This window comes from Pseudomonas sp. FP1740 (assembly GCF_030687165.1).
Taxonomy (GTDB): domain Bacteria; phylum Pseudomonadota; class Gammaproteobacteria; order Pseudomonadales; family Pseudomonadaceae; genus Aquipseudomonas.
The window spans coordinates 569,723-627,393 of the sequence record NZ_CP117461.1 but is presented as its reverse complement, the minus strand read 5'-3'; the positions used below and the strand labels follow the sequence as shown (position 1 = coordinate 627,393).

48 protein-coding genes and 2 tRNA genes (1 of these 50 cut by a window edge) are annotated in these 57,671 nt (G+C 60.4%); 17 read left to right on the top strand and 33 right to left on the bottom strand.

What is annotated here, in order from left to right:
• Window positions 1-438, bottom strand: the start of a protein-coding gene (locus PSH69_RS02745) for an AsmA family protein (protein ID WP_305410964.1). The gene continues 1,638 nt to the left of window position 1, outside the view; only the first 438 of its 2,076 coding nucleotides appear in the window; its start codon is at window positions 436-438; the stop codon falls past the left edge of the window.
• Between the two features lie 379 nt (window positions 439-817).
• Between PSH69_RS02745 and PSH69_RS02740 the strand changes: the two genes are divergently transcribed.
• The 7 genes from PSH69_RS02740 to PSH69_RS02710 all read left to right on the top strand — a co-directional run bounded on the left by PSH69_RS02740 (window position 818) and on the right by PSH69_RS02710 (window position 6,006).
• Window positions 818-1,336: a hypothetical protein gene (locus PSH69_RS02740; protein ID WP_305410963.1), complete on the top strand. Its 519-nt coding sequence runs from the start codon at window positions 818-820 to the stop codon at window positions 1,334-1,336.
• A gap of 159 nt (window positions 1,337-1,495) precedes the next feature.
• Complete coding sequence (locus PSH69_RS02735; protein ID WP_018928469.1) at window positions 1,496-2,128, top strand: TetR family transcriptional regulator; 633 nt, start codon at window positions 1,496-1,498, stop codon at window positions 2,126-2,128.
• A gap of 214 nt (window positions 2,129-2,342) precedes the next feature.
• Complete coding sequence (gene ureE / locus PSH69_RS02730) at window positions 2,343-2,843, top strand: urease accessory protein UreE (protein WP_018928470.1); 501 nt, start codon at window positions 2,343-2,345, stop codon at window positions 2,841-2,843.
• Window positions 2,840-3,514, top strand: coding sequence for an urease accessory protein UreF (locus PSH69_RS02725; protein WP_305410962.1), 675 nt, complete (start codon window positions 2,840-2,842; stop codon window positions 3,512-3,514). The genes ureE and PSH69_RS02725 overlap by 4 nt, the downstream gene beginning before the upstream one ends.
• Window positions 3,515-3,537: 23 nt before the next feature.
• Window positions 3,538-4,152: an urease accessory protein UreG gene (gene ureG, locus PSH69_RS02720; protein ID WP_018928472.1), complete on the top strand. Its 615-nt coding sequence runs from the start codon at window positions 3,538-3,540 to the stop codon at window positions 4,150-4,152.
• A gap of 28 nt (window positions 4,153-4,180) precedes the next feature.
• Window positions 4,181-4,753 carry a HupE/UreJ family protein gene (locus tag PSH69_RS02715; protein ID WP_305410961.1) on the top strand — a complete coding sequence of 191 codons (573 nt, stop codon included), beginning with the start codon at window positions 4,181-4,183 and terminating at the stop codon, window positions 4,751-4,753.
• Between the two features lie 125 nt (window positions 4,754-4,878).
• Window positions 4,879-6,006 (top strand): AGE family epimerase/isomerase, encoded by a 1,128-nt coding sequence (locus tag PSH69_RS02710; RefSeq protein ID WP_305410960.1) that lies wholly within the window; start codon window positions 4,879-4,881, stop codon window positions 6,004-6,006.
• Window positions 6,007-6,061: 55 nt separating this feature from the next.
• Here the strand turns inward: PSH69_RS02710 and PSH69_RS02705 are convergent, their stop codons facing one another.
• The 8 genes from PSH69_RS02705 to PSH69_RS02670 all read right to left on the bottom strand — a co-directional run bounded on the left by PSH69_RS02705 (window position 6,062) and on the right by PSH69_RS02670 (window position 15,895).
• Window positions 6,062-6,832, bottom strand: coding sequence for an SDR family oxidoreductase (locus PSH69_RS02705; RefSeq protein WP_086944072.1), 771 nt, complete (start codon window positions 6,830-6,832; stop codon window positions 6,062-6,064).
• A 745-nt stretch (window positions 6,833-7,577) separates the two neighbouring features.
• A complete protein-coding gene (locus tag PSH69_RS02700) occupies window positions 7,578-8,294 on the bottom strand; it encodes an ABC transporter ATP-binding protein (RefSeq protein WP_064616031.1) in 717 nt (238 codons plus the stop codon).
• The gene (locus tag PSH69_RS02695) at window positions 8,291-9,163 is read right to left on the bottom strand and encodes an ABC transporter ATP-binding protein (protein WP_018928477.1); all 873 of its coding nucleotides are present in this window, start codon (window positions 9,161-9,163) and stop codon (window positions 8,291-8,293) included. Before PSH69_RS02695 ends, PSH69_RS02700 begins: the two co-directional genes overlap by 4 nt.
• Entirely contained in the window at window positions 9,160-10,440 is a 1,281-nt protein-coding gene (livM, locus tag PSH69_RS02690) for a high-affinity branched-chain amino acid ABC transporter permease LivM (RefSeq protein WP_305410959.1), read from the bottom strand. Before livM ends, PSH69_RS02695 begins: the two co-directional genes overlap by 4 nt.
• A gap of 3 nt (window positions 10,441-10,443) precedes the next feature.
• On the bottom strand, window positions 10,444-11,358 hold the full coding sequence (locus tag PSH69_RS02685) for a branched-chain amino acid ABC transporter permease (protein WP_007939055.1): 915 nt from the start codon (window positions 11,356-11,358) through the stop codon (window positions 10,444-10,446).
• Between the two features lie 171 nt (window positions 11,359-11,529).
• Window positions 11,530-12,663, bottom strand: a complete 1,134-nt coding sequence (locus PSH69_RS02680; protein ID WP_028940159.1) for a branched-chain amino acid ABC transporter substrate-binding protein — start codon at window positions 12,661-12,663, stop codon at window positions 11,530-11,532.
• Window positions 12,664-13,026: 363 nt separating this feature from the next.
• Entirely contained in the window at window positions 13,027-14,310 is a 1,284-nt protein-coding gene (locus tag PSH69_RS02675) for an FAD-binding oxidoreductase (RefSeq protein WP_305410958.1), read from the bottom strand.
• A 94-nt stretch (window positions 14,311-14,404) separates the two neighbouring features.
• Entirely contained in the window at window positions 14,405-15,895 is a 1,491-nt protein-coding gene (locus PSH69_RS02670; protein WP_305410957.1) for an aldehyde dehydrogenase family protein, read from the bottom strand.
• A gap of 187 nt (window positions 15,896-16,082) precedes the next feature.
• Here PSH69_RS02670 and PSH69_RS02665 point away from each other — a divergent pair, with 187 nt between their 5' ends.
• From PSH69_RS02665 to nadE, 3 genes are all read left to right on the top strand, one after another.
• Window positions 16,083-16,994, top strand: coding sequence for a LysR family transcriptional regulator (locus tag PSH69_RS02665; protein ID WP_305410956.1), 912 nt, complete (start codon window positions 16,083-16,085; stop codon window positions 16,992-16,994).
• 271 nt (window positions 16,995-17,265) lie between these two features.
• Window positions 17,266-18,492, top strand: coding sequence for a nicotinate phosphoribosyltransferase (gene pncB / locus PSH69_RS02660; RefSeq protein WP_019650677.1), 1,227 nt, complete (start codon window positions 17,266-17,268; stop codon window positions 18,490-18,492).
• 4 nt (window positions 18,493-18,496) lie between these two features.
• Window positions 18,497-19,324: an ammonia-dependent NAD(+) synthetase gene (nadE, locus tag PSH69_RS02655; RefSeq protein WP_018928484.1), complete on the top strand. Its 828-nt coding sequence runs from the start codon at window positions 18,497-18,499 to the stop codon at window positions 19,322-19,324.
• A 67-nt stretch (window positions 19,325-19,391) separates the two neighbouring features.
• Here the strand turns inward: nadE and azu are convergent, their stop codons facing one another.
• Window positions 19,392-19,838 carry an azurin gene (gene azu, locus PSH69_RS02650; protein ID WP_019582215.1) on the bottom strand — a complete coding sequence of 149 codons (447 nt, stop codon included), beginning with the start codon at window positions 19,836-19,838 and terminating at the stop codon, window positions 19,392-19,394.
• A 345-nt stretch (window positions 19,839-20,183) separates the two neighbouring features.
• On the opposite strand from azu, the gene PSH69_RS02645 reads away from it, so the two are divergent.
• The gene (locus PSH69_RS02645; RefSeq protein ID WP_018928486.1) at window positions 20,184-20,771 is read left to right on the top strand and encodes a TIGR00730 family Rossman fold protein; all 588 of its coding nucleotides are present in this window, start codon (window positions 20,184-20,186) and stop codon (window positions 20,769-20,771) included.
• A gap of 68 nt (window positions 20,772-20,839) precedes the next feature.
• Window positions 20,840-21,028, top strand: a complete 189-nt coding sequence (locus PSH69_RS02640) for a hypothetical protein (protein WP_305410955.1) — start codon at window positions 20,840-20,842, stop codon at window positions 21,026-21,028.
• 129 nt (window positions 21,029-21,157) lie between these two features.
• Here PSH69_RS02640 and PSH69_RS02635 read toward each other — a convergent pair whose 3' ends face one another.
• From PSH69_RS02635 to rnr, 11 genes are all read right to left on the bottom strand, one after another.
• Window positions 21,158-22,048 carry a transglutaminase family protein gene (locus tag PSH69_RS02635; RefSeq protein ID WP_305410954.1) on the bottom strand — a complete coding sequence of 297 codons (891 nt, stop codon included), beginning with the start codon at window positions 22,046-22,048 and terminating at the stop codon, window positions 21,158-21,160.
• Window positions 22,048-24,534 (bottom strand): circularly permuted type 2 ATP-grasp protein, encoded by a 2,487-nt coding sequence (locus PSH69_RS02630; protein WP_204123902.1) that lies wholly within the window; start codon window positions 24,532-24,534, stop codon window positions 22,048-22,050. The genes PSH69_RS02635 and PSH69_RS02630 overlap by 1 nt, the downstream gene beginning before the upstream one ends.
• An 88-nt stretch (window positions 24,535-24,622) precedes the next feature.
• Window positions 24,623-27,898: a DUF2126 domain-containing protein gene (locus tag PSH69_RS02625; RefSeq protein ID WP_305410953.1), complete on the bottom strand. Its 3,276-nt coding sequence runs from the start codon at window positions 27,896-27,898 to the stop codon at window positions 24,623-24,625.
• A 319-nt stretch (window positions 27,899-28,217) separates the two neighbouring features.
• On the bottom strand, window positions 28,218-30,521 hold the full coding sequence (locus PSH69_RS02620; RefSeq protein ID WP_026286605.1) for a YgiQ family radical SAM protein: 2,304 nt from the start codon (window positions 30,519-30,521) through the stop codon (window positions 28,218-28,220).
• Window positions 30,522-30,792: 271 nt separating this feature from the next.
• Window positions 30,793-32,190, bottom strand: a complete 1,398-nt coding sequence (gene dnaB, locus PSH69_RS02615; RefSeq protein ID WP_019650685.1) for a replicative DNA helicase — start codon at window positions 32,188-32,190, stop codon at window positions 30,793-30,795.
• Window positions 32,191-32,326: 136 nt separating this feature from the next.
• Window positions 32,327-32,773: a 50S ribosomal protein L9 gene (gene rplI / locus PSH69_RS02610; protein WP_007939577.1), complete on the bottom strand. Its 447-nt coding sequence runs from the start codon at window positions 32,771-32,773 to the stop codon at window positions 32,327-32,329.
• 19 nt (window positions 32,774-32,792) lie between these two features.
• A complete protein-coding gene (locus tag PSH69_RS02605; RefSeq protein WP_019582207.1) occupies window positions 32,793-33,686 on the bottom strand; it encodes a hypothetical protein in 894 nt (297 codons plus the stop codon).
• A gap of 36 nt (window positions 33,687-33,722) precedes the next feature.
• A complete protein-coding gene (gene rpsR / locus PSH69_RS02600; protein WP_002551829.1) occupies window positions 33,723-33,953 on the bottom strand; it encodes a 30S ribosomal protein S18 in 231 nt (76 codons plus the stop codon).
• A 28-nt stretch (window positions 33,954-33,981) separates the two neighbouring features.
• A complete protein-coding gene (gene rpsF / locus PSH69_RS02595; RefSeq protein ID WP_007939579.1) occupies window positions 33,982-34,404 on the bottom strand; it encodes a 30S ribosomal protein S6 in 423 nt (140 codons plus the stop codon).
• A 234-nt stretch (window positions 34,405-34,638) separates the two neighbouring features.
• Window positions 34,639-35,406: a 23S rRNA (guanosine(2251)-2'-O)-methyltransferase RlmB gene (rlmB, locus tag PSH69_RS02590; RefSeq protein WP_018928494.1), complete on the bottom strand. Its 768-nt coding sequence runs from the start codon at window positions 35,404-35,406 to the stop codon at window positions 34,639-34,641.
• The gene (gene rnr / locus PSH69_RS02585; RefSeq protein ID WP_305410951.1) at window positions 35,403-38,033 is read right to left on the bottom strand and encodes a ribonuclease R; all 2,631 of its coding nucleotides are present in this window, start codon (window positions 38,031-38,033) and stop codon (window positions 35,403-35,405) included. Before rnr ends, rlmB begins: the two co-directional genes overlap by 4 nt.
• Before the next feature lie 226 nt (window positions 38,034-38,259).
• On the opposite strand from rnr, the gene PSH69_RS02580 reads away from it, so the two are divergent.
• The 4 genes from PSH69_RS02580 (at window position 38,260) to PSH69_RS02565 (ending at window position 41,412) form a co-directional block, all read left to right on the top strand.
• A tRNA-Leu gene (locus PSH69_RS02580) sits at window positions 38,260-38,346 on the top strand.
• Between the two features lie 165 nt (window positions 38,347-38,511).
• Window positions 38,512-38,598 (top strand) — tRNA-Leu (locus PSH69_RS02575).
• Window positions 38,599-38,836: 238 nt separating this feature from the next.
• Window positions 38,837-39,847, top strand: coding sequence for an extracellular solute-binding protein (locus PSH69_RS02570; protein WP_305410950.1), 1,011 nt, complete (start codon window positions 38,837-38,839; stop codon window positions 39,845-39,847).
• The gene (locus PSH69_RS02565; protein ID WP_305410949.1) at window positions 39,847-41,412 is read left to right on the top strand and encodes an iron ABC transporter permease; all 1,566 of its coding nucleotides are present in this window, start codon (window positions 39,847-39,849) and stop codon (window positions 41,410-41,412) included. The genes PSH69_RS02570 and PSH69_RS02565 overlap by 1 nt, the downstream gene beginning before the upstream one ends.
• Window positions 41,413-41,460: 48 nt before the next feature.
• On the opposite strand, the gene PSH69_RS02560 is transcribed toward PSH69_RS02565, so the two are convergent.
• From PSH69_RS02560 to PSH69_RS02505, 12 genes are all read right to left on the bottom strand, one after another.
• Complete coding sequence (locus tag PSH69_RS02560) at window positions 41,461-43,395, bottom strand: methyl-accepting chemotaxis protein (protein ID WP_019582203.1); 1,935 nt, start codon at window positions 43,393-43,395, stop codon at window positions 41,461-41,463.
• A 138-nt stretch (window positions 43,396-43,533) separates the two neighbouring features.
• Window positions 43,534-44,826: an adenylosuccinate synthase gene (locus PSH69_RS02555; RefSeq protein WP_018928499.1), complete on the bottom strand. Its 1,293-nt coding sequence runs from the start codon at window positions 44,824-44,826 to the stop codon at window positions 43,534-43,536.
• Window positions 44,827-44,880: 54 nt separating this feature from the next.
• Window positions 44,881-46,068 carry an ATP phosphoribosyltransferase regulatory subunit gene (locus PSH69_RS02550; RefSeq protein ID WP_007939588.1) on the bottom strand — a complete coding sequence of 396 codons (1,188 nt, stop codon included), beginning with the start codon at window positions 46,066-46,068 and terminating at the stop codon, window positions 44,881-44,883.
• Window positions 46,069-46,385: 317 nt separating this feature from the next.
• Window positions 46,386-47,255 carry a protease modulator HflC gene (gene hflC, locus PSH69_RS02545; RefSeq protein ID WP_086944078.1) on the bottom strand — a complete coding sequence of 290 codons (870 nt, stop codon included), beginning with the start codon at window positions 47,253-47,255 and terminating at the stop codon, window positions 46,386-46,388.
• The gene (gene hflK, locus PSH69_RS02540; protein ID WP_105340474.1) at window positions 47,255-48,427 is read right to left on the bottom strand and encodes an FtsH protease activity modulator HflK; all 1,173 of its coding nucleotides are present in this window, start codon (window positions 48,425-48,427) and stop codon (window positions 47,255-47,257) included. The genes hflC and hflK overlap by 1 nt, the downstream gene beginning before the upstream one ends.
• Before the next feature lie 96 nt (window positions 48,428-48,523).
• Complete coding sequence (hflX, locus tag PSH69_RS02535; RefSeq protein ID WP_007939591.1) at window positions 48,524-49,825, bottom strand: ribosome rescue GTPase HflX; 1,302 nt, start codon at window positions 49,823-49,825, stop codon at window positions 48,524-48,526.
• A gap of 12 nt (window positions 49,826-49,837) precedes the next feature.
• Complete coding sequence (gene hfq, locus PSH69_RS02530) at window positions 49,838-50,098, bottom strand: RNA chaperone Hfq (protein ID WP_007902656.1); 261 nt, start codon at window positions 50,096-50,098, stop codon at window positions 49,838-49,840.
• A 94-nt stretch (window positions 50,099-50,192) separates the two neighbouring features.
• The gene (gene miaA, locus PSH69_RS02525) at window positions 50,193-51,164 is read right to left on the bottom strand and encodes a tRNA (adenosine(37)-N6)-dimethylallyltransferase MiaA (RefSeq protein ID WP_086944079.1); all 972 of its coding nucleotides are present in this window, start codon (window positions 51,162-51,164) and stop codon (window positions 50,193-50,195) included.
• Window positions 51,164-53,074, bottom strand: a complete 1,911-nt coding sequence (gene mutL, locus PSH69_RS02520; RefSeq protein ID WP_018928503.1) for a DNA mismatch repair endonuclease MutL — start codon at window positions 53,072-53,074, stop codon at window positions 51,164-51,166. Before mutL ends, miaA begins: the two co-directional genes overlap by 1 nt.
• Entirely contained in the window at window positions 53,071-54,501 is a 1,431-nt protein-coding gene (locus PSH69_RS02515) for an N-acetylmuramoyl-L-alanine amidase (RefSeq protein ID WP_019582199.1), read from the bottom strand. The genes mutL and PSH69_RS02515 overlap by 4 nt, the downstream gene beginning before the upstream one ends.
• Window positions 54,502-54,972 (bottom strand): tRNA (adenosine(37)-N6)-threonylcarbamoyltransferase complex ATPase subunit type 1 TsaE, encoded by a 471-nt coding sequence (gene tsaE / locus PSH69_RS02510; protein ID WP_018928505.1) that lies wholly within the window; start codon window positions 54,970-54,972, stop codon window positions 54,502-54,504.
• Window positions 54,960-56,459 carry an NAD(P)H-hydrate dehydratase gene (locus tag PSH69_RS02505; RefSeq protein ID WP_305410948.1) on the bottom strand — a complete coding sequence of 500 codons (1,500 nt, stop codon included), beginning with the start codon at window positions 56,457-56,459 and terminating at the stop codon, window positions 54,960-54,962. Before PSH69_RS02505 ends, tsaE begins: the two co-directional genes overlap by 13 nt.
• 63 nt (window positions 56,460-56,522) lie before the next feature.
• Between PSH69_RS02505 and queG the strand changes: the two genes are divergently transcribed.
• Window positions 56,523-57,587, top strand: a complete 1,065-nt coding sequence (gene queG, locus PSH69_RS02500; RefSeq protein WP_018928507.1) for a tRNA epoxyqueuosine(34) reductase QueG — start codon at window positions 56,523-56,525, stop codon at window positions 57,585-57,587.
• The last annotated feature ends 84 nt before the right edge of the window (window positions 57,588-57,671 follow it).

Here is a 57,671-nt window from a genome sequence, read left to right as displayed (position 1 = left end):
GGGGACAAACTTGAATGTCCAGTTGGCGCGGCCGTCGGCCAGACGCTGTAGGTCGGCATTGGGCTCGGTCAGGTCGATGCGCGGGATCGTCAAGCGCTGTGTCAGCAAGGCCAGCGGTGAAATACGCAGCTCGACGCGTTTGAGGGTGGCCATCTGCGGTTGCTTCGACCAGTCCGGGTTGCCCAGGCTCAGGTCCTCGGCCACCACATGCGGCCACGGTACCCAGGCCCGCCAGCCGCCTTCGTCGGGCTCGCGCTGCCAGACCACCGCGAGGTTGCCATTGATGGCGAACGGACGATGCAGTTCTTCAGAGACTTTGGCGTTAAGAGGCGGTTTGATCCGGTTCCAATCGAAGAACGCGATGATCAGCACCAGGACGGCCAGCAGCCCAACGAGGCTGGCGGAGGTCCAGGCAAGCATTTTACGAGTGCGCGTCATTGCACAGAGCTCCTGAATACGACTGAGCGCCCTGACAGCGACGCACTGATGAAACGTTAGGCCAGAACCGGCCTGCCATGAAATGTACGACTGGAAAACGGCCCGCAGGTTTAACCCGAAGGCCGATTCGAACGCAAATAGCCGGCTCGCCCCTCCCTTTTCAGCGTTACCGACCCCGCACTTTTGCGTGGCGAAAATGAGTCGAAAATACCCACCTCAGTGCAAAAACGTTCGCCGGAAACGCCCGTTCTAGAGCCGCTCGGCCAAACAATCAATTCCGTTGATTATTACCATTGCGTTTATGAACTTTTATATCGACTTATCGAGAGTAGCATTGCCCTCGTACCCACTTTATCGCCCTCCCAAGGAGCAACCCATCATGAAACGCGAATTACTGCTTAGCCTGACCCTCTCAATGTTAGCCAGCACCGCTTTTGCTCTGCCGGCTACTGATCAGGCCACGCCACAAGTCAAAGACAGCCACTCGGTGTTCAGCCAGACCGTTGCCGATGGTGCCAACGGTAACGAGCGCCTGAAAGAAAAAGGCCTGATCACCCAGGATGGTTCGGATCGCACTCCACAGGGCCAAACCCTGGCCGCTGACGGCACCGACCGTACCCCACAAGGCCAAACCCTGGCGGCTGACGGTACCGACCGTACCCCACAAGGCCAAACCCTGGCGGCTGACGGTGCCGACCGTACCCCACAAGGCCAAACCCTGGCGGCTGACGGTGCCGACCGTACCCCACAAGGTCAAACCCTGGCCGCTGACGGTACCGATCGCACTCCACAAGGCCAAACCCTGGCCGCTGACGGTACCGATCGCACTCCACAAGGCCAAACCCTTGCTGAAGGTGGTGGTGACCGTGTGATCGAACGCAACAGCGCTGTGAGCTAAGCCCATGGCGGCCTGGAAAAAAAGCCCAATCCCCGGATTGGGCTTTTGACTTTATAGAAGCTGCATTTCCCCCGCGTGATCCCCCGACAGTCCGTTCGACGCCAGCGAAGCCGATTTGCTAGAGTGCGCCGCTGTCCCTGTCCAGAAAACACCCTTGCGATGCTGCCCCGCGCCGAACAGAAACAACAGACCCGCAACGCCCTGATGGACGCTGCCCGCCACCTGATGGAAAGCGGCCGAGGATTCGGCAGCTTGAGCCTGCGCGAAGTGACGCGAACCGCCGGGATCGTGCCCACTGGTTTCTACCGGCACTTCGCCGACATGGACGAATTGGGCCTGGCGCTGGTGTGCGAAGTCGGCCAGACCTTCCGCGAAACCATCCGCCTGGTGCGCCATAACGAGTTCGTCATGGGCGGTATCATCGATGCCTCGGTGCGGATCTTTCTCGACGTGGTCACGGCCAATCGCTCGCAGTTCCTGTTTCTTGCCCGAGAGCAGTACGGCGGCTCGCTGCCGGTGCGCCAGGCCATCGGCCGCCTGCGCGAGGACATCAGCTCGGACCTGGCGGCCGATTTGTCGCTGATGCCCAAACTGCAGCATCTGGATATCGCCGGCCTGAGCGTCATGGCCGATCTGATCGTCAAAAGCGTGTTCGCGACCCTGCCGGACATCATCGATCCGCCGGCCGAAGCATTGCCCGAGCACCTGACACCCCAGGCGAAAATCACCCAGCAGTTGCGGTTTATCTTTATCGGGCTGAAGCATTGGCAGGGACTCGGCAGTACCGAGTAACCCGTTAGAAAAAAATCGCAGCCTTCGGCAGAAGGCTGCGATCTTTTTGTGCGCTGCAAATTGGTGCGTAAACACCCGCCACGCACCAACTTCAATCAAAGTCCTGCAACACTGTGAGTATCCCCCGTCGCTCTGACAGGCATTTCCTACCTCTCACCCGATTGGCAAGCCCCTTGCTCTAGCCTGAACATTGTTCATTGCTGGAAGCCTTCCGATGCTGGTGATTCATCGCAGAATCGACCCTCAACCCGTCTGGGCCGCCGAGTTGCACCTGACCTTCGAAGCCAGGAGCAAAAGTCGCTTGCGCTGTTTCAGTGCCGAGGGTGAAGACGTCGGCTTGTTTCTGGAGCGCGGCCAGCCGCCGCTGCATGACGGCGAATGCCTGCAAGCCGAAGACGGGCGCGTCGTTCGCGTCTGCGCTCGTCCCGAACAACTGCTGCACGTCACCTGCGCCAATGCGTTCGAACTGACCCGCGCCGCCTATCACCTGGGCAATCGCCACGTGGCCCTGCAAGTCGGCGACGGCTGGTTGCGCCTGCTCGATGATTACGTGCTCAAGGCCATGCTCGAACAACTTGGCGCCAAGGCCGAGAACATCGAAGCGCCGTTCCAGCCGGAACACGGTGCCTACGGTGGTGGCCATCACCACTCGCGCCACGGTGACGAGGACTTCAACTACCCGCCGAAACTGCACCAGTTCGGCGTGCGTTTATGAACCCGGCCTGGGCGCTGCTGCGCCTGGCCAGCCCGCAGCTGCCGATTGGCGGCTACAGCTATTCCCAGGGCCTGGAAATGGCGGTGGATAACGGCCGGGTCAATGATCCCGACAGCGCGCGACGCTGGATCAGCGATCAATTGCTGCTGAACCTGGCGCGCTTCGAAGCGCCACTGCTGCTCGCGCATTGCACCGCCGCCGCCGAAGAAAACTGGACCCAATTGCTGCAACGCTGTGAAGAGCATCGCGCCAGCCGCGAAACCCGCGAGCTGCATCAGGAGAGCCGGCAGATGGGCTATTCGCTGCAGCAACTGCTCAACGGCTTGCCGGAGCTGGACGAGCCTGCTCGCGCCTTTCTCGAGCAACGCCCTGAACCGCATTTGGCTCTCGGCTGGGCGCTGGCGGCTCGCGCCTGGAACATCAGCCCCCAAGATGCGCTGGCCGCCTGGCTCTGGAGCTGGCTGGAAAACCAACTGGCGGTGTTGATGAAAACCCTGCCGTTGGGCCAGCAAGCCGCACAACGCCTGACCAGCGAACTGCTGCCGTTGCTGCAACAGGCGCAGCAAGACGCCACCCGAATCAATCTCGAACACGTTGGCAGCGCCGCTTTCGGTCTGTCCCTGGCGTGCATGGCCCATGAGCGCCAGTACAGCCGTCTGTTCCGTTCCTAGGGCCTTTTAGTTTGGAGAATCACATGAACACACAACCCCTGCGCGTCGGCATCGGCGGCCCGGTCGGCTCCGGCAAAACCGCCTTGACCCTGGCCCTGTGCCTGGCCCTGCGCGAGCGCTACAACCTGGCCGTCGTGACCAATGACATCTATACCCGCGAAGACGCTGACTTTCTGGTGCGCAACGAAGCCTTGGCGCCGGAGCGGATCATCGGTGTGGAAACCGGCGGCTGCCCGCACACGGCGATCCGCGAAGACGCCTCGATCAACCTCGAAGCCGTGGACCAACTGAACCGGCGCTTTCCGGGGCTGGATCTGATTCTGGTGGAGTCCGGCGGCGACAACCTCTCGGCGACCTTCAGCCCGGAACTGTCCGACCTGACCATTTACGTGATCGATGTCTCCGCCGGCGACAAGCTGCCGCGCAAGGGTGGCCCCGGCATCTGCAAATCCGACCTGCTGGTGATCAACAAGATCGACCTGGCGCCGCTGGTAGGAGCGTCGCTGGAGATGATGGACAGCGACACCCAACGCATGCGCAACGGCAAGCCGTTTGTCTTCAGCAACCAGAAAACCGGCCAGGGCCTTGAAGAAATCATCGCCTTTATCGAACGCCAGGGCCTGCTGACTGCGGCCTGATCACACTTATCAACAAGGAAGCTTATCCATGACACTGAAACGCATTCTGGGCGCCATGGCCCTGCTGCTGACCCCAGCCATTGCCTTCGCCCACCCGGGCCATGGCGACAACGGCTTGATCGCCGGTATCAGCCACCCGATCGGCGGCCTCGATCACTTGCTGGCGATGGTTGCCGTGGGGTTGTGGGCGGCGCAGCAGAAAGGCGCTGCGCGCTGGGCCCTGCCGTGCACATTCGTGGGCACCATGTTGATCGGCGGCTTGCTGGGTTTTGAAGGGCTGAACCTGCCGGCGCTGGAGAGCGGGATTGCGGCATCGGTATTGGCGCTGGGCCTGGCGGTGGCGTTGGCAGTGCGTCCACCGCTGAGCCTGGCGGTGGCGGCGACCGCGTTGTTCGCGCTGTTTCATGGCGTGGCGCATGGTCTGGAATTACCGGACATGTCCAGTCCTTGGACGTATGCCGCAGGGTTTGTGGCGGCGACGGCGGCGTTGCATGCCGCGGGTTATGCAGTGGTTCGCATCTTGCCTCAGGCCGCGGCACCATTGGTTCGGCTGGCGGGTGCGGCGTCGGCGGCAACCGGAGCCTGGTTGCTGGCGGGTTGATTCTCTAACGTCTGAACTGGCCCCTTCGCGATCCGGTTTGCCCGCGAAGGCGGCCCGACAGACACCGCATCTCTAAGGCCTGCTAACATGTCGCGCAATTAACCCTGCCGTGACGACGCCAGCCAATGCCGCATGCTTCCCGCTCTGCCTCCCAGCCTGAATTGACCGCCCTGTTCACCTCAGTGCATCAGCACTTCCAGGACGTGATCGTGCCGCTCTGGCAGGGCCCCGGCTGGAACGCCGACATGGCGTTGCCTTATGAGGCGCTGGATGCCGAGCATAAACCGCTGCCCCCTCAGCGCTACCGAGCCATGGCCTGCGCGCGGCAGCTGTACCTGTTCTCCAGCCTGATCGGCCAGGTGCCCAAGGCTGAAGAGCGCGCGGCGGCGCTGTTTCGTTCCTTGCAACGGCATTTCCACGATGCCGAGCATGGCGGCTGGTTCTACAGCATCGACCCGCAAGGTACGCCGCTGGACCAGCGCAAAGACCTCTACACCCACGCCTTCATCCTGTTCGCCTGCGCCCATTATTGGGACAAGGTTCGCGAACCGCTGGTGGAGTCGGTACTCAACGCCGCGCTGGAAGTGGTGGCGCAGCGTTTCGCCATGGGCGACGGCCTGTACGAAGCCAGCCTGGACCGTGATTGGTCCTCGCTCGACTCCGGGCCATTGCAGAACCCTCTGATGCATTTGGCCGAAGCCTTCCTCGCCACCCTGTCGGTGCGCGAAGACGCGGCTGTGCAGAACGCGCTCATCGAGTTATGCACAGCCATGCAAAAGCGTTTCATCGACCCGCGACATGCGGTGTTGATGGAGAAGCCGCTGGGAGCTGTGGATAACTGGTTCGAGCCGGGCCATCAGTTCGAATGGTATTTCCTGCTGCAATCCTCGCCATTGCTGCGCGGCTCGACACTGCATGCCTCGCTGGAGCGCGCGTTTGCGTTCACCGAGCAACGAGGTGTCGATCAGCAGACCGGTGCCGTGCGAGCGATGCTGGAACTGGATGATCACCCTCGTGACGCAACCCAACGCATCTGGGCTCAAGCCGAATACCTGCGCGCCCTGACCTTGCGCCCGGGCAGCGAAGCATCGGTGCAACGCCAATTGCAGGCGTTGCAGCAGCGCTTTCTGCATGCGGGCGGTTGGTATGAGTGTCGCGATGAGCAGGGCGAAGTAAGCCGCAAGGACATGCCTTCGACCACGCCTTATCACTTGGCAACCTGCTATCGCGGGTTGGTCGAGTATCTCGGCTGAGTTTTTTGTGGCAAGGGGGCAAGCCCCCTCGCCACAGGCAAGCCCCTCGCCACAATTACGCCTTGCCGCCATTACGCTCAATGGCAAACCCGCTCCAGGTCTGGCTCACCGGCATCAGCTCGAGGCTGTTGATGTTGATGTGGGCCGGTGCGTTGAGCACCCAGAAAATGGTCTCGGCGATGTCTTGCGGCTGGATCGGATCGGCACCGGCGTAAGTGGCGTTGTAACGCTCCTGGTCACCGGCGAAACGCACCAGCGAGAACTCGCTCTCACACAGGCCCGGCTCGATGTTGCTGACCCGCACGCCCGTACCTTGCAGGTCGCAGCGCAGGTTCAGGGAGAACTGTTTGACGAACGCCTTGCTCGCGCCATACACGTGGCTGCCCGGGTACGGGTAGTTGCCGGCGATGGAGCCGAGGTTGACGATGCTGGCGCCACGACCATGAGCGATCAAACGTGGCAGCAACAGGCGGGTGCTGTACATCAGGCCTTTGATGTTGGTGTCGACCATGGTGTCCCAATCATCGAGATTGCACTTGGGCGCCGGGTCCACACCCAGGGCCAGGCCGGCGTTGTTGATCAGCCCGCGAAGCTTGGCGAAGGACGGCGGCAGGTTGGCAATCGCCTCCTCCATGGCCTTGCGGTCCCGTACGTCGAGCACCAGGCCATGGACCTCGGTCTGCTTCGACAACTCGGCGCACAGGGCATTGAGGCGCTCTTCACGACGACCTGTCAGCACCAGTTTCCAGCCGGCCTCGGCAAAACGACGGGCACAGGCTTCACCAAAACCGGAGGTCGCGCCGGTAATAAACAGGGTGTTGGACATCGTGTTCTCCTTGCTACGGCTGACAGTCAGCCCTTGGAATAGAAAATCAACCGGCAGCATGCCCGGCCTTGCCCACAGCGGCAACCACGGCAAAAACCGTACAAAAAACGATCAATGCTGGCAACAGCCCATGTCCCGTGGCTTGCAGCCATGTACGCGCACCTTATCCACAGGCCGGTCCACAGTTTCCGGGGGCAAGTGGAAAAGCTGCAAGCCGCTATCCACAAGGCTTTGCGGGCAGGTTTGAAAGTTTTTTTCTTGACCCTGAGGCATCCGCTGTGTAGTCCAGGGCAATTTGCACGACCGAGCGGTCAGAGCGACGATGGCGCCAAGCCAGCAACCACGGCCCTCAGCCGAGTCTTTCCAGAGTTTAACCACAGACTTATCCACAGGCTTGCCCACCTCGACTCACACCGTATTCGCTCATAACAAAAAGGTTGACAATGCCCACTTCAGGCTCGCCAAAAGCACCTGATCAAAAAACAGCCATCTCTCTGCAAGCCACGTATTCAAAGGCTTACAGCCAGCTACTCCCACGTTATTCACAGCCAGCTCCACAGCAAACGGGGACAAGTCAAAACCGTGACAAAACAGCAATTTGCAGCGGCTTTATGTCGCGCTTTGAGAGGTCATGAATATTGTTTTCCACAATTTCCCTTTACCTCAAACCGCAGCCTCGTGTAGGGATTATGCGGGCATAAAAAAACGCCCTGAGTTCGTCAGGGCGTTTTCCAGGCTCTTCGGTTTAGTGCCCGCCGAGATAGGCGTTACGCACCTCCTCGTTCACCAGCAGCTCCTTGCCGGTACCGCTGAGGCGGATCTGCCCGTTGACCATCACGTACGCCCGGTCCGAGAGCTTGAGGGCGTGGTTGGCGTTCTGCTCCACCAGGAAAATGGTCATCCCTGTCTTGGCCAGTTCCCGCAGGGTCGCGAAGATCTGTTTCACCACAATCGGCGCCAGCCCCAGACTCGGCTCATCGAGCAGCAACAGCTTGGGGCGGCTCATCAACGCCCGGGCAATGGCGAGCATTTGCTGCTCGCCACCAGACATGGTCATGGCCCGCTGATTACGCCGTTCCTTGAGCCGCGGAAACAGCTCGAACATGCGCTCCATGTCCTCGGCGGCGTACTTGTCACCGATCGGGATGGTGCCCATCAGCAGGTTTTCCTCGACGGTCATGTCGGGGAACACCCGGCGGCCTTCCGGCGACTGAGCGATACCGTTGGAGGCGATGTAGTGGGACGACTTGTGAGTGATATCCACACCCTGATAGACGATTTGCCCGTCAGTCGCCCGTGGCTGACCGAAAATCGACATCAGCAGGGTCGACTTGCCGGCACCGTTGGAGCCGATCAGGCTGACGGTCTCCCCTTCATTGATGTGCAACGAGACTTTCTTCAGGGCCTGGATCGGTCCGTAGAACACGTCGATCTCTTTCAGTTCGAGGATCGGTTGACTCATACCAGTTCCTCTTCGTCGGCGCCAAGGTAGGCGGCAATCACTTTCGGATCGTGTCGGATCGCATCAGGCCCGCCCTCGGCGATGACAACGCCGTGGTCCAGCACCACGATGTGGTCGGAAATGCTCATGACCATGCCCATGTCGTGTTCGATCAGCACCACGGTCAGATCATGCTCGTCACGCAGCAGCCGGATCATCGCGCTCAGCGCTTCGGTTTCCTGAGGGTTGAGGCCGGCGGCCGGTTCGTCGAGGCAGATGATCTGCGGCCGGGTACACATGGCCCGGGCGATCTCCAGACGGCGTTGCTGACCATAGGACAGTTCACCAGCCAGGCGGTTGGCGCAGTCCACCAGGTCCACCACTTCCAGCCAGTAGAAGGCGTGGTCCAGTGCATCGCTTTCGGCCTTGCGATAACCCTTGGTGTTGAGGATGCCGGCCAGCATGCCGCGGTTGACCCACATGTGCTGGGCCACCAGCAGGTTTTCCAGTACCGACATCTCCTTGAACAGGCGAATGTTCTGGAAAGTCCGCGCCAGACCGGCACGGTTGATCAGGTGCGTGCCACCGAACATCTTGTAGTGGAGCCGGCTGATGAAGCTTTTCGGCGAAACGAAATCGGTTGCCTTGAACGGCTCCCCGAGCATTTTGATGACGTTGGTCTTCACCCCACGGGTGTTGAGCTCGATATGCCCGCCGGACGCTTTGTAGAACCCGGTCAAGCAGTTGAACACAGTGGTCTTGCCCGCGCCGTTGGGGCCGATCAACGCGAAGATCGAGTTGCGCTTGACCTTCAGGCTGACGTCACTCAACGCCTTGATGCCACCGAAGTGCATCATCAGGTTCTCGACCGAGAGTACGACTTCACTCATGGCGCTACTCCTTTACGCGGGGCCACACCGGTACGGCTGATCCGGATCAGGCCGCGCGGTCGCCAAATCATCATCAACACCATCAGGATGCCGAACAGCAGCACGCGATATTCAGCGAAGCCGCGCAGCAGTTCCGGGGCGACGGTCAACACGAATGCTGCCATCACCACGCCGATGGTCGAACCCATGCCGCCAAGTACCACGATGGCGAGGATCAATGCCGATTCGAAGAAGGTGAACGAGGTCGGGTTCACAAAGCCCTGATAGGTCGCGAAAAACACGCCGGCCAGGCCCGCCGTCGATGCGCCGATGGTGAACGCCGACAGTTTGACCAGTACGTGATTCAGGCCCATGGAGCGACAGGCGATTTCGTCTTCACGCAAGGCTTCCCATGCGCGACCGACCGGCATGCGGGTCAAGCGATGCTTGATGTACAGCACGGCCAGCACCACCAGGAACAACACCGCATAAATGAAGTAGTACTTCACGTCCGGGTTGTAGGCGATGCCGAAGAACTCATGAAAAGGTACCCCGCCGTCCTTCGCCCGCTTTCCGAATTCGAGACCGAAGAAAGTTGGCAACGGCGCCGCCATGCCATTCGGGCCACCGGTCAGGGACAACCAGTTGTTGAGGATCAACCGGATGATTTCACCAAAGCCCAGGGTCACGATTGCCAGATAGTCGCCGTGCAGACGCAGCACCGGGAAACCCAGGATGCACCCCGCCAGCCCGGCAGTGATCGCCGCCAAAGGCAGCACAGTCCAGAAGCCCAGCCCCAGGTATTGGTAACCGAGCGCCAGGCCGTAGGCACCGATGGCATAGAACGCCACATAACCCAGATCGAGCAGACCGGCCAAACCCACCACGATGTTCAACCCCAGACCCAGCAGCACGTAGATCAACCCAAGAATGACCACGCCCAGCAGGTAAGAGTTGGAGAAGAACGGGAATACCACGGCAACAACGATCACCAGCGGGACGACCCAGCGCAACCGGGATTTGTAATCAGGCGCCAGAACATGAACCCCGGAACCGGTGCTCTCGAAGCCTTCGAGAATTCTCAGGCCTTTGGGGGTTTGCAAGAACAGGCTCAGGGCAAAGCGGCCTGCCATGACGATGGCGACTATCCACGCCACGCGCGTCGGTTGCAGGTTGAAGCCGTAGCCGTCGAGGACCACGCCAACAATCGGGCCGAACACAATCAGGGCGATGAGGCCGGCAAGAATCGCGTCAACCAGGCTTTTTTTGACATCAATGGTTTTAGTGGTTGAAGACATCGCTTACACCTTCGACACAAGAGGACGGCCAAGCAGGCCTTGAGGCCGAAAGACCAGAACAAGAACGAGCAGCGAGAAGCTGAAAACGTCTTTGTAATCCGAGTTGACCAGCCCCGAGAACAGCGACTCGGAGATCCCGAGAATGATCCCTCCCAGCATGGCGCCGGGCAGTGAGCCAATGCCGCCGAGTACCGCCGCGGTGAACGCCTTGATCCCGATGACGAAGCCTGCGTAGAAGTCGAACGTGCCGTAGTTCATGGTGATCAGCACGCCGGCCAGGGCCGCCATCGCCGCACCGATGATGAACACGTAGGAAATCACCCGATCGGTGTTGATCCCCAGGATCGAAGCCATCTTGCGGTCTTGCTGGGTGGCGCGGCACATGCGGCCGAGCTTGGTGTACTTGATGACGTAGGTCAGCAGGCCCATCCCGACGAATGCGGCAACCAGAATGAAGATTTTGGTGTAGGTGAGTTGTACGAAGCCGCTCCCGACTTCAACTCGCCATGCACCGGTCAGCAGTGTTGGTACACCCTGTTGACGGGCGCCCTGACTGATCTGTGCATAATTTTGCAGGATCAGGGAAATACCGATGGCGCTGATCAGCGGTGCCAGTCGGGTGGAGTTGCGCAGCGGTTTGTAAGCGACACGCTCAATGACCCAGCCATACACCGCGGTGACGATGATGGTGAAAACCAGGGTGCCGAGCATCAGCAGCGGGAAGGATTCAATACCGAAGTAAGCCAGCAGAGCCAGACTGATCGCCGCGAGGTACGCAGAGATCATGTAAACCTCGCCATGGGCGAAGTTGATCATGCCGATGATGCCATAGACCATTGTGTAGCCGATGGCGATCAGGCCATAGACCGACCCGAGGGTCAGGCCGTTGACCAGTTGCTGCAGGAAAATACCATCCATAACGCAATCTCACGCACTTGAGAGACTGCACAGAAGCCGGGTGCGACGGACCGGGGTTCAGCCGCCGGCGCAACTCGGTTGTGTGCAGCTCTACGAGAAAAGACAGGTACTGCACGGACATGTTTCAGGAATGCCCGGCGCGCAAGGCGCCGGGCAGATCAACCGCTCATATCACTTCTGTTTTTCCAGCTGGTGGTATTTGCCGTCCTTGTCCCACTTGTAAACCACGTAGTCGGAGACTTTCAGGTCGCCCTTGCTGTCCCAGGTCTTCTCGCCCATGACGGTCTTGACCGGGTTGGCTTTCAGCCATTTGGCAGCGTCTTCGCCCTTGTTGGATTTGGCGCCATTGAACGCTGCGGCCAGGGTCTGGACCGAAGCGTAAGCGTACAGGGTGTAGCCTTCAGGTTCGGTGCCGGCCTTGCGGAAGGCGTCTACCACGGTCTTGCTGTCTGGCAGCAGACGTGGGTCGGCGCCGAAGGTCATCAGTACGCCATCAACGTTCTGTGGGCCACCGGCGGTGGTCACCAGTTCGTCAGTCACGATGCCGTCATCGGACATGAATTTGACGTCTTTGAGGCCCTGTTCACGCAGTTGCCGAACCAGTGGACCGGCTTCCGGGTGCAAGCCGCCGAAGTAGACCACGTCGGCACCGGCCGCACGGATCTTGGTGACGACGGCGCTGAAGTCTTTCTCGCCGCGAGTCAGGCCTTCATACAGCACTGGCGTTACGCCGCGCTTGATCAGTTGAGCCTTGGTGGCATCTGCCAAGCCTTGGCCATAAGTGTCCTTGTCGTGCAGCACGGCGACTTTCTTGCCCTTGAGCACGTCGACGATATAGTCGCCAGCCACGATACCTTGCTGGTCGTCACGCCCGCACATGCGGAACATGGCACTCAGGCCGCGCTCGGTCACCTTGGGGTTGGTGGAACCTGGGGTGATCGTGATGATGCCGGCTTCGTCGTAGATCTCGGAGGCAGGGATGGTCGACGAGGAGCAGAAGTGACCTACCACACCAACGACTTTCTTTTCAGTCAGGTCTTTGGCGACCGTCACAGCCTGCTTCGGCTCGCAGGCGTCATCGCCTTTGACCAGTACGATTTTTTCCCCATTGATACCGCCAGCGGCGTTGACCGCATCAGCGGCTGCCTGCGCACCCTTCATGTACTGCTCGCCAAATGCCGCGTTGGCGCCTGTCATAGGGCCCGCCACACCGATTTTCACATCAGCCTGTGCAAACGCAGAAACACCCAACGCAGCTGCCACTGCGAGGGCCAGAAAGCCTTTCTTGTAAAACGTCTGGGACATGAGGTGGTGCTCCAAGGTTTTTTTTAGTTGGCACTGCGACTTCACTGAATGCTCAGAGCAAGGGCCGTGCCATCGGTTTTTTATTCTGAAAAAAGTCGCTGCTTTCTTGTTATTTCGACTGTTTCGATCCCATTTTCATTGGGCGTGCAACCGTCTAAACCGCGGGAGGTGAAACCATTTATTTCAAAAGGCGCAACCCGCATGCGCCATCATTGCAACCGCAGCGCCAAACGATGTGCAACCTGCCTGTAACAGCCCGCGTCACCGAACTGCACACTGCTGGTGCGCAACTGCTACAACCCGCACCATTACAGGCTAGCCGCTTCGCTGAAAAGCGCTGCTTCCAGCAACATATTTCAACAATCAGATCACGATCCGCAGGCACTGGCCCGCGTGATACAGCGAAAAACCGGCCTCATACAGGCAGCTTCGCAGCCCCACGCCCGCCAATGGCTGCATGGGCGCGAAGGGAATCGGCAGGGCTTGAGGATTTCCGTTACACAAGTAGTCGGCGAAGGCTTTGCCGACCACTGTGCCGGTGGTCACGCCTCGACCGTTGTAACCAGTAACGGCCACCAGACCCGGTGCCGGCTCGAACAGGCGCATCAAATGATCGGGGGTGAAGGCGATGCAACCGGTCCAGGTGCATTCCCATTCCACCGGTTTCAGGTAGGGGAAGTAATGCTGCTGAACCCGATCGGCCCAGGCTTTGAGGAACCAGGTCGGTTTCTGGTTGCCATTGCCGAGACTGCCTAGCAACAACCGCCCCTCGGCATCACGACGGATGCTGCTGAGCACTTGCCGGGTGTCCCAGGAGCCCTGACCACCGGGCAGAATTTGCTGCGCGGCGTCTTCGGTCAGCGGCACCGAAGCCACTTGATAGTAATAACCGGGGAAGAAGTTGCGGCGCAGTTCCGTCCAGTCGCCTTCGGTATAAGCATTGGAGGCGATCACCACCTGTTCGGCCAGCACCGAACCCTGGGCGGTCTGCACTGACCAGCGCAGGCCCTGACGTTCGAGTCGGGTCACCGGGGAATGATCGAACAACTGCCCCCCAAGGCCGATGGCCGCGTTGGCCAGCCCTGTGGTGTAGGCCATCGGGTTGATCGTGCCGGCACGCCGGTCGAGCAGCGCGGCGGCGATTTTCCTGGTACCCGTGGCTTGTTCGCAGGCAGTTCCGGTCAACAGCTCCACCGGTGCCCCGCGACGCTTCCATTGTTCTTCGCGACTGCGCAGGTCCGCCTCGCCACGCGCGTTGTGCGCCATGTGCAGCGTGCCTTCGCGGCGCAACTGGCAATCGATGTTGTATTTGTCGACCAGGCTGAACACCAGCGACGGCGCCGCTCCGAGCATACGGTTGAGCTGACTGCCGACCGCCTTGCCAAAACCGGCTTCGATTTCGTCCGGAGGAATCCACATTCCGGCGTTGACCAGCCCGACGTTACGCCCCGAACCGCCATGGCCGGCGCGATGCGCTTCCAGCACACAAACACTCTTGCCTTGCTCCAGCAGATGCACCGCCGCCGACAGCCCGGTGAAACCGGCACCGATGACGCAGACATCCACCGTCACCTCACCCTTGAGCGCCGCATTGTCGGGCCTTTGCGGCGTCAGTTTTTCCCACAGACACTCTTCGCGTAACGGCATTGCCAGACTCCGAAAATGAAACCTAACCAACACACCATCGATCGTTCCCACGCAGAGCGTGGGAATGATCGATCAACAGCTTGTAGCTTGCTGCTTAATCGAACGTAATCCCCTGAGCCAACGGCAACTCCAGCGAATAGTTCACGGTGTTGGTCTGACGGCGCATGTACCCACGCCATGCATCGGACCCCGACTCACGACCGCCGCCCGTTTCTTTCTCGCCGCCGAACGCGCCGCCGATTTCCGCGCCGCTCGGGCCGATGTTGACGTTGGCGATGCCGCAATCGCTGCCCACCGCCGACATGAACCGCTCGGCTTCACGCACGTCGGTGGTGAAGATGCACGACGACAGGCCTTGTGGTACGGCGTTGTTCAGGCGCAATGCCTCTTCGAAATCGGTGTAACCGATCACGTACAGAATCGGCGCGAAGGTTTCGTCGCGCACCACATCGCTTTGTTCCGGCATTTCGACGATGGCTGGCGAAACGTAGTAAGCGTTGGGGAATTTGTCTTCCAGCTGACGCTGGCCGCCAAACACCCGGCCGCCTTCGCTCAAGGCTTGCTCCAGCGCGTCCTGCATGTTGTCGAAGCTGTGTTTGTCGATCAGCGGCCCGACCAGGTTGCCTTCCAGCGGATGGCCGATGCGCACCTTGGAGTAAGCGGCTTTCAGGCGGGTGACGATTTCTTCTTTCACCGATTCGTGGGCAATCAGGCGACGCAAGGTGGTGCAACGCTGACCGGCAGTGCCGACGGCGCTGAACAGAATCGCCCGCACGGCCATGTCCAGATCGGCGCTTGGGCCGAGGATCATCGCGTTATTACCGCCCAGTTCCAGAATGCTACGGGCGAAACGTGCGGCGATTTTCGGCGCCACTTCGCGGCCCATGCGGGTGCTGCCGGTAGCGCTGATCAGCGCGACACGCGGGTCATCGACCAGGGCTTCGCCTGCATCGCGACCACCGATGATCACTTGGCTCAGGTGCGGCGGGGCGTCGCTGAAGTTCTTCAGGACACGGTCGAACAGCGCCTGACAGGCCAGCGCGGTCAGCGGGGTTTTCTCCGACGGTTTCCAGATCACCGGGTTACCGCACACCAGCGCCAGCGCCGCGTTCCAGGCCCAGACGGCGACCGGGAAGTTGAACGCGCTGATCACGCCAACGATGCCCAGCGGATGCCAGGTTTCGCGCATGTGGTGGCCAGGGCGCTCGGAGGCGATGGTCAAACCGTACAACTGACGGGACAGACCGACCGCGAAGTCGCAGATGTCGATCATTTCCTGAACTTCACCCAGGCCTTCCTGAGTGATCTTGCCGGCTTCCCAGGAAACCAGCTCACCGAGATCGGCTTTGTACTCGCGCAGGATGTCGCCCAATTGACGAACCAGTTCGCCACGGCGCGGCGCCGGCACCTTGCGCCACAATTCGAACGCATGATCTGCGCGACTGATGTGCTGCTCGACTTCAGCGGCGCCTTCCCAGTTCACGGCGGCAATCCGACTACCGTCGATGGGCGAATGCACCGGCACTTTGCCGTTCTGGTACAGGGCCGGGTTCACACCAAGACGATCAAGCAATGCGGCAACCATGGGTCACTCCTCGAGCAGAAACAGAAAACGTGCAGCCGTATTTATTCGACTGATCTGACCTGTAGTTTTAGCGCTCCCGAGGTTCTCCAACAAACGACGATTAAGCGAGATATCATTCCGTTTATTCATGCTGCGAATCTGCCGGTAACACGCGTGCCACGTAGAGAGACAAGAACAAGGAGAACCGATGCTGAATAAACGCTACTTGCCGTCGATCACTGCGCTGCAGTGTTTCGAGGCCGTGACCCGGCATTTGAGCTTCACCCGCGCCGCCGAAGAGCTGAACCTGACCCAGAGCGCCGTGAGCAAACAGGTCGCGCAACTCGAAGAGCTGTTGCAGCACCTGTTGTTCCGCCGGGTGCGCCGACGCCTGCAAATGACCCCCGCTGGCGATTTGTATTTGGTGGAGGTGCGAAAAATCCTCACCCAAGTCGAAATGTCGACCCATTACCTGCGTTCCTACGGCGGAGACACCGAAGTCTTGCGCGTCTCCACGCCTCCGACCTTCGGCGCGCGCTGGCTGGTGCCACGCTTGAAAGGCTGGCGCCTGCGTCATCCGTCTATCCATCTGGACCTGTGCAGCGAACAGGAAGCCGACGACCTGCTGCAAGGTCGCAGCGACCTGGCGTTCTACTTCGGCCAGGGCTCACGGCCCGGCACCGAATGCCTGAAGCTGTTTGGCGAAGAGCTTGTTCCCGTGTGCGCACCGGGCAGTCTGCCGGACACGCCGTTCACCGATCCTACGCAGCTTACCGACCTGGTCCTGCTGCAAAACGCTTCCCGGCCCCAGGCCTGGCACGATTGGTTCGACAGCCAGGGCTACCACACCGAACACAGCTACCACGGCCCGCGTTTCGAAACGTTCTATATGTGCATCCGCGCCGCCCAGGTCGGCTGCGGCGTGGCGCTGTTGCCGAAGTTTCTGGTGGAAGAGGAATTGGCCGACGGCAAGTTGGTCATTCCCTGGCAGCATGCAATGCCCAGCACCGACGCCTATTACCTGGCGTATCCGGAGCATTCGGCGGAAGTGCCCAAGGTGCGGGATTTTGTGAAGTGGATGCTGGAGCAGATGGACAATCCGAATGCACCGCAAAGTTGAAATATCACGCAAAACTCTGTGGCGAGGGGGCTTGCCCCCGTTGGGTCGCGTAGCGACCCCAAAACCTGCAATCGCGGTCCCTCAGACAGATCATGCATGCGGAATTTACGACTGCTGCGCAGCCGAACGGGGACAAGCCCCCTCGCCACGGAAATCTCTAGCGTCTAAAAAATTGCTGGCAATCCTCACCGCTGATATGCGCCACTAGCCCCATTCATTGAAACAGCTGCAACGTCGCTGCCACGGGCTGCGACCCGCCTGGAGACCCGTTATGAGCGAGAGTGTGTTTGCCGATCGCATCGTGCAGAACCTGCTCGACACCGACTTCTACAAACTGACGATGATGCAGGCGGTGCTGCACAACTACCCTAACGTGGAAGTCGAATGGGAGTTTCGTTGCCGTAACAGCGAGGATCTGCGCCCGTACCTGGCGGAGATCCGTTTCCAGATCGAGCGCCTGGCCGAGTTGAGCCTGAGCGCCGATCAGTTGAGCTTCCTGGAGCGCATCAGCTTCCTGAAACCGGACTTCCTGCGTTTTCTCGGACTGTTCCGTTTCAATCTGCGCTATATCCACACCGGCATTGAAAACGGCGAGCTGTTCATTCGCCTGCGCGGGCCGTGGCTGCACGTGATTCTGTTCGAAGTGCCGTTGCTGGCCATGGTCAGCGAAGTGCGCAACCGCTATCGCTACCGGGAAATCGTCCTGGAACAGGCCCGCGAGCAGCTCTATCGCAAGTTCGACTGGTTGACCGCCAACGCCAGCACCGACGAATTGTCCGAGTTGCAGGTAGCCGATTTCGGCACTCGCCGGCGCTTCTCGTATCGCGTGCAGGAAGAAGTAGTGAACGTGCTCAAGCACGACTTCCCCGGTCGTTTCGTCGGCACCAGCAACGTGCACCTGTCCCGCGAGCTGGATATGAAGCCGCTGGGCACCATGGCCCACGAATGGATCATGGCCCACCAGCAACTCGGTCCGCGGCTGATCGACAGCCAGATCGCCGCCCTCGACTGCTGGGTCCGCGAGTACCGTGGCCTGCTGGGGATCGCCCTGACCGACTGCATCACTTCCGATGCGTTTCTCGGCGATTTCGACCTGTTCTTTGCCAAGCTCTTCGACGGCTTGCGTCACGACTCCGGTGACCCGGTGCTCTGGGCGGAAAAGGCCATCGCCCACTACCACAAGCTGGGCATCGACCCGATGAGCAAGACCCTGGTGTTTTCCGACAGCCTGACGTTGCCCAAATCTCTGGAGATTTTTCGGGCGTTACGTGGTCGGATCAATGTCAGTTTCGGCATCGGCACTAACCTGACCTGCGATATTCCGGGTGTCGAACCGATGAGCATCGTGCTTAAAATGACTGCATGCAACGGCCAACCGGTGGCCAAGATTTCTGATGAGCCTGGCAAGACTCACTGCAAAGACCCGAATTTCGTCGCCTATTTGCGACACGTTTTCCAAGTACCTGCCACCCTTTCCAGTACATCAAGCAAGGAGTGAATTCATGCAAGCCGTACAGCGTGAGATTGCTGAACAGCTCAAGGTCCAACCGCCGTTCGTGGATCAACTCGCCCTTGAGGCTGAAGTCGCCCGGCGAATCACCTTCATTCAGGATTGCCTGGTCAATTCCGGGCTCAAGACCCTGGTGCTCGGTATCAGCGGCGGCGTCGACTCCCTGACCGCCGGCCTACTGGCCCAACGCGCCATCCGTGAACTGCGTGAGCGTACCGGTGATAACAGCTACAAGTTCATCGCCGTGCGCCTGCCGTACCAGACGCAGTTCGATGAACACGACGCCCAGGCCTCGGTGGACTTCATCGCCCCGGACGAACGCCACACGGTGAACATCGGCCCCGCAGTCAAATCCCTGGCCGGCGAAGTGGCAGCCTTCGAAGGCAAAGAGGCCGTCTGGGTGGATTTCGTATTGGGCAATACCAAGGCGCGGATGCGCATGGTCGCGCAATACACCATCGCCGGTGCGGCTCATGGCCTGGTGATCGGCACCGACCACGCGGCAGAAGCCGTGATGGGTTTCTTCACCAAGTTCGGTGACGGCGCCTGCGATCTCGCACCGCTGAGCGGCCTGGTGAAAAACCAGGTCCGGGCGATTGCCCGCAGCTTCGGCGCGCCAGAGTCGCTGGTGGAGAAAATCCCGACCGCCGACCTCGAAGACCTGTCGCCGGGCAAACCAGACGAAGCATCGCACGGCGTGACCTACGCCGAGATCGACGCCTTCCTGCACGGCGAACCGGTGCGCGAGGAAGCGTTCAAGATCATTTGTGATACGTACAAGAAAACACATCACAAGCGTGTGATGCCGTTCGCGCCTTGATTCTGCCCCTGTAGAGAGCACAAAAAAAGCGTCCCAGGTGGACGCTTTTTTTATGCGTTTGAATCGATTACTTCAGCGTAACAGTGCCTTTCATCATCGAGATGTGGCCCGGGAACGAGCAGAAGAAGCCGTATTTTTCGGCTGCATTGAGCTTCGACACATCGAACGTCACAGAATCCTTTTCACCAGCGCCGATGACTTTGGTGTGAGCGATGACGCGGGCATCACCTTCTTTCAGGTAATTCTTGTCGATGCCAGCCGACAGGCCGTCGGTGGCGATCGGCTGCATGTCAGCCTCTTTGCTGATCACCAGGTTATGGCCCATGACGTTTTTCGGCAGGCTGCCGGAGTGGGTCAGTTCAACGGTGAAGGTCTTGCAGCTTTTGTCGATTTCAATGGCCTTGGTGTTGAAGGACATCTGATCGGTGGAGTCGATGGTCGTTTTGCACTCGGCAGCCATCAATTGGCTGCTGGCCAGCGTCAGCAGGGATACCGCAACAAGTTTGGCAAACATGGTGAATCTCCAAGGCAGGGTTAACAAAAGTGCGAATGGACAGAAGACTGCCTGAAATCTTCGCAAGTTCCTATGACCTGAATCAAAAATTGTATACAACTTTCGGGCTATGACACCCATCGAAACAATCTACCAGCCAGACGTCTGGGACGGCCCTATCATCAGGGCCATCATTACTCACCTGGAGCGCCTGTTATGTCTTTCAGCAGCTTGTTGAGCAGTTTGTTGGCCGCCTACGCCTGTGGCGCCAGTGGCACTTACGAAACACCTGAACGCGCGGTTTAACCCTTGGAACGATGCATGCCTGCCTTTACTCTGTGGTCCTGATTGACCATGGAGCAAGGCATGTCTTTAACGTCCGTTTGTGTATTTTGCGGTGCCAGCACCGGCACCAATCCGGCTTATCGTGAAGCGGCTGTCGCCCTGGGGCGAGCATTGGCCGAGCGCAAGCTGACCCTGGTCTATGGCGGCGGCGCTGTCGGGCTGATGGGGATTGTGGCTGATGCCGCACTCGCGGCCGGTGGCGAAGTGATCGGGATCATTCCGCAGAGCCTCAAGGACAAGGAAATCGGCCACAGCGGCCTGACCCGCCTGGAAGTGGTCGACGGCATGCATGCGCGCAAGGCGCGAATGGCCGAGCTCAGCGATGCCTTCATTGCCCTGCCTGGCGGTCTGGGCACGCTGGAAGAGCTGTTCGAAGTCTGGACCTGGGGCCAGCTCGGTTATCACGGCAAACCGCTGGGTTTGCTGGAAGTGAACGGTTTCTACAGCAAGTTGACGTCTTTTCTCGATCATATCGTCGGCGAAGGCTTCGTTCGCGGGCAGCACCGTGACATGCTGCAAATGAGCGAATCACCGCAAACCCTGCTCGATGCACTGGACGCCTGGCAACCCTCGGTACCGCCAAAATGGACCGAGCAAAAACCCAGCTAACGGCTCGGTGCCGATACAGGGCAGAATATGCGCCGCTCAACCTCACCTTCGACCCCAGAGGATCGCCCATGGCTAAACCTAATTATTCCTTCGCCAAACGTCAGAGAGACTTGGCCAAGGAGCAGAAGAAAGAGGAAAAGCTTCAGCGCAAGAAAGCTACAGCTGAAGAAGAAGCAGCACTGAACCCGGATACAGAAGGTGAAGTGGCGGCAGAAAGTGATGTTGAAGCACCGAAAGATCAGGCGCCCGACGCCTGAGACCCTCCGGGCCCGATGATCTGATCAGGCCCACCGGATCTGTGTCCAGGGTCAGCAACGATGTTGCTGACCCTCACAGGCCAAATTGAAACCTTCCTCCAAAAAACACATACCCACGTGGGGTCTGCGCTACTCCAATGGCATCACTGTCACCCGAACTTCGGGATCATGGCTGCCACCGCCCAGAATCACCCCGCGCAAGGGCGACACATCGGAAAAATCCCGACCCCAGGCCAGGGTGATGTGCTCCAGCGCCGGTTGTACATTGTTAGTCGGGTCAAAATCCACCCACCCCAGCACCGGGCAAAACACCGACACCCACGCATGCGACGCATCGGCGCCGATCAGCCGTGGCTGGCCCGGTGGAGGCTGTGTCAGCAGATAGCCACTGATGTACCGCGCCGCCAACCCACGGGAGCGCAGGCACGCGAGCATCAAATGCGCGAAGTCCTGGCAAACCCCACGACGCCTCTCCAGCACTTCCACCAACGGCGTCGCCACTTGGGTCGCCTCGGCGTCGAAGGTGAACTCGCTGAAGATCTTCTCCATCAACGCCTGAACACCCAGCAGCAATGGCCGGCCAGCAGGAAAGCAACTTTCGGAGAACTCGACGAAACTGCGTTTCAAATGCACGTAGGGCGATTCGAAGCGGTAACGACAGGCTTCCAGCAACGCAGGCGAGAGTGGCTGACCGCTGTAGGTCAGCGCGTTGCAGGTCGCTTCCCAGGCCGGCGATTGATTGAAGTCCAGCGACGGCCGTTCCAGCACTTCGACGGTGAGCCGAGCGTTGACCAGCAATTCATCGTGGGGGCGCTCGAACGCCAACCGGGTCAGCGGATTGCCGAACACATCCAGCTCATCCCGGCGTGAAGTCGGCTGGGGACTGATCTGCAACTGCTGCTCGGTGCAGCGCTGCCAGGCACAGGCGCGCGGCCACAGATGCGCCAGTTGCTGGGCCAGGGACACCGGGCTGTCGTAGTGATAATGGGTGTCGTGGAAAATCTGGTACTGGGCACTCATCAGACGGACACCGTGCGCTGGCTGACATCATCGACATGGGCGAAATGGCGCAAGGCCAGGCGATCCGACACCTGTCCGCTGGCATCGGCGATCTCTTGCAGCAGATCTGCCAGCCCCTCTACCGCGGCGTGAACACTGGCCTCGCCGAACAGCGAGTTCTCCAGGCAGCCCAGATCGAAGTGCGCCAGCCGCTCCACCAACTGCAGCAGACCCGTTTCGCGCGGCGCGCCGAAGTCGTCGTTCAAGCGCTTCAACGTACGGGTCACCAGTTTCAACTGGAACAGCACCGCGTGCGGGTTTTGTTCATCGAGCAGCAACAGGTCGAGCACCGGGATCAATTGCGCCACCGCCAGGTACCGCGAGCGGTAGGTGATGCTGCTGTTACCCAGTTCCAGCAGCCATTCCAGCCCGGCCTGATCGAAAGCCCCGGCGCCGCGCAAAAACGCCGCCAGACTGCCGCTGAGAAATTGCAGCCGTTCGATCCGCCGACCGATCATCAGGAAACGCCAGCCTTCGTCCCGGGTCATGTCGTCGAGGGCAAAGCCGGACAGCGCCGCCAGCGACATCACCAATCGGTTGAGGAAGTCCAGCAACTCGCCGAAATCCGGCTCTTCGGTTTCCAGCTCCATAGCCTCGCGCTGCAACTCCACCAGCGCTTGCCAGTTCTCTCGCGAGAGCTTGCCGCGTACTTGCGAAGCCGCCCACTGCAAACGCTGCAGATTGGAGCGCAGGCTGAACGGCCAATCATCGCCGAGCAGCGCCGCCAGCAATCGTTCCGGCAACTCACCCTCCTCCGGCAACAGATTCAGGCGTTCACCGAGATCGACCGCCGCCTCCAGGGCTTGCGGGTCATCGCCATCGACATAGCGCGCGAGCATGACCCGCAGCAGCCGCGCGCTGTCATCGCAGCGCTCGCAATAACGGCCGAACCAGAACAGGTTCTCGACCACCCGCGATGGCAGATACGGATCACGACGTACCAGATCGTGAACGCCAATGTTGCGCTGGGCTTTCCATTGTTCGCCGCTGGGTGGCCGATCGCCCAACACCCAGGTGTCTTTGCTAGCGCCACCGCGTTGCATCGACACCGCTTCGGCATCGGCCTCGGCGGCAACCCGGGTCAAGCCACCGGGCAGCACTCGATAACCCTCCCGACTGGCTACCGCATACACTCGCATGCCGATGGCTCGCGGTTGCAACTGTCCGCCTTCGGCCTGCCAGATCGGCGCCTGGGACAGTTGCGCCAATTCTTGCGCAACATAGGCATAAGGCCGTGCCTGCATGCGCTCGGCCAGAGCCTGGCGCTGTTTTTCACTCAAATCACGCCCAAACACCGGTGCAAAGCTCTGCGACGGAAACGCCGGTTTGATCAACAGTTCCGGCAGTTTTTCCAGGGCCTGGGCCAGCACCGGCGCTTCACCGCACCACCAGGTCGCGATGGACGGCAGGATCAGTTCTTCACCAAACAGAAATTGATTGATCTTCGGCAGGAAGCCCAGCAAACCCGGCGACTCCAGCACACCGCTGCCGAGGGCGTTGGCCACCAGCACCCGGCCCTGACGCACCGCTTCGAGCAGCCCTGGCACGCCAAGGGCCGAGTCGGTGCGCAGCTCCAGCGGGTCGCAGAAATCATCGTCGAGCCGACGCATGATCGCGTGAACCCGGCGCAACCCGCTCAAGGTTTTCAGATAGACCGTGGCATCGCGCACGGTCAGATCACCGCCCTCCACCAGTGGATAACCGAGCTGACGAGCCAGGTACAAGTGCTCGAAATAGCTTTCGTTGAAACGCCCCGGTGTCAGCAGGACCACCAGCGGCGCTTCATCGTCGCTCGGCGCCTGCCGGGCGAGTGTTTCCTGAAGTGTGCGGAAGAACCCGGCCAGGTGCCGCACCTTCAAGTCGCGATACAACTCGGGGAAGGCTCGGGACACGATGGTGCGGTTTTCCAGGGCGTAACCGGCACCGGAGGGTGCTTGAGTCCGGTCTGCGGTCACCCACCAGCGACCGTCAGGCGTGCGCGCCAAATCCACGGCATACAGATGCAGAAAAGCCCCGTCGGGCGGTGCAATGCCCTGGCAAGGCCAGAGGAAGTTGTTATGACCGAACACCAGTTCAGCCGGCAGCAGGCCTTCGGCGATCAAGCGTTGAGGACCGTACAGGTCCGCCAGCACAGCATTGAGCAAACGCGCCCGTTGAGCGATCCCGGCCGAAAGCTGCTGCCACTCATCGGCTGCAATCACATGAGGCAACAAATCCAGCTCCCATGGCCGATCAGCGCCCTTGGGGTCGGCGTAGACGTTGTAGGTCACGCCGTTTTCCTGAATCTGTCGGGTCAGCAGCGCCTGACGCTGCACCAGTTGCGCTGGCGTGCTGCGTTGCAATTGATCGAACAGCCGCCGCCAGTGCGGGCGCACGGCGCCGCTGTTGTCGAGCAGTTCGTGATAGGTGCCCGCAGTCAACGGGTAGCGGTCAAGCAGGTCAGGCATGGAAAGCTCGGCAGACAGCAAAGAACGGTCAGACTAACGCAGGCTCATGACGCCCGGATAGACGAAAAATCCGAGCGTCGCGTACGGTTTAAAAGCGTCGCAAATCGAGCGTCATCGGCAGCTCGTCGTTGATTTCCAGTTTCGGTACAGGAAGTTTCCCCGGCGTGTGTCCGATGCGGAAGAAACGCGCCATCCGCCGGCTCTCGGCTTCATTGGCGTTCACCGGCAGGCTGTCGTAGTTGCGCCCGCCCGGATGGGCGACGTGGTACTGGCAACCACCCAGCGAACGCCCCATCCAGGTGTCGAGCAAGTCGAACACCAGCGGAGCGTGGACCGGGATAGTCGGTTGCAGACAGTTGTACGGTTGCCAGGCACGGAAACGTACCCCGGCGACGAACTCACCGACCCGACCGGTAGGTTGCAACGGCACCGGGATGCCGTTGCAGGTCAGCAGATACCGTTGCGGCGGCAACCCCGTCAGCTTGACCTGCAAACGTTCCAGGGACGAATCCACATAACGCACCGTACCGCCCGCGCTGCCCTCTTCGCCCAACACATGCCAGGGCTCCAGCGCCTGACGCAATTCCAGTTCGATGCCGCTGACGGCGTAGTCGCCGACCTTGGGAAAACGGAACTCCAGATGCGCCGCGAACCACTCTGCCTGCACCGGATAACCGGCGGCATTCAGGTCGACGATCACATCGGCGAAATCCTGCTCGATAAAGTGCGGCAGCAAGAACCGGTCGTGCAGTTCGGTGCCCCAGCGCGCCAGTTTCGGCGGTGCATAAGGCTCGCGCCAGAACCGCGCCACCAGCGCCCGCAACAACAACTGCTGAGCCAGGCTCATGCGCGCATGGGGCGGCATTTCAAAGGCTCGCAGTTCCAGCAAGCCAAGGCGTCCGGTGGCGCCGTCCGGTGAATAGAGTTTGTCGATGCAGAACTCGGCGCGGTGGGTGTTGCCGGTCACGTCGATCAGCAAATTGCGCAACAAGCGATCCACCAGCCATGGCGGGCATTCTTCGCCCGGCTTCGGCATCTGGGCGAAGGCGATTTCCAGTTCATACAGCGAATCGTTGCGCGCTTCGTCCACCCGCGGTGCCTGGGATGTCGGGCCGATGAACAGCCCGGAAAACAGGTAGGACAAGGACGGGTGGTTATGCCAGTAGCTGATCAGGCTGCGCAGCAGGTCGGGACGGCGCAGAAACGGTGAGTCAGCCGGGGTCGCGCCACCCAGGACGAAATGGTTACCGCCGCCGGTGCCGGTGTGTCGGCCATCGATCATGAATTTCTCGGTGGTCAGCCGGGTCTGGCGCGCCTCTTCGTAAAGAAACTCGGTACGTTCCACCAACTCGTCCCAGGTAGCGGACGGCTGGACGTTGACCTCAATCACGCCCGGATCCGGGGTAATGCGAAAGTTGCTCAGGCGCGGATCGCTCGGCGGCTCATAGCCTTCCAGCAATACCGGGCAATGTAGTTCCTCCGCGGTGGCTTCGATGGCGGCGACCAGTTCCAGGTAGTCCTCGACCCGCTCCAGTGGCGGCATGAACAGGTACAACCGACCTTCACGTGCTTCGGCGCAGAACGCGGTGCGGGTCAGCCAGTCGGCGGACTGGTCGATCTCGGGCACACGTTCGTCGGCCGTTTTCGGTTGAGCGTGATTCCGTAGCTGGTCGGTGTCCGGTAGCGCCGGGAAATCCTGATTCGGGTCCGTGGGGTGAATGAACGGGTACTCCGCAGCTTTCACCCAGGGCTGCGAACCGAGCGGCAAACGATAACCCAGTGGCGAATCCCCCGGCACCAGCCGGCAATGTTCTTCGCGCAGGTACCAGCGACCGCTTTGCCATTGATCGCCCTTGGCGGTACGCGCCAGCGGCAGGACCTGACCGATCACCTTATCCAGGCCTTGGCTGAAGACTTTGCGCAGGCGCGCACGCTCCAGAGGTTCTTCCAGGCGTGAGTCTTCGGCGCTGACGTTCTGCGGTAAAGCGCCTTCGCGCCAGAGGTAATAGAAATTGTCTTCGTAGGCCGGGAACACGAAGCGTGTCGGAATTTTCAAGCGTTCGGCGACACTCGCCAGGAAACGCCCGGCCAGTTCGCCATCGGCACCGTAATCCTCCCGCTCGTCGGCAATCAGCGCGCTGTTATGCCAGATCGGCACGCCATCGCGGCGCCAATAGCAGTTCAGCGACCAGCGCGGCAGTTGCTCGCCGGGGTACCACTTGCCTTGACCGAAATGTACCAGGCCCTTGGGCGCGTAATGCTTGCGCATGCGCTGGAACAGCTCGGCTGACAGCCGACGCTTGTCTGGCCCGAGCGCGGCGGTGTTCCACTCGGCGCCGTCCGGGTCATCGATGGAAACGAACGTCGGCTCGCCGCCCATGGTCAGGCGCACGTCACCTTCAAGCAAATCAGCATCGATCTGCCGGCCCAATGCCTGAATCGCCAGCCATTGGTCTTCGGTGTAGGGTTTGGTAACCCTTGGCGCTTCCCAAATCCGCTCGACCGACATTTCGTGGGTGAATTCGCACTCGCACGGCTCCACCAAACCACTGATCGGTGCCGCAGAGGATGGGTCGGGGCTGCACGCCAACGGAATGTGTCCTTCACCGGCAAACAACCCTGAGGTCGCGTCCAGGCCGATCCAGCCGGCACCGGGCAAATAGACTTCGCACCAGGCATGCAGGTCAGTGAAATCCACTTCGGTACCCGAGGGACCGTCGAGGCTTTTGACGTCTGCGGTCAGCTGGATCAGGTAACCGGAGACGAATCGCGCCGCCAGGCCGAGGTTGCGCAGCAATTGCACCAGCAACCACGCCGAGTCGCGGCAGGAGCCGGAGGCCTGTTCGAGGGTGTATTCCGGAGTCTGTACGCCCGGCTCCATACGAATCAGGTAACCGATGTCTTCACTCAGGCGCTGGTTGATCGCGACGAGGAAATCCACGCTGGGCAGCGGCGTGCGGTCGATGCCGTCCAGATAGGCCTTGAATGTCGGCGTCAGCGGCAAGGTTTCCAGGTACGGCGCCAGCTCTTTGCGCTCATCCGCTGCATAAGCGAAAGGGATCTTCTCGGCGTAGGGCTCGAGGAAGAAGTCGAAGGGATTGAAGACCGCCATCTCGGCCAGCAGGTCGACCTCGATCCTCAGTTCATCGGTTTTCTCCGGGAACACCAACCGCGCCAGGTAATTGCCCTGAGGGTCTTGCTGCCAGTTGATGAAATGCTGCTCGGGCGAGACTTTCAGCGCATAGGACAGTATCCGCGTGCGGCTGTGGGCAGCCGGGCGCAGGCGAACGATCTGCGGACCGAGCTCGACGGCGCGGTCGTAGCGGTAATGCGTGACGTGATGCAATGCGACATGAATCGACACGGCGTGCCTCCTGCGAGCCTTAAACTTATAGGAAAGCGCGCAAGACTTATGCCAGCCAGCGGCATTGACGCTTTCTCCAATTGCTTGAGGCAGTACAGCACCAAAATCGGGCGATGCGGGAAATTGCTTTGTGGGGATTGCACAGAAATGTTGCGGAGGGGATGTTGGCGCTTGATCGTTCCCACGCTCTGCGTGGGAATGCAGCCCGTGACGCTCCGCGTCACTGGACGCGGAGCGTCCCTTGAGGCATTCCCACGCGGAGCGTGGGAACGATCACGCCAACCCGGAGGTTGGCCGTTCTGTTCAGCTCAAGCGACGTTTAGCGCGGCACGACCGGCTTGCGCGCTGGCTTCGGCCCCTTGCCTTTAGCCGCGTCCTTGCGCTCCTTGGCTGCCTGCTGGTTGCGGGCGAATGCCGCCGCCTTGGCCTGTTCACGCTTGTCCCACGGGTTACCGCCATCGCTGGCACGCGGTGGCAGGCCGGTGTGCTGGGTCAGGATCTTGGTGGTCGTTTCCTTGGCCACTTTGTGGCTGCCGGCCGGCGTCGAGTTCTTGCGACGGGCGCTCTGGTAGCTGTCGGTCGCCGGCTGATGCAACGGGATCAACTGGTTCTTGCCCGGCCCGATCAGATCGGCGCGGCCCATGCGGGTCAGCGCTTCACGTAGCATCGGCCAGCCTTTCGGGTCGTGATAACGCAAGAACGCTTTGTGCAGGCGACGCTGCTCTTCGCTCTTGACGATGGTCACGCCGTCGCTCTTGTAAGTGACCTTGCGCAGCGGGTTCTTGCCCGAGTGGTACATCGCGGTAGCGGTGGCCATCGGCGACGGGTAGAACGCCTGCACCTGGTCGGCACGGAAACCGTTGCCCTTGAGCCACAGGGCCAGATTCATCATGTCTTCGTCGGTGGTGCCCGGGTGAGCGGCGATGAAGTACGGAATCAGGTACTGCTCTTTCCCGGCTTCCTTGGTGTACTTCTCGAACATGCGCTTGAACTTGTCATAGCTGCCGATGCCCGGTTTCATCATCTGGTTGAGCGGACCTTCCTCGGTGTGTTCCGGGGCGATCTTCAGGTAACCACCGACGTGGTGGGTCACCAGCTCCTTGACGTACTCCGGCGACTCGACCGCAAGGTCGTAGCGCAGGCCGGAGGCGATCAGGATCTTCTTCACGCCCGGCAAGGCCCGGGCGCTGCGATAGAGCTGGATCAGCGACGAGTGATCGGTGTTGAGGTTCGGGCAAATGCCTGGGAACACGCATGAAGGCTTGCGGCACGCGGATTCGATTTCCGGGGTCTTGCAGGCGATGCGGTACATGTTCGCGGTCGGGCCGCCGAGGTCAGAAATAACGCCGGTGAAACCCGGGACCTTGTCGCGGATCTCTTCGATTTCGCGAATGATCGACTCTTCGGAACGGTTCTGGATGATCCGGCCTTCGTGCTCGGTGATCGAGCAGAAGGTGCAGCCGCCGAAGCAGCCACGCATGATGTTCACCGAGAAACGGATCATCTCGTAGGCCGGGATCTTTTCCTTGCCGTACGCCGGGTGCGGAACGCGCGCGTAAGGCATGCCGAACACGTAGTCCATTTCTTCGGTGGTCATCGGAATCGGCGGCGGGTTGAACCAGACGTCTACCTCGCCGTGCTTTTGCACCAGAGCGCGGGCGTTGCCCGGATTGGTTTCCAGGTGCAGCACGCGGTTGGCGTGAGCGTAAAGCACCGCATCGCCACGGACTTTTTCAACCGACGGCAGACGAATGACGGTCTTGTCGCGAGTCATTTTCGGGCTGGCCAGGATCTGTACGACCTTAGCCTCGCCAGGGTCTTCAACCGGCCCCTTTTCCTGCTCGATGGCGCAGGCGGCGGTGTCCTGGGTGTTGACGTAAGGGTTGATGATCTTGTCGATCTTGCCCGGACGGTCGATGCGCGTGGAATCGACTTCGTACCAGCCTTGCGGCGTATCACGGCGAATGAACGCGGTACCGCGCACATCGGTGATGTCTTCGATCTTGTGACCGTAGGACAGGCGCTGGGCGACTTCGACGATCGCACGCTCGGCGTTGCCGTAGAGCAGGATGTCGGCGCAGGCGTCGATCAGGATCGAGTTACGCACCCGATCCTGCCAGTAATCGTAGTGGGCGATGCGGCGCAGGGAGGCTTCGATGCCGCCGAGCACAATCGGCACGTGCTTGTAGGCTTCCTTGCAGCGCTGGCTGTAAACCAGGCTCGCGCGGTCCGGACGTTTGCCTGCCAGGCCACCGGGGGTGTAGGCGTCGTCGGAACGGATTTTCTTGTCGGCGGTGTAGCGGTTGATCATCGAGTCCATGTTGCCGGCCGCGACACCGAAAAACAGGTTCGGCTCGCCGAGCTTCATGAAGTCGTCTTTGGACTGCCAGTTCGGCTGCGCGATGATCCCGACGCGGAAGCCCTGGGCCTCCAGCAGCCGGCCGATGATCGCCATGCCGAACGACGGATGGTCGACGTAGGCATCACCGGTGACGATGATGATGTCGCAGGAATCCCAGCCGAGCTGATCCATCTCCTCCCTGCTCATGGGCAGGAATGGCGCTGGCCCGAAACATTCGGCCCAGTACTTGGGATAGTCAAATAACGGCTTGGCTGCTTGCATGTCGATAACCGGTGTTGGCTTTCATTGAATTTCGCGGGCGCGGAATATAGCACAAATTTTGACCAATTCCGACGGCTATGGTCGGAAATCGGTGGAGCCTTTTCGCAAAAGTCCTGGGACCACACATAACCCTTGTGGCGAGGGGGCTTACCCCCGTTGGGCAGCGAAGCGGCCCCCCATAGGTTATCTGTGATACCGCAAATTCAGGATTTACGACTGCTTCGCAGCCGAACGGGGCGGTGCGGCGTTCCGACAAGCCCCCTCGTCACAGTTATTCATCGTCGTCGAAGTTGTAGCTACCCGGCGCCAGGTTTTCAAATCGGGTGTATTTGCCGATGAAGGCCAGGCGGATAAAGCCGATCGGGCCGTTCCGCTGCTTGCCGATGATGATTTCGGCAATGCCTTTGTGTTCGGTTTCCGGGTGATACACCTCGTCCCGGTAAACGAACATGATCACGTCGGCGTCCTGCTCGATCGCTCCCGATTCCCGCAAGTCGGAGTTCACCGGGCGCTTGTTCGGGCGTTGTTCCAGGGAACGGTTGAGCTGGGACAGTGCCACCACCGGGCAGTTGAATTCCTTGGCCAGGGCTTTCAGGGACCGGGAGATCTCGGAAATCTCGTTGGTCCGGTTGTCACCACTGGACCCCGGGATCTGCATCAGTTGCAGGTAGTCGATCATGATCAGACCGATCTCACCGTGCTCACGCACCAGACGACGGGTCCGGGCGCGCATTTCCGAGGGACTGATACCCGCCGTGTCGTCGATGAACAACTTGCGATCATTGAGCAGGTTGACCGCCGACGTCAGGCGTGGCCAGTCGTCGTCTTCCAAGCGACCGGCCCGGACCTTCGTCTGGTCGATACGACCGAGGGACGACAGCATACGCATGATCAGCGATTCGCCTGGCATCTCGAGGGAGTAAACCAGGACAGCCTTCTCGCTGCGCAGCACGGCGTTTTCCACCAGGTTCATCGCAAAGGTGGTTTTACCCATGGACGGACGGCCAGCAACGATGATCAGGTCAGCCGGTTGCAGGCCACTGGTCTTCTCGTCGAGGTCGGTGTAACCGGTGGACAGGCCGGTGATCGAGTTGTCGGTGTTGAACAAGGTGTCGATGCGGTCGATGGCCTTGGTCAGCAGGTCGTTGACGCTGACCGGGCCGCCGGTTTTCGGACGAGCCTCGGCAATCTGGAAGATCTGCCGTTCGGCCTCGTCGAGAATCTCGGCGGCGGTGCGGCCTTCAGGGTTGAAAGCGCTGTCAGCGATTTCGGTACTGATGCCGATCAACTGGCGCAGGGTTGCCCGCTCGCGAACGATCTGGGCATAGGCCTTGATGTTGGCGACGGACGGTGTGTTTTTTGCCAGTTCGCCAAGGTAACCGAGACCGCCGACCTGGGACGTCTGACCTTCCTTGTCCAATTGCTCGGCCAGGGTCACGACGTCGATTGGCTGGTTCTGGTCCGCCAGTTTGGCGATGGCCCGGAAGATCAGGCGGTGGTCATGCCGATAGAAATCGCCGTCGGAGACTTGATCGAGCACGCGTTCCCAGGCGTTGTTGTCCAGCATCAACCCACCGAGCACGGCCTGTTCGGCCTCGATGGAATGCGGCGGCACCTTCAGGGCAGCGGTTTGCAGATCGTATTGCTCGGGAGCGGAGATATCGTTCATGGCCACTTGGTTTATTCAGGAGAAGCAGAGGTTGTGAAAATCAGGAACTGCAGAAAGACAAAGGGCACGACCTGTAAACAGGATCGTGCCCGATGTTACCGGCAAGCACCCGAGGGTGCCAGCCGACAAGTGCTGCTTAAGCTGCTACCACGACAACGCGTACGGTGGCTTCAACTTCGGCGTGCAGGTGCACGGCTACGTCGAATTCGCCTACGTTGCGGATAGTGCCGTTCGGCAGACGAACTTCGCTTTTTGCAACTTCAACGCCAGAGGCGGTCAGTGCATCAGCGATGTCGTGGGTGCCGATCGAACCGAACAGCTTGCCTTCGTCACCGGCGGTGGCAGTGATAGTCACTTCCAGCTCAGCCAGTTGGGCGGCGCGGCTTTCAGCCGATGCTTTACGGTCTGCTGCGGCTTTTTCCAGCTCAGCGCGACGCTCTTCGAACGCAGCCAGGTTGGCTGGGGTCGCAGCGGTAGCTTTGCCGTATGGCAGCAGGTAGTTACGACCGTAACCAGCCTTAACGTTCACTTTGTCACCCAGGTTGCCCAGGTTGGTGACTTTTTCCAGAAGGATCAGTTGCATGTGAAAATCCTCTTAACTTTTAACCTTCACCGTTCGCGCTATCGGCATCTTTCGGTGCCGAACGACCGCGAAAATCAATCAGGCTGTCGACGATGGCCAGGACCACCAGCAACGGATAGATCAGCTGCATGAACAGCAACAGCGTGACGTACAACCCCACCAGCCAGAACTTGGCCAGTCGCTTTTGCGCCACCAGCCCGTGAATCAGGGCCAGCCCGGCGAACACCAGCGGTACACTGCACAACGGCGTCAACATGGCCATCTGCGGGCCAAGATTTGGCCCCAGAAGCATTAACGCCAGCAGCAACATCGCCGGTCCCAGCGGGATTCGGATGGCGCGAAACTCGCGACCAAAACCACCCGGGTTGTACAACAACGCCTGCCAGTAGCGCCCGACAATCAGGCTCAGCACACTGACGATTTGCAACAAGGCCGCAATCAGGCCGGTCAGGACCGGTGCAATCAGGGACGCAAAGCGCGCTTGCTCGTCTACCGACAATTGCTGGTAGACCTCACCGAGTAGCGACGGCATGACTTTTATCAAAGCCTGCGCCAGCATCTCGATCTGGGGCGCAAAAGCCGCCCCCAGCACCACTGAAAACACCAATCCCATCGCTATGCTGACCAGCAGCACGCGGTTCCAGGACTCGCTTGCGCGCAAAACCAACGCAAGGCTCGAAGACCCCAGCAGCACCAGAAGTGCCCGTGGGTCATCGAAGAAAAGCCACCAGATCAACGCCGGCAGCAGTCCCAGAGCAAGTACGCCAACGGCGTCCTTCAATCCGCGCCGCAGGAGCACAAGGCATCCAGCGGCAGCACCCAACCAATACAACAACGGCAATGTTGCGCATCCGGCCACTACCAGAGTGGCCTGCATACGGCCGCGCATGATGAACTCAGCTAAGGCGCGCATGCATTCAATCCTTTGCTACGTGTCGACTGCCCGGTCTCAGCGGCCGTGGCTGTCGGTGTAGGCCAGCAGGGCCAGGAAGCGGGCGCGCTTGATAGCGGTGGCCAGCTGACGCTGATAACGTGCTTTGGTACCGGTGATGCGGCTTGGAACGATTTTGCCGGTCTCGGATACGTAAGCTTTCAGAGTGTTGAGATCTTTGTAATCGATCTCTTTCACGTCTTCAGCGGTGAAGCGGCAGAATTTACGACGACGGAAGAAACGTGCCATGTAATAGGCTCCTCAAAAGGTCCGTGGATTACTCGTCAGCGTTATCGCTGTTGTCGCTGTCATCACTGTCAACGCCTTCAGCGTCGGAGTGCTCAGGACGGTCGCGACGCTCACGGCGCTCACTGCGGTTTTCTTCAGCCTTGAGCATCTCGGATTGGCCGGTAACGGCTTCTTCGCGACGGATGACCAGGTTACGGATCACTGCATCGTTGTAGCGGAAGTTGTCTTCCAGCTCGGCCAGGGCCTTACCAGTGCACTCAACGTTCAGCATCACGTAGTGAGCCTTGTGAACATTGTTGATTGCGTAGGCCAGTTGACGACGGCCCCAATCTTCCAGACGGTGGATTTTGCCGCCGTCTTCTTCGATCAGCTTGGTGTAACGCTCAACCATGCCGCCGACTTGCTCGCTTTGATCCGGGTGGACCAAAAAGATGATTTCGTAATGACGCATGAATGCTCCTTACGGGTTGTAGCCTGCCGCTCAAAAGCGGTCAGACAAGGAGTGAATGACACTTATGGACTTGCTTGCGATAGACACATGCGTGCCTGCCGTCACAGCAAGGGGCGCAATTGTAGAGAAGGGTCGAGGGAGGTGCAAGGCAATTGGTGATTATTTGAACAATCACTTCGACTGGAAAGCCGAACACTTGCAGGAGCCGCCTGCGGCGACTCCTGCAGAGGAGTGTCAGGACTTTTTGGCGGTCCCGGCGGCTTTGACGCCACGCTGGCGCAGCGCTTCGAACAGGCAGACGCCGGTGGCGACGGACACGTTGAGGCTGCTGACGCTGCCAGCCATCGGCAGGCGCACCAAATAGTCGCAAAGGTCGCGAGTCAGGCGGCGCATGCCGCTACCTTCGGCACCCATGATCAGGATGGTCGGGCCCGTCAGGTCCTGCTGATACAGATCCTGCTCAGCCTCGCCCGCCGTACCGACGACCCACAAGCCGCGCTGCTTGAGCTTTTCCAGGGTGCGCGCCAGGTTGGTCACGGCGACCAACGGAATCACTTCCGCCGCGCCACAAGCAACTTTTCGAACCGTCGGGGTCAGCGTGGCTGATTTGTCCTTCGGCACGATCACCGCCAGCGCGCCGGCCGCATCGGCCGAACGCAGGCAAGCGCCGAGGTTGTGCGGATCGGTCACGCCGTCGAGCACCAGCAGCAACGGCGCGCCTTCGGTGCGATCGAGCAGCTCGTCGAGCATGGCCTCGCCCCAGACCTGGCTAGGACTGACGTCCGCCACCACGCCCTGATGCACGCCTTCAACCCAGGCGTCCAGCTCACGACGCTCAGCCTGACCGACAGCCACGCGATTTTCGGCAGCGAGTTCGATCAGCGTCTGAACGCGCGGATCGCTGCGGCCTTCAGCCAGCCAGATCTGCTTGACGCGTTTTGGGTGGTGACGCAGCAACGCTTCTACCGCGTGCACGCCGTAGATCTTTTCCAACTGACTCATGACTTGGCCTTAGGTTTACGCGCCCCGCCGCTTCTGGCGGCTGGAGCGGAACCCGCTTTTGGCGGGCCTTTACGGTGTTTGCTCGGTTTGGCTGGCTTGCCGCCGGAGGCCTTGTCAGGCGCCGACCGCCCGGTCTTTCCCCCAGACGCCGCTTTACCGCCGCTTTTCGCTTCAGACAGCAATGCCTGTTTCATTTCACGACTTTTGCGCAACTCGGCATTTTTTGCCGCCGCATCGCTCGGACGATAGGCCTCGACGGCCTTTTCCTTGGCCGGACGACGCCCGGCCTTGGCCAGTGCCGGCTCGGCAGCTGTTTTGGTAGCAGGCGCTGCGGTTTCAGTGCCGCGCTTTTTGCGACCGATCGGTGCGCTGATGGTTTTTTCGGCCATCTCGAAGTCGATCTTGCGCTCGTCGAGGTCGACGCGCATGACGCGCACTTCAACGGTGTCACCCAGGCGGAAACTACGACCGGTACGCTCACCGGCGAGGCGATGGTGCACAGGATCGAAGTGGTAGTAGTCACCCGGCAGCGCGGTGACGTGCACCAGGCCTTCGACGTAAATATCGGTCAGTTCGACGAACAGGCCGAAACCGGTCACGGCGGTGATCACCCCCGGGAACGATTCGCCCACACGGTCTTTCATGAACTCGCACTTGAGCCAGTTCACTACGTCGCGGGTGGCTTCGTCGGCACGGCGCTCGCTCATCGAGCACTGCTCGCCGAGCTGCTCCAGGGTCGCTTCGTCGTACGGATAGATCCGCGCTTTCGGAATGGTCATCGCACCAGCACGGCGAACGTGCGGGGTGTCCATTTTCGAATGGATGACGCTGCGAATCGCCCGGTGCGTGAGCAAGTCCGGGTAGCGGCGAATAGGCGAAGTGAAGTGGGTATAGGCTTCGTAATTCAGGCCGAAGTGGCCCTGGTTATCGGCGCTGTACACCGCTTGGCTCAATGAGCGCAGCATGACGGTCTGGATCAGGTGGAAATCCGGACGATCCTTGATGCTCGCGAGCAAAGCCTGATAATCCTTCGGCGACGGGCCATCCTTGCCTTTGTGCAGGGACAGGCCGAGCTCGCCGAGGAAGGCACGCAGTTTTTCCAGACGCTCCGGCGGCGGGCCGTCGTGGACGCGATACAGCGCAGGAATTTCGTGCTTCTTCAGGAATTCGGCGGTGGCCACGTTGGCCGCCAGCATGCATTCCTCAATCAGCTTGTGAGCATCGTTGCGAACGGTCGGACGGATTTCGGCAATCTTGCGCTCGGAACCGAAGATGATCCGGGTTTCCTGGGTTTCGAAATCGATCGCGCCGCGCACGTGACGAGCCGCCAGCAGAACCTTGTACAGCGCATACAGCTGCTTGAGGTGCGGCAGGACGTCAGTGTATTCACCACGAAGCTGACGCGCTTCGGTGGCTTTCGGCGTTTCCAGCATGGCGCTGACCTTGTTGTAGGTCAGGCGGGCATGGGAGTGAATCACCGCTTCGTAGAAGCAGTAGTCGGTCATTTCGCCGGATTTGGAGATGGTCATCTCGCAAACCATGGCCAGGCGATCGACGTGCGGGTTCAGCGAGCACAGGCCGTTGGACAACTGCTCAGGCAGCATCGGCACCACGCGCTCGGGGAAGTACACCGAGTTGCCGCGAACCTGGGATTCGTTATCCAGCGCCGAACCGATTTTCACGTAGCTGGAAACGTCGGCAATCGCCACGTACAACTTCCAGCCGCCGGAGAACAGGCGCAGTTTGCCCGGTTTGGCTTCACAGTAGACCGCGTCATCGAAGTCGCGCGCATCTTCGCCGTCGATGGTCACGAACGGCAGATGACGCAGGTCGATGCGCTTCTCTTTGTCTTTCTCTTCGACTTCAGGCTTGAGCTTGGCGGCTTCTTTCAAGACCGCTTCAGGCCAGACGTGCGGAATATCGTAGGTGCGCAGGGCAACATCGATTTCCATGCCCGGGGCCATGTAGTTGCCCACGACCTCGACCACGTCGCCTTGCGGCTGGAAGCGTGGCGTCGGCCAGTGAGTGATCTTCACTTCAACGAACTGACCGATCTGCGCGTTGGCATTGCGACCTGGCGTCACCAGCACTTCTTGCTGGATCTTCGGATTGTCTGCGACGACGAAACCGATACCGCCCTCCTCGAAGTAACGACCGACGATGCTCTCGTGAGCACGGGACACCACTTCGACAATCATGCCTTCGCGGCGACCGCGACGGTCGAGGCCGGAAACACGGGCCAGGGCACGGTCGCCATCGAACACCAGGCGCATTTGCGCCGGGCTCATGAACAGGTCGTCACTGCCGTCGTCCGGGACCAGGAAGCCGAAACCGTCACGGTGACCGCTGATGCGGCCCAGGATCAGGTCGAGCTTGTCCACCGGCGCATAAGTGCCGCGACGGGTGTAGATGAGTTGAGCGTCGCGCTCCATGGCGCGCAGGCGGCGGCGCAGGGCTTCGATCTGGTCTTCTGTGGTCAGACCAAACTCTTCGACCAGCTGCTCGCGGTTAGCAGGCGAACCTCGATCAGCAAGGTGCTGAAGGATCAGTTCGCGGCTAGGAATAGGGTTTTCATATTTTTCCGCTTCACGAGCGGCCTCGGGATCGAGGGACTGCCAATCGGCCATTAGAGAGTTTTCACCTTGTCTATATGCGGGTTAGTTTGGCATAGGCGTAATGAAACGGGAAATTTCAGGCTATGACAGCCCATCTAAAGCCCTTTATCGACACCGCGAAGCTGATTTGAATGCCGCCGGTAAAATTTTCCAGGTTTTTTTGATGACAGGGGTTTACAGTTAAAAAGACGCTCCGTATAGTGCGCGCCATCGACGACGCACTAGCGCTGCCGATACTGCCCAGATGGTGAAATTGGTAGACACGCCAGCTTCAGGTGCTGGTGACCGCAAGGTCGTGGAAGTTCGAGTCTTCTTCTGGGCACCAATTTCGAGCTTGAGATTAGATCAATTTCAAGGCTCACACAAAAACCCGCGAAAGCGGGTTTTTGCATTCTAGGCTTCTGAATTATTAAAATTAAATCAGGGGTTTACAGATCAAAATGCTCTCCGTATAGTGCGCCACATCAACAGCGGCAACGCTGAAGATCATGCCCAGATGGTGAAATTGGTAGACACGCCAGCTTCAGGTGCTGGTGACCGCAAGGTCGTGGAAGTTCGAGTCTTCTTCTGGGCACCAATTCAAATTCAAGGTCACGATCTTGAATTTCACAAAAACCCGCGAAAGCGGGTTTTTGCGTTTCTGGCCTTTGAAGCCATAGCCGCCCTTTGTGGCGAGGGAGCTTGCTCCCTCGCCACAAAGATCTGCACCAGCCCCCTCTAGCAAACCCTCACCCGCCCTGCAAGGCGCACTTGAGAAACAATATCGTTTATCATTGTTTCAAGTTTTTGCAATGCGACAGTGAGGAACCCTGCGAATGATGCTTCGAAATACCCTGCGCCGCGGCCTGACCATCACCCTCCTCGGCCTGACACTCGCCACGCCCCTCACCCAAGCCGCCGATCCGGTTTCCCTGACACTCTATAACGGTCAACACAAGGAAGTCGGCGACGCCGTCGCCAAAGCCTTCGAAGCCAAGACCGGGATTCACGTCAATGTGCGCAAGGGCAGCAGCAACCAACTCGCCAGCCAGATCGTCGAAGAAGGCGATCGCTCCCCCGCCGATGTGATCTATACCGAAGAATCACCACCGCTGAACAAGCTCGGCGAACAAGGCCTGCTGGCAAAAGCCGATGCCGCCACACTTGAAGTCCTGCCCAAGGACTACGTTGCCGGCAACGGCACCTGGATCGGCATCACCGCGCGGGTCCGGGTCGTCGCCTTCAACCCTAAACTGATCGACGAAAAAGACCTGCCCAAGTCCGTGATGGAATTCTCCGATCCAAAATGGCAAGGCAAGGTCGGCTTCGTGCCCAGCAGCGGCGCCTTCCAGGAACAGGCGGTGGCGATTATCAAGGTCCACGGGATGGACGCCGCCGAAGAATGGCTGACCGGCCTGCGTGCGTTCGGCAAAACCTACAGCAACAACATGGTTGCACTGAAAGCCGTGGAAAATGGCGAAGTCGCCACCGTGCTGGTGAACAACTATTACTGGTTCGCCTTGCAACGTGAAAAAGGCCAACTCGATTCGAAACTGCATTACTTCACCGGTGGCGACGTCGGCGGACTGATCACCGTTTCCAGTGCTGGCGTACTGAAATCCAGCAAACACCCGAAAGAAGCCCAGCAATTGCTCGCCTACATGGCCAGCGAAGAAGGTCAGCGCGTGATCACCCAGACCACCGCCGAATACCCGCTGCACAAGGGCATGGCATCGGATCGCGGTCTCAAGCCGTTCAGCGAACTGCAAGCGCCGAACGTCACGCCAGCCGATCTCGGCAACGCCGAAGAAGCACTGGACCTGGAACGTGACGTTGGCTTGAACTGATGAGCGCCTCGTTATCCGCCCCCGCTTCGCACGGGGGTTACATGCCAAGGCGCAAGCGGCCGTCGATCTGGCTGCTGCTACCGGTTCTGCTGTTGGTGGTACTCAGCCTGTTGCCGCTGGCCTATGTCGGCCTCAAAACCTGGCAAGCCGGCTGGGCCGAGGCACTGCATCTGCTGTGGCGGCCCTACGTGTTTGGCCTGCTGCGCAATACCCTGGCGCTGATGCTGGGCGTCACATTGGCCTGCGGTGTGATTGGCTTGTCACTCGCCTGGCTGCTGGAGCGCAGCAATCTGCCGGGACGGCGGTTATGGGGCGTGATCCTGTGCCTGCCGTTCGCGGTGCCGGCATTTGTCAGCAGCTTCACCTGGGTGTCCCTGAGTGCTCACTTCGAAGGGCTGGGCGGAGCGATTCTGGTGATGACGCTGTCCAAGTATCCGCTGATCTTTCTGCCGGTCGCGGCAACGCTGCGCAATCTCGACCCCTCTCTTGAAGAGTCTGCCCGCACCCTGGGGCAGAATCGTTGGGGTGTATTCTTCAAAATCACCCTGCCCCTGCTCTGGCCGTCACTGCTGGCCGGTTCATTGTTGATTGCGCTGCACATGCTGGTGGAGTTCGGCGCGCTGTCGATCATCGGCCTGCAAACCTTTACCACGGCGATCTATCAGCAGTTCGAACTGGAATTCAGCAACGCCAATGCAGCGATGCTTTCTGCGGTGTTACTGGCGCTGTGCCTGGTGCTGCTATGGCTTGAGTTACGCGTGCGAGGTAAAGGCCGTCACGTACGCACCGGCCAAGGCGCTGCTCGGCATGCGGAGCAGGTTCGCCTCGGGCCGTGGGCGGCTGTGGGACAACTTTACTGCCTGCTGCTGGCGATTATCGGCAGCGGCATTCCACTGGGAATGCTGGCGTACTGGCTGATGGTGGGCTCGTCGGCAGCGTTCCCGGTGGCCGCGATCAGCGAGGCATTGCTCTCGTCACTGGCGCTGTCGCTCGGTGGCGCAGCGCTGTGCCTGGTGTTGGCGGTGCCGGTGGGGTTGCTGGTGGTGCGCCATAAAGGCCGACTGGCAATCTGGGCCGAGCGCTTGCCGTATTTGCTGCATGCACTGCCGGGGTTGGTGATTGCGCTGACCCTGGTGTATTTCGCCCTGCATTATGTGCCAGTGCTGTACCAGACCTCGGCGTTGCTGCTGATTGCCTATGCGCTGTTGTTTCTGCCACTGGCGCAAGCGCCGATTCGCACTGCGCTGAACAAGGCCGCGCCGCAACTGGAAGAGGCCGCACGCACGCTGGGGGCGTCGTCTTTCAGCGCGTTTTGTCGGGTGACCCTGCCCATCATCTTTCCCGCCCTGGGCGCAGCGTTTGCGCTGGTGTTTCTGGATGCGATGAAGGAGCTGACGGCGACACTGCTGCTCAGCCCAACCGGGCTCAATACGCTGGCGACAGAAGTTTGGGCGCATACCGCGAATGTGGAGTTTGCGGCGGCGGCGCCTTATGCGGCGTTGTTGATACTAGTGTCGGGATTGCCGGTGTACCTGCTGACGACACGAATGTATTTGAGCCGTTGAGAGCGCCATCGCGAGCCAGCTCGCGATGGCGATTGTCCTGCCTGAAGATCAAGCCCTGAACTGCCCCAGGCTCGCCTTCAACTGCGCCGCCAACCCATCCAGCACCTTGCCACTGGCCGTGGTCTCCACCACCGCCTGAGCTGCTTTCTCAGCTTGAGCATGGATGGTCTCAACCCGCCCACGCACAGCCTGCGCACCTTGCGCCTGATGCGCCGCGGCCTGGGTCGCCAGGCCGATCGCTGCATGTACCTGCTCGACCGACGCCTGCACCGACTGCTGCAACCGCGCACTGTCGCGTAACACCAGCAAACCTTCACTGGCCTGACGCCCAGCCTGCCCGATTGCCGCCACAGCCTCACGCGCGCCCTGCTGCAGCGCAACAATGTGCGCCTGAATGTCACCGGTGGAGCTCTGCGTCTTGCTCGCCAGCGCCCGCACCTCGTCCGCCACCACGGCAAACCCGCGACCGGTCTCGCCGGCACGCGCCGCTTCAATGGCCGCGTTCAGCGCCAGCAAGTTGGTTTGTTCGGCGATCCCGTGAATCACCGTCAGCACCACTTCAATCTGCTCACTCTGCTGTGCCAGACGCTCGATGACTTTCGCACCGGTGTCGACTTGTCCGGCCAATGCCTCGATGAGACTGCCGACTTTCGCCGAAGTCCGGGTGTTCTCATCCGTGGCCTGACGAATGTCCACCACCTGCTGCAAAGCGGCCTGCATGGCATGACTTTCAGACTGAGCCTCGTCAGCCATTTGCGACAACGCGCGCAGGCTTTCGGCCACTTCATCACGCTGCATACCAGCCGCTGCATCGGCACCGGCATTGCGCAGGGTCATGGCGCCGATTTCCACGCCGGTACGCTGGGCCACATCGCCCGCCTCGCGCACGATCGGCTGCAACTTATCCACAAAGCGATTAACCGCCGAGGCCATGTCGCCGATCTCGTCCTGGCTGTTGATCTGCACGCGCTTGGTCAGGTCGCCCTCACCCGCTGCCAGGTCATCCATTGCGACAATAAGCATTTTCAGGCGATTGACCACTCGACGCCCCAGCACCACCGCCAGTAACAGCAGCACACCGAAACCCACCACCGCCAGGCCCATGCCGATGCGCCAGCGCAAAGCCCCCGCGGCTTCCTGCACGGCGCCCGTGGTGTTGGCTTTCATTTCAGAAGCAGTGGACTGCGCCGATTGCAGACGCCCGCGCATTGCCGTTGCGCTGTCGGCCGCTGCACCTTTGAGGCTGTCACCCACCAATTGATCGCTGCTGGCGATCAGCGCCGAGAAACGCTTGTCCAGCGCCGCCAGATCGGTTTCCACGGAGGCAGTTGAGACCCCCATCAAGACCTTGCCGATTTCCACCCCATTGGGACTGATCGAAGCTTCAAGGTAGTAGACCGAAGGATCGCTCTTCGCTGCATCCAGCACCTTGTCCAGCGCCCGCTCGCCCTGACCTTTCTCCAGCAGGCCCTTGTTGATCGGGTTCTCCCGGTTGAGGTAGCGCGTCAGGTGCTGGCCCGTGGCGTCGTCATAGACCACGAACAACACGTTGGGATTGCGCTGGGCGCGGCGAGCGAATTCGGACAGGGTAGGAATGTCGCTATCCCACATGGCGCGGGGTGCGACCGAGGCCAGAAGTTGCGCCATGTCGTTGGCCGACTCCTTCAAGTCCTTCTCCAGCGTCGTACGCAGTTGAGCCTGCTCGTCTTTCAAACGTGAAGACAGCCCAGCGGTCAGGCGCTGACGGGTACTGCTGGACAGGTTATCCAGGCTCGACGTGACTTCACGCCCCGCCTGCTCCAGCTCACCGGAGAGCTTTTGGCTATCGGCGCCCAGGCGCACGCCCAGATCGGTTTCCAGCGCAGTCACCGTGCTCCGGGTCAGAGCGACAGCCACCAGCACCTGCACCAAAAGGGCGATACCAAGGGTAACGAACACGGGCCGCAACAAACGGCTTTGTAACAGTGAGAGAACGGCCGACACAGGAAATCCCTCTACTCTAACGCCATTAAATTGATGGCATTCTGAAGGCGATATTCACAGCAAAGGTCATGCCGTCCAACAGGCATAAACGACAAAGGCCCCGATTAAGGGGCCTTTGTGTTTTACATCAACGACTTATTAAGCGAACGGGTGACGCAGAACGATGGTTTCGTTGCGGTCCGGGCCCGTCGAAATAATGTCGATCGGCGCGCCGACCAACTCTTCGATGCGCTTGATGTAGTTACGCGCGGCCTGAGGCAGCTCTTCCAGGGTCTTGGCACCCAGGGTCGACTCGCTCCAGCCCGGCATCTGCTCGTACACCGGCTCCAGGCCGATGTAGCTGTCGGCGTCGGTCGGTGCGTCGATCACTGCACCGTCTTCGTTCTTGTAGCCTACGCAGATGTTGATGGTTTCCAGGCCGTCCAGCACGTCCAGCTTGGTCAGGCACAGGCCCGAGATGCTGTTCACATCGATAGCGCGACGCAGAATCACGGCATCGAACCAGCCGCAACGACGGGCACGGCCAGTGGTGGCGCCGAACTCGTGGCCACGCTTGGCCAGGAACGCACCAACGTCGTCGAACAGCTCAGTCGGGAACGGACCGGAACCGACGCGCGTGGTGTAAGCCTTGGTGATGCCGAGGATGTAATCCAGGAACATCGGACCAACACCCGAACCGGTGGCGATGCCGCCAGCGGTGGTGTTGGAGCTGGTGACGTACGGGTAGGTGCCGTGGTCGATGTCCAGCAGGGAGCCCTGGGCGCCTTCGAACATGATGTCCTTGCCGGCACGACGCAGGTTGTGCAGCTCTGCGGTGACGTCAAGCATCATCGGCTTGAGCAGCTCGGCGTATTCCATGCACTCGTCGAGTGTCTTCTGGAAGTCGATCGCTGGCTCTTTGTAGTAATTGACCAGTACGAAGTTGTGGTAGTCCAGCAACTCGCCCAGCTTGGCGGCGAAACGCTCACGGTGGAACAGATCACCGATGCGCAGACCGCGACGGGCTACCTTGTCTTCGTAAGCCGGGCCGATGCCGCGACCAGTGGTGCCGATCTTCAGCTCGCCACGGGCCTTTTCACGGGCCTGGTCCAGCGCTACGTGATAGGACAGGATCAGCGGGCAGGACGGGCTGATACGCAGGCGCTCGCGCACCGGTACGCCTTTCTCTTCCAGCTTGTTGATTTCCCGCAGCAGGGCGTCGGGTGCAACCACCACGCCGTTACCGATCAGGCACTGCACGCCTTCGCGCAGGACGCCAGACGGGATCAGGTGCAAGACGGTTTTTTCGCCGTCGATCACCAGAGTGTGACCAGCGTTGTGGCCACCTTGGTAGCGCACTACGGCGGCAGCATGTTCGGTCAGCAGATCAACGATCTTGCCTTTGCCCTCATCACCCCATTGGGTGCCCAGGACTACGACATTCTTACCCATAACACTTGTCCTCATTCGCGCAAACTTGGTGCCGGCGGCGGCCGGCAGGAAAACTCAAGAAGCCAGTGGCGATACTTGCCAAAGCCCGTTCTGCTGAATCAATTGCCGGTCGCAGTCCGCTTCACGGGCGGCGGCCAAAGGTTGCCCAGGCAATGCCTGAACGACACGCTGACCCTCACTGCGCAACTGGCAAACCTGCTGCCAGAGTGCTGCATCCGTACTGTCAGGCATCCAGATACCGCCAGACGGTAGCTCGATCTCAGCACGCCCCAGGGTCACCAGGGTTTTCAAATCGGTGGAGAAGCCTGTCGCCGGACGGGCGCGACCGAAGTCGGCACCGATATCGTCGTAACGACCGCCCTGAGCGATGGACTGGCCAACACCTGGCACGAACACGGCGAACACCACACCAGTGTGGTAGTGGTAGCCGCGCAATTCGCCCAGGTCGAAGTACAGCGGTAACTCCGGAAAACGCGTGGACAGACGCTCGGCAATCGCCAGCAAATCGTCCAGGGCCGCCAGAACAGGCGCCGGCGCATTGGCCAGACGCTCGCGGGCAGCGCTCAACACTTCACGACCGCCACACAGGTCGACCAGCGCTCGCAACATGCCCGACAGATCGGCAGGCAGGCCTTCGGTCAAGGTAATGACCTCGTCGATGGCTTTACGTTGCAATGCATCGAACAACTGTTGCTCGACTTCGCCGGACAAACCGGCGGCGCGGGCCAGGCCGCGGTAGATGCCGACATGCCCGAGGTCCATGTGCACATCCGGCACATCGGCCAGTTGCAGCATGGCCAACATCAGGCTGATGACTTCCACGTCGCTGCTCGGGCTGGCATCGCCGTACAACTCGGCGCCCAGTTGAATCGGGCTGCGCGAGGACGACAACGCACGTGGCTGAGCATGCAGCACACTACCGGCATAGCACAGACGGCTCGGGCCTTCGCGACGCAGGGTGTGCGCATCGATGCGCGCCACTTGCGGCGTGATGTCGGCACGGAAACCCATCTGCCGGCCCGACTGAGGGTCGATGACCTTGAAGGTGCGCAGATCGAGGTCCTGGCCTGCTCCGGTCAGCAGGGATTCCAGGTACTCGATATGGGGAGTCACGACAAACTCGTAACCCCAGCTCTGGAACAGATCCAACACCTGGCGACGCGCAACTTCGATGCGCGCAGCCTCCGGTGGCAGTACTTCTTCGATGCCATCTGGCAGCAGCCAGCGGTCTACCGTTGCCATTACGCCATTCCCCTATGATCCGGGCAGCAAGCCTTTGGGCGAGCCTTGAGTGAAGCAGAAAATGATCGGCTCATGTGCATAAACCCCGCGCATGAACAACGTGGCGAAAAGCCTGGAACCGGCTTCGCCAACCACTTTCCTCGAAAAACCTGTCGAGTCATTCAACTCGGGCGTCTGCATAAAAACAGCAATCAAACGTGCAGACGCAAAAAAGCCGGGAATTTCCCGGCTGCCGCATCATACACACGTTTTCCCAAAGGATCACCCCGCCCGAGGCTTTAGCCGCCAGGCGGGGGACGATTCAGGTCAACGTCGTATCAAGGCTTGGCTTTTTCCAGGTAACGGAAGAAGTCACTGCTCGGGTCCAGGACCATGACGTCGGATTTGTTCGCGAAGCTTTCACGGTAGGCACGCAGGCTACGGTAGAACGCGTAGAACTCCTGATCCTGGCCGTATGCCTTGGAGTAGATCGCAGCAGCCTGGGCATCACCGTCACCGCGAACCTCTTCGGATTCACGATAGGCTTCAGCCAGCAGCACGCGGCGTTGACGGTCGGCGTCGGCACGGATGCCTTCGGCCAGCTCGTTACCCTTGGCGCGGTGCTCGCGAGCTTCACGCTCACGCTCGGTGCTCATACGTTCGAACACGCTGCGGTTCACTTCCTTCGGCAGGTCGATGGCTTTGACCCGGACATCGACAACTTCAATGCCCAGCTCTTTTTCTGCCATCTTGTTCAGCGAAGCGGTGATGTCTGCCATCAGCGCATCACGCTCACCGGATACCACTTCGTGCAGGGTGCGTTTACCGAACTGGTCACGCAGACCCGACTCCAGACGACGGGACAGACGCTCGTCGGCAATCTGCTTGAGGCCGGAAGTCGCGGTGTAGAAGCGCTCGGCATCTTTCACGCGCCACTTGGCGTAGGCATCGACCATTACGGCTTTCTTTTCCAGCGTCAGGAAGCGCTGTGTCGGTGCATCCAGCGTCATCAGGCGCGCATCGAATATGCGCACCTTGTTGACGTAAGGCACTTTCACATGCAGGCCCGGCTGAACATCGGCCTGGACCACGCGACCGAACTGCAGCAACACCGCACGCTCGGTCTGAGCCACGATGTAGAAGCAGTTCCAGGCAACGATCGCCACGACGACGCCGATAATAAGGGCGATCAGCGATTTATTGCTCATCAGCGACTCTCCCTGGTACGTGCCTGCTGTTGCTGCAGATCTGCTGCCGCACGCACATTCACTTCGTTGCTGCTGGCTGCCGCGCCGGTCACCGGAGCGCTGGTGCGGCGACCATCCTCGACCATCTTATCCAGCGGCAGATACAGCAGATTGCTCTGGCCATTCTTGTTGCCGGTCACGAGAACCTTGCTGGTGTTGCTGAAGATTTCCTGCATGGTGTCCAGGTACAGACGCTGACGAGTAACTTCAGGCGCCTTGCGGTACTCGGCCACCAGCTTGGTGAAGCGGTCAGCCTCACCCTTGGCGCGGGAGACGGTCTCGTCGCGGTAACCGTTGGCATCCTCGAGGATGCGCTGGGCCTGACCACGGGCTTCCGGTACAACGCCGTTGGCGTAGGTTTCAGCCTGGTTACGCGAACGCTGCTCGTCTTCACGGGCGCGGATCACGTCATCGAAGGCTTCCTGGACTTCACGCGGTGCAGCAGCGCTCTGTACGTTGACCTGAGTGACGGTGATACCGGTGCGGTAGGTATCGAGGAAACGTTGCAGACGCTCCTTGATTTCGCTGGCCATCAATTCACGACCTTCGGTCAGCACCTGGTCCATGGCGGTAGAACCCACCACGTGGCGCAAGGCACTGTCGGTCGCATGCTGCAGACTGATTTCCGGCTGATCGACGTTCAGCACGAAGTCCTGCAGGTTGCTGATCTTGTACTGCACGGTCAGCGGCACTTCGACGATGTTTTCGTCTTCAGTCAGCATTTGACCCTGCTTGGTGTAGGCACGCTCACGCGTGACGTTTTCCAGGTACTTGCGATCGATCGGCGGGAAATAGATGTTCAGGCCCGGGCCGACGGTTTCATAGTATTTGCCGAAGCGCAGCACCACGGCCTGCTCCTGCTCGTCGACCACGTAGACAGCGCTGTACAGCCACACGGCCGCCAGCACGGTCAGACCGATGCCGAGCAGGCCGCCAAAGCCGCCACTCTTGCCCGGACCACCACCCTCGTCACCGCGTTTCTTGCCACCACCGAACAACCCGTTCAGGCTTTCCTGCAGCTTTCGGAAGGCCTCGTCGAGATCCGGTGGTCCCTTGCGGTCGCCGTTATTGCGGCGCTTGCCACCCCAAGGATCCTGATTATTCGAGTTGCCACCCGGCTCATTCCAAGCCATAGCGCTCTCCATCTGATAAAGCAAAGACGCACCCACGGCGCGCCGACCAATGCTACAGAATGCCTGTCACCGCGGCACAACCGCTTTCTCAGGCTTTTATTGCAAAGTGTGTTGCTCGATGAATTCCATCGGTTGCAGACCTTCGCGGCTCACGAGTCGATTCAATTCGATCCGTGGCAAGCGAACGGCCAGCAGGCTGATGCCTTCTTCGTCGTGTTCTTCTTTTTGCACCGCACCGAGTTCGAAAAACTGCGCACGCAGTCGAGCAAAACGTTGCGGCAAGCGCAAGGTGCCAACAAACAAATCGCTGCCCAACAGTTCCGCCACTGCCTGCTTGAGCAAGTCCAGGCCGGTACCGTCCTTGGCCGACAACCAGACCCGCTGCGGCTTGCCATCGGCATCGCGCTGGATCTGCGGCTCAACCCCCTCTAGCAAATCGAGTTTGTTGTATACCTCAAGGATCGGCAAGTCTTGTGCCCCGATCTCCCCGAGCACCACCATGACCTGTTCGATCTGGGCCATACGATCAGGCTCGTGCGCATCGATCACGTGCAACAGCAGGTCGGAGTTGCTCGACTCTTCGAGCGTAGCTCGAAATGCTTCGACCAGTTTGTGCGGCAGGTGACGAATGAAGCCCACGGTGTCGGCCAACACGATCGGCCCGAGATCCTCGAGCTCGAGTCGGCGCAAGGTCGGGTCGAGGGTCGCGAATAGCTGGTTGGCGGCAAAGACGTCGGAATCGGTGACCGAGTTGAACAGCGTCGATTTGCCGGCGTTGGTATAACCCACCAGTGAAACCGTCGGAATGTCAGCACGCTTGCGCCCGCGACGAGACTGCTCGCGCTGGCTGCGGACCTTTTCCAGGCGCCCCTTGATCTGACGCAGACGAATCCGCAGCAGGCGCCGGTCGGTTTCCAGTTGGGTTTCACCCGGCCCGCGCAGGCCGATACCGCCCTTCTGCCGCTCAAGGTGAGTCCAGCCGCGAACCAGACGCGTACTCATGTACTCAAGCTGGGCCAGTTCGACCTGGAGCTTGCCTTCATGGGTGCGGGCGCGCTGGGCGAAGATATCGAGAATCAGACCCGTGCGATCGATCACGCGACACTCGAAAATACGTTCGAGGTTACGTTCCTGACTGGGCGTGAGGATGTGATTGAAAATCACCAGATCGACCTGTTCGGCTTTGACCAGGTCGCGTAACTCTTCGACCTTGCCGCTGCTGATCAGGGTTTTGGCGGTTGGCCGATGACGCGGCACGTTAAAAAACGCGACGGTCTCGGCACCAGCCGAAATTGCCAACTCCTGAAACTCCTGCGGATCTTCGCGCGCCTCAGGGTCCTGACCATCCAAGTGAACGAGAATTGCCCGCTCACCACCACCGTGGCGCTCAAAGAACAAAGGAGACTCCTATCAGGCGTTACCTGGCTCAGCGTCACCTGCTTCGGATTCGGTTGCGCTAGGCAGACGAATTGGACGAACTGGCACCACTGTAGAGATAGCGTGTTTGTAAACCATTTGGCTGACGGTGTTTTTCAGCAGGATAACGAACTGGTCGAAAGACTCGATCGTGCCTTGCAGTTTGATCCCGTTGACCAGGTAGATGGAAACCCCCACTTTCTCTTTACGTAAAGTATTCAAGTAAGGGTCTTGTAGCGAATGCCCTTTTGACATGTGCCGCACTCCTTTAAGGATTCAATATAAAAAATTGGTAAACAGATGGCTTGGGGCCGTCACACCCCCAAGGATAGACGGCAATTGCAAGGACTCAGCTCAATATGGAGATGGTCCCGAGGTATTTCAAGGCGCGCGGCAGATTGTCGCAATCGAGGCTGTCCAACCAGTGTAAATCAGCCCAACTGCGCAGCCAGGTGAACTGGCGCTTCGCCAATTGGCGCGTGGCAATGATTCCACGCTCCTGCATCTCGGCTTGCGTCAGCTTGCCATCCAGGTAATCCCAGACTTGTCGATAACCTACAGCACGTATAGACGGCAACCCGGAATGCAAGTCACCTCTATCTCGCAGGGCTACGACCTCATCGACGAATCCCTGTTCCAACATATTTGTGAATCTTTGTTTAATGCGCTCGTGCAGTACCTGGCGATTTGCCGGAGCGATGGCCAAGTTCGCGACAGTATAGGGCAATTGTTGCAGTCCCGAAGCGGCTGCTTCAGTACTTTGCGCAGATTGTCGCAAGCGTAGCTCAGTCATGCTCTGGCCGCTGACGCGATAAACTTCCAGTGCACGACTAAGGCGCTGCGGATCGTTCGGGTGAATTCTCGCCGCGGATTGCGGATCAATCACCGCCAATTGATCGTGCAGGGCTTGCCAGCCAAGGCGTGCAGCCTCTTCTTCGATTTGCGCACGAACGTCCGCATCGGCCGCCGGCATGTCGGCCAGACCTTCGAGCAAAGCCTTGTAATAGAGCATTGTGCCGCCCACCAGCAGCGGAATATTGCCCCGCGCGGTGATCTCGCCCATGGCTTGCAACGCATCGCGACGGAAATCCGCGGCGGAATAACTCTCGGCCGGGTCGAGAATGTCGATCAGACGATGCGGGAATTCGGCCAGGATCTCTTTGGAGGGCTTGGCGGTGCCGATGTCCATGCCGCGATAAACCAGCGCCGAATCGACACTGATCAGCTCGCAGGGCAGGACCTTGGTGAGTTCGATGGCAAGGTCGGTCTTGCCGGCGGCCGTCGGCCCCATCAGGAAAATCGCGGGAGGGAACTGGCTCATCAACGACCGCGCAAGAACAGTTTGTCCAGATCGTCCAGGCCCAGTTGGGTCCAGGTCGGTCGGCCATGGTTGCATTGACCGCTGCGCTCGGTGTTTTCCATGTCCCGCAGCAGACCGTTCATTTCCGGCAAGGCCAGGCGCCGATTCGCGCGAATCGCACCGTGGCAGGCCATGGTGCCGAGCAGTTCGTTCAGGTGCGCCTGAATCCGGTCGCTGGTGCCGTATTCCATCAAATCCGCCAGCACATCGCTAACCAGTCGGTTGGCCTCGGCCTGTTTCAGCAACGCGGGGATTTGCCTGATGGCCAGGGTTTCCGGGCCAAGGCGCTGCAATTCAAAACCAAGACGCTGGAACCAGGCGACGTTTTCTTCTGCGCAATCGGCTTCGCGCTGGCTGACCGCCAGGGACTCCGGCACCAGCAACGGCTGACCGCTCAGGCCTTCGCTGGCCATGGCGACTTTCAGGCGTTCGTACATGATCCGCTCATGGGCGGCATGCATGTCTACCAGCACCAGGCCCTGGGCGTTTTCCGAAAGAATGTAGATGCCCTTGAGCTGCGCCAGTGCATAACCCAGCGGCGGAATGTCGTCCTGCCCGGCCGGCAGCGCGACTGCGTTGGCTTCGGGTAACGGCGCGAAGAACTCGCGATAGGCCGCCTGGGCTTCGGCGACGGGCACGCCGGACTGAGGCCGTGGCGTGTATTGATACTGATAACCGGCACCGGCGCCAGAGCCCGCCGAAGTATTGAAGGACGGCTGGGCCTGAGGCTGCTCCAGCAGCGCATTGGCCGCCAGACGCATCTCGCCCTGCGGGCCGAACTCGCCGGCTTCGATACCGGTCGGCCGGACCATGGCTGTCGCGACAGGCGCGGCCAACTGGTCTTCCGGACGCACATCGCCCAAGGCGCGGTGCAAAGTGCCGTAAAGGAAGTCGTGAACCATGCGCCCGTCACGGAAACGCACTTCGTGTTTGGTCGGGTGCACGTTGACGTCGACGCCCGCCGGATCGACTTCGAAAAACAGCACGAATGTCGGGTGCCGACCGTTGAACAGCACGTCGCGATAAGCCTGACGCACCGCGTGCGCCACCAGTTTGTCGCGCACGGCACGGCCATTCACAAAGAAATACTGCAAATCCGCCTGGCTGCGGTTGAAGGTCGGCAACCCGACCCAACCCCACAAATGCAGGCCATTGCGTTCGATTTCGATCGGCAGCGCCTGCTCCAGAAAGCCCGCCCCGCAGATCGCCGCCACACGCCGGGCGCGGGCCGCGTCATCATGGGCCTCATGCAGGCTGAGGATGGTTTTGCCGTTATGGCGCAGATGGAATGCCACATCGAACCGCGCCAACGCCAGACGCTTGATCACTTCTTGCAGGTGATCGAATTCGGTTTTTTCGGTCTTGAGAAACTTGCGGCGCGCCGGGGTATTGAAGAACAAATCGCGCACTTCCACCGAAGTGCCCACCGGATGGGCCGCTGGTTGCACGCGAGCCGCCATGTCCCGGCCTTCGGTTTCCACCTGCCAGGCCTGATCGGCGTCGCGAGTGCGGGAAGTCAGGGTCAGACGCGCCACGGAACTGATGGAGGCCAGCGCCTCACCACGAAACCCCAGGCTCATGACCTGTTCGAGGTCTTCCAGGTTGCGAATCTTGCTGGTGGCGTGACGGGCCAGGGCCAAAGGCAGGTCATCGGCGGAAATGCCGCTGCCATCGTCGCGTACCCGCAGCAGCTTGACACCGCCCTGCTCCACATCGACATCGATGCGTTTGGCGCCGGAGTCGAGGCTGTTTTCCAGCAACTCCTTGATCACCGAGGCCGGGCGCTCAACCACTTCACCAGCGGCAATCTGGTTCGCCAGCCGTGGGCTGAGTAGCTCGATACGCGCCGTGTTGGTCAGCACCTGGTTCATTCTTTGGCCGCCAGTTCAGTGCCTGGAATGGTCAACGTCTGACCAATCTTCAGTTCGTCACTTTGCAAGTTGTTGGCACTGCGCAAGGTGGCCGCAGACACCTGATAACGCACAGCGATCATCGCCAGGGTTTCGCCGGGGCTCACGCGATGGTCACGCGGGCCTTGGGCGATCTTGCCGGAATCGCGCAGCCAGGCAATGTAAGTGCCCGGCGGCGGGTTCTGCTGGAAGAATTGCCGCACGCCGCTGCTGATAGAGCGCGCCAGCGCCTGCTGGTGGCTCGATGCCGCGAGTTTCGAGGCTTCGTTGGCGTTGGAGATGAACCCGGTTTCCACCAGGATCGACGGGATGTCCGGCGACTTCAACACCATGAACCCGGCTTGCTCGACACGTTGTTTGTGCAGCGGCGTGACGCGACCGATGTTGCTCAAGACTTTCTGGCCAACGTTCAGACTGGAAGTCAGGGAAGCGGTCATCGACAGGTCGAGCAGCACGCCGGCGAGCATCCGGTCCTTGTCGTCGAGGCTGACGTTGCCGGCACCGCCGATCAAGTCGGAACGGTTTTCGCTGTCGGCCAGCCAACGGGCGGTCTCCGACGTAGCGCCGCGGTCAGACAGGGCAAACACCGACGCACCGAACGCAGCGGCTGACGGCGCGGCGTCGGCGTGGATCGAAACGAACAGGTCGGCGCCCTTCTTGCGGGCGATTTCGGTACGGCCGCGCAACGGAATGAAGTAGTCGCCGGTACGGGTCAGTTCGGCGCGGAAACCTTTCATGCCATTGACCTGACGCTGCAACTCACGGGCGATGGCCAGCACCACGTCTTTTTCACGCTGACCGCGAGAGCCCGAGGCGCCCGGGTCTTCACCGCCGTGACCGGCATCGATCACCACGATAATGTCGCGCTTGCCAGCCGGTGCAGGTGGCAGCTTGATCGAAGGCTCGGACGGCGTGACGGGTACGGCGGGTACCGTGGCCACAGACGGTGTTGGCGCAGGCGGTGGCGCGGCGTCGGCCGCGTTGTCGAACAGGTCGACTACCAGGCGATTGCCGTACTGGGCATTCGGCGCCAAGGTGAAGCTCTTCGGCGTGACGGCTTTTTTCAGGTCGATGACCACCCGCAAATCGGTCGGCGTACGCTGAGCCGAACGCATTGCCGTGATCGGCGTGTTGGCCGTGGAGACGTTCAGCGGCGAGCCGAGCGTCGCGCCATTGATGTCGATTACCAGCCGATCCGGTGCGGTCAGGGTAAAGACGCTGTGCTGGACAGGCCCCGTCAGGTCGAACACCAGTCGAGTGTTATCCGGCGCCCGCCAAAGGCGAACACTGTTGACCTTCGTCTCGGCCACAGCGTCGACGGTCACCGCCAAAAACAACACCCCTACGGCAGCAACCAACGCGCGAAAGCGCATACCTAACCCCATCATTTATTTGGATTCCAATGCCAAAACGGCACACCACGACTCGCCACGCGAGCCTTGGGGCAAAATTCTCAGCGAACGCCCGCTGTCTTGCGGGCTAATGGTAATGGTCAGGTCGGGCTTTGGCAAAAAGCCTGCACCCTTCTGGGGCCATTCAATAAGACATAATGCGTCGTCATCGAAATAGTCGCGGATGCCGAGGTACTCCAGCTCCTCGGGGTCGACCAATCGATATAAGTCGAAATGGAAGGCGCGGACGGCGCCGATCTCGTAAGGCTCGACCAGGGTAAAGGTCGGACTTTTTACCGCGCCGGTATGCCCCAGGCCACGGATGATGCCCCGGGACAGTGTGGTTTTCCCCGCGCCCAGATCCCCTTCAAGAAAGATCAGACCGTGCCCTCCGGTGGTTTTGGCGATACGTGCGCCAAAATCGCTCATGGCCTGCTCATCAGCCAGGTACAGGGTTACTTCAGACACGGTGCTTGCTCCTCCAACAACTGACGAATGGCTGGAATCAGATCACTGGCCGCCAGCCCGCGGCCGAATTTACCTTGTTGCTCACCGGCATTGGCGTGCAGCCAGACCGCCAGGCAGGCTGCGTCATACGCGTCCAGGCCCTGAGCGAGCAAGGCGCCCACCAGACCGGCCAGCACATCACCCAACCCGGCCGACGCCATGGCCGGATGGCCCTGATGACACAGCGCCAGACGCCCATCGGGGCTGGCAATCAGGCTGCCAGCGCCCTTGAGCACTACCACCGCTGTATATTTTTTGCTCAAGGCATGGGCCACGGCCGGGCGGTCAGCCTGTACGGCGGCTGTCGATATCCCCAGCAATCGTGCCGCTTCGCCCGGATGCGGCGTGATGACACTACCTGCGGGCAAGCTCACGCCACCTTCGGCCAACAGGTTCAACGCATCGGCGTCCCAGACTTGTGGCTGCGACGCGTTGGCCGCGGCCGACAACAGGCTGCGCCCCCAGGCGGCCTGCCCCAGCCCCGGGCCGACGACCAGCACCGTGGCCTTTTCCAGCAGGCCCATCAATTGATTGGCCGACGACGTACCGAGCACCATGGCTTCCGGCAAACGCGCCAGGGCGGCCGGAACGTGCTCACTGCGCGTGGCCACGGACACCATGCCGGCACCGCTGCGCAGGGCACTTTGTGCGCTAAGCAGGATGGCGCCGCCAAAACCGCGATCACCGCCAACGAGCAATACGTGACCAAATTTGCCTTTGTGGGCAGTTGGAGCGCGGCCGGCCAGACGCGGTACATTACCGGCCGTCAGGCGACGCGCACTGATCTCGGCCCCAATAAATGTCTCGGGGGCGACGTGCAGATCGTTGAATACCAAATCGCCCACCACATCCGCCGCGTCACCGGTGAACAACCCCACCTTCAAACCGATGAACGTCACCGTCAGGTCTGCTCGAACCGCAATGCCGAGCTGGCGACCCGTATCGGCGCACAACCCCGAGGGGATATCCACCGCCGCAACCGGGAGCCCACTGGCATTGATCGCGGCGATGACGCTGGCGAACGGCTCGCGTACTTCACCGGTCAGGCCGGTGCCGAGCAAGGCATCCAGCACAATGCCGCGCAACTCGGAGTGCGGGGTCCAGCCTTGAATGGCCACGCCTTCGGCCACCGCCTCGGCATGGGCCGACGCGGCATCGCCCTGCAAACGCCCGGGGTCGCCGGCGGCCAGCACCCGCACATGCCAGCCGGCACGTCGGGCCAGCACGGCCACCAGATAACCGTCGCCCGCGTTATTGCCGTGGCCGGCCACCACACTCAATTCGTGCCCGCTCGGCCAATGGCGGACCAGCGCACGCCAGGTCGCCCGTGCCGCACACTGCATCAATTCGAAGCCCGGTGTACCGGCCGCGATCACGCTCGCATCGAGCCCTCGGACTTGCGCGGCGCTATACAGCGCGTCGGGTAATTCATCTTTAGTGTGCGGCATGCGTCTTCAGGCTCCGATGTCTGGCAGAATTATACGCATCTCAGCTCCGGTTTCTCTCGCCTCATGCCCGCTATTACCACAGACCTGCCCGCCCTCGCCCAATCCATCAAGGACTGGGGCCGCGAGCTGGGCTTTCAGCAAGTCGGCATCAGCGGCCTCGACCTGGCCGAGCATGAGCAGCACCTGGAGCGCTGGCTCGCCGCTGGCTACCACGGCGAAATGGATTACATGGGCGCCCATGGCAGCAAACGCTCGCACCCGGAAGAACTGGTGCCGGGCACCCTGCGCGTGGTTTCCCTGCGCATGGACTACCTGCCGGGCGACACGCACATGGCGCAACGGCTGGCCCAACCGGAAAAAGCCTACGTTTCGCGTTACGCCTTGGGCCGCGATTACCACAAATTGATTCGTAAACGCGTGCAACAACTGGCGGAAAAAATCCAGGCAGTGGTTGGCCCGTTCGGCTACCGCGCCTTCGTCGACAGCGCCCCGGTGCTGGAAAAGGCCATCGCCGAACAGGCTGGCCTGGGCTGGATCGGCAAAAACACGCTGGTCTTGAATCGCAAGGCCGGCAGTTACTTCTTCCTCAGCGAACTGTTCGTCGACCTGCCGCTGCCGGTGGACCCGCCCCACGCCACCGAGCACTGCGGTCGCTGCACGGCCTGCCTGGACATTTGCCCGACCAATGCCTTCGTCGGCCCCTATGTGCTGGACGCCCGTCGCTGCATTTCGTACCTGACCATCGAACTGAAAAGCGCGATTCCTGAAGATTTACGACCGCTGATCGGCAATCGGGTGTTCGGTTGCGATGACTGCCAGATCGTCTGCCCGTGGAACCGCTTCGCCCGGCCTTCCGGGGAAAGCGATTTCAAACCCCGGCACAACCTGGACAACGCCGAACTGGCAGAACTGTTCATGTGGGACGAAGAAAAATTCCTCAGCAGCACCGAAGGTTCACCGTTGCGTCGGGCCGGTTACGAGCGTTGGTTGCGCAATCTGGCGGTCGGCCTGGGCAATGCGCCGTCGAGCATTCCAGTGCTGGAAGCGTTGAAGGCACGGCGGGACTATCCATCGGAACTGGTGCGCGAGCATGTCGAATGGGCGCTAAAACAACACGGGCTTATGTAGTAGCTGCCGAAGACTGCGTTCGGCGCGACTGCGAAGCGAGCCCTTCGGCCTCGAACGCAGCCTTCGGCAGCTGCTACAGGGACT

Bases quoted from the DNA above. Each gene is read 5' to 3' on its own strand.
- PSH69_RS02695 (WP_018928477.1), bottom strand. From the start codon at position 9,163: ATGAGTGAAGTCGTACTCTCGGTCGAGAACCTGATGATGCACTTCGGT.
- PSH69_RS02710 (WP_305410960.1), top strand. From the start codon at position 4,879: ATGCCGCATGCTTCCCGCTCTGCCTCCCAGCCTGAATTGACCGCCCTG.
- PSH69_RS02735 (WP_018928469.1), top strand. From the start codon at position 1,496: ATGCTGCCCCGCGCCGAACAGAAACAACAGACCCGCAACGCCCTGATG.
- rlmB (WP_018928494.1), bottom strand. From the start codon at position 35,406: ATGAGTCAGTTGGAAAAGATCTACGGCGTGCACGCGGTAGAAGCGTTG.
- livM (WP_305410959.1), bottom strand. From the start codon at position 10,440: ATGTCTTCAACCACTAAAACCATTGATGTCAAAAAAAGCCTGGTTGAC.
- PSH69_RS02570 (WP_305410950.1), top strand. From the start codon at position 38,837: ATGATGCTTCGAAATACCCTGCGCCGCGGCCTGACCATCACCCTCCTC.
- PSH69_RS02715 (WP_305410961.1), top strand. From the start codon at position 4,181: ATGACACTGAAACGCATTCTGGGCGCCATGGCCCTGCTGCTGACCCCA.
- PSH69_RS02555 (WP_018928499.1), bottom strand. From the start codon at position 44,826: ATGGGTAAGAATGTCGTAGTCCTGGGCACCCAATGGGGTGATGAGGGC.
- queG (WP_018928507.1), top strand. From the start codon at position 56,523: ATGCCCGCTATTACCACAGACCTGCCCGCCCTCGCCCAATCCATCAAG.
- PSH69_RS02605 (WP_019582207.1), bottom strand. From the start codon at position 33,686: ATGCGCGCCTTAGCTGAGTTCATCATGCGCGGCCGTATGCAGGCCACT.
- PSH69_RS02550 (WP_007939588.1), bottom strand. From the start codon at position 46,068: ATGGCAACGGTAGACCGCTGGCTGCTGCCAGATGGCATCGAAGAAGTA.
- PSH69_RS02620 (WP_026286605.1), bottom strand. From the start codon at position 30,521: ATGCAAGCAGCCAAGCCGTTATTTGACTATCCCAAGTACTGGGCCGAA.
- PSH69_RS02725 (WP_305410962.1), top strand. From the start codon at position 2,840: ATGAACCCGGCCTGGGCGCTGCTGCGCCTGGCCAGCCCGCAGCTGCCG.
- PSH69_RS02740 (WP_305410963.1), top strand. From the start codon at position 818: ATGAAACGCGAATTACTGCTTAGCCTGACCCTCTCAATGTTAGCCAGC.
- PSH69_RS02685 (WP_007939055.1), bottom strand. From the start codon at position 11,358: ATGGATGGTATTTTCCTGCAGCAACTGGTCAACGGCCTGACCCTCGGG.
- PSH69_RS02705 (WP_086944072.1), bottom strand. From the start codon at position 6,832: ATGTCCAACACCCTGTTTATTACCGGCGCGACCTCCGGTTTTGGTGAA.
- PSH69_RS02680 (WP_028940159.1), bottom strand. From the start codon at position 12,663: ATGTCCCAGACGTTTTACAAGAAAGGCTTTCTGGCCCTCGCAGTGGCA.
- PSH69_RS02505 (WP_305410948.1), bottom strand. From the start codon at position 56,459: ATGCCGCACACTAAAGATGAATTACCCGACGCGCTGTATAGCGCCGCG.
- hflK (WP_105340474.1), bottom strand. From the start codon at position 48,427: ATGGCTTGGAATGAGCCGGGTGGCAACTCGAATAATCAGGATCCTTGG.
- ureG (WP_018928472.1), top strand. From the start codon at position 3,538: ATGAACACACAACCCCTGCGCGTCGGCATCGGCGGCCCGGTCGGCTCC.
- PSH69_RS02675 (WP_305410958.1), bottom strand. From the start codon at position 14,310: ATGCCGTTACGCGAAGAGTGTCTGTGGGAAAAACTGACGCCGCAAAGG.
- PSH69_RS02515 (WP_019582199.1), bottom strand. From the start codon at position 54,501: ATGATGGGGTTAGGTATGCGCTTTCGCGCGTTGGTTGCTGCCGTAGGG.
- PSH69_RS02700 (WP_064616031.1), bottom strand. From the start codon at position 8,294: ATGAGTCAACCGATCCTCGAACTGAAAGAGATCGACGTGTTCTACGGA.
- rpsR (WP_002551829.1), bottom strand. From the start codon at position 33,953: ATGGCACGTTTCTTCCGTCGTCGTAAATTCTGCCGCTTCACCGCTGAA.
- ureE (WP_018928470.1), top strand. From the start codon at position 2,343: ATGCTGGTGATTCATCGCAGAATCGACCCTCAACCCGTCTGGGCCGCC.
- PSH69_RS02630 (WP_204123902.1), bottom strand. From the start codon at position 24,534: ATGCCTGACCTGCTTGACCGCTACCCGTTGACTGCGGGCACCTATCAC.
- hflC (WP_086944078.1), bottom strand. From the start codon at position 47,255: ATGAGCAATAAATCGCTGATCGCCCTTATTATCGGCGTCGTCGTGGCG.
- hfq (WP_007902656.1), bottom strand. From the start codon at position 50,098: ATGTCAAAAGGGCATTCGCTACAAGACCCTTACTTGAATACTTTACGT.
- nadE (WP_018928484.1), top strand. From the start codon at position 18,497: ATGCAAGCCGTACAGCGTGAGATTGCTGAACAGCTCAAGGTCCAACCG.
- pncB (WP_019650677.1), top strand. From the start codon at position 17,266: ATGAGCGAGAGTGTGTTTGCCGATCGCATCGTGCAGAACCTGCTCGAC.
- PSH69_RS02665 (WP_305410956.1), top strand. From the start codon at position 16,083: ATGCTGAATAAACGCTACTTGCCGTCGATCACTGCGCTGCAGTGTTTC.
- miaA (WP_086944079.1), bottom strand. From the start codon at position 51,164: ATGAGCCAGTTCCCTCCCGCGATTTTCCTGATGGGGCCGACGGCCGCC.
- rplI (WP_007939577.1), bottom strand. From the start codon at position 32,773: ATGCAACTGATCCTTCTGGAAAAAGTCACCAACCTGGGCAACCTGGGT.
- rpsF (WP_007939579.1), bottom strand. From the start codon at position 34,404: ATGCGTCATTACGAAATCATCTTTTTGGTCCACCCGGATCAAAGCGAG.
- mutL (WP_018928503.1), bottom strand. From the start codon at position 53,074: ATGAACCAGGTGCTGACCAACACGGCGCGTATCGAGCTACTCAGCCCA.
- rnr (WP_305410951.1), bottom strand. From the start codon at position 38,033: ATGGCCGATTGGCAGTCCCTCGATCCCGAGGCCGCTCGTGAAGCGGAA.
- PSH69_RS02635 (WP_305410954.1), bottom strand. From the start codon at position 22,048: ATGAGTGCCCAGTACCAGATTTTCCACGACACCCATTATCACTACGAC.
- dnaB (WP_019650685.1), bottom strand. From the start codon at position 32,190: ATGAACGATATCTCCGCTCCCGAGCAATACGATCTGCAAACCGCTGCC.
- azu (WP_019582215.1), bottom strand. From the start codon at position 19,838: ATGTTTGCCAAACTTGTTGCGGTATCCCTGCTGACGCTGGCCAGCAGC.
- PSH69_RS02645 (WP_018928486.1), top strand. From the start codon at position 20,184: ATGTCTTTAACGTCCGTTTGTGTATTTTGCGGTGCCAGCACCGGCACC.
- PSH69_RS02565 (WP_305410949.1), top strand. From the start codon at position 39,847: ATGAGCGCCTCGTTATCCGCCCCCGCTTCGCACGGGGGTTACATGCCA.
- PSH69_RS02640 (WP_305410955.1), top strand. From the start codon at position 20,840: ATGGCTAAACCTAATTATTCCTTCGCCAAACGTCAGAGAGACTTGGCC.
- PSH69_RS02670 (WP_305410957.1), bottom strand. From the start codon at position 15,895: ATGGTTGCCGCATTGCTTGATCGTCTTGGTGTGAACCCGGCCCTGTAC.